Source organism: Streptomyces sp. NPDC048643 (assembly GCF_040650615.1).
Classification (GTDB): domain Bacteria; phylum Actinomycetota; class Actinomycetes; order Streptomycetales; family Streptomycetaceae; genus Streptomyces.
The window spans coordinates 230,687-285,991 of sequence record NZ_JBEZHO010000004.1 but is presented as its reverse complement, the minus strand read 5'-3'; the positions used below and the strand labels follow the sequence as shown (position 1 = coordinate 285,991).

56 protein-coding genes, 1 tRNA gene and 1 riboswitch (2 of these 58 only partly in view) are annotated in these 55,305 nt (G+C 70.2%); of the genes, 34 read left to right on the top strand and 23 right to left on the bottom strand.

The features are described from left to right. The 5 genes from AB0C62_RS06590 to AB0C62_RS06570 all read right to left on the bottom strand — a co-directional run. Nucleotides 1–720, bottom strand: partial view of a glycosyltransferase gene (locus AB0C62_RS06590; RefSeq protein ID WP_362970154.1) — the 5' portion only. 588 nt of this gene lie to the left of the window's left edge; the window shows 720 of its 1,308 coding nt (coding positions 1–720); its start codon is at nucleotides 718–720; its stop codon lies beyond the left edge, outside the window. A 49-nt stretch (nucleotides 721–769) separates the two neighbouring features. Continuing rightward, nucleotides 770–2,854 (bottom strand): ABC transporter transmembrane domain-containing protein, encoded by a 2,085-nt coding sequence (locus tag AB0C62_RS06585; RefSeq protein ID WP_362970152.1) that lies wholly within the window; start codon nucleotides 2,852–2,854, stop codon nucleotides 770–772. Nucleotides 2,855–2,926: 72 nt separating this feature from the next. Further along, nucleotides 2,927–3,295, bottom strand: a complete 369-nt coding sequence (locus AB0C62_RS06580) for a hypothetical protein (RefSeq protein WP_362970150.1) — start codon at nucleotides 3,293–3,295, stop codon at nucleotides 2,927–2,929. Between the two features lie 62 nt (nucleotides 3,296–3,357). Next, nucleotides 3,358–4,626 (bottom strand): PTS transporter subunit EIIC, encoded by a 1,269-nt coding sequence (locus AB0C62_RS06575; protein WP_081217502.1) that lies wholly within the window; start codon nucleotides 4,624–4,626, stop codon nucleotides 3,358–3,360. A 283-nt stretch (nucleotides 4,627–4,909) separates the two neighbouring features. After that, a complete protein-coding gene (locus tag AB0C62_RS06570) occupies nucleotides 4,910–6,196 on the bottom strand; it encodes a PTS transporter subunit EIIC (protein ID WP_362970148.1) in 1,287 nt (428 codons plus the stop codon). 174 nt (nucleotides 6,197–6,370) lie between these two features. Here AB0C62_RS06570 and AB0C62_RS06565 point away from each other — a divergent pair, with 174 nt between their 5' ends. From AB0C62_RS06565 to rdgB, 4 genes are all read left to right on the top strand, one after another. Further along, nucleotides 6,371–6,604, top strand: a complete 234-nt coding sequence (locus tag AB0C62_RS06565; RefSeq protein ID WP_069920430.1) for a PTS glucose/sucrose transporter subunit IIB — start codon at nucleotides 6,371–6,373, stop codon at nucleotides 6,602–6,604. Between the two features lie 134 nt (nucleotides 6,605–6,738). After that, nucleotides 6,739–7,485, top strand: coding sequence for a ribonuclease PH (gene rph / locus AB0C62_RS06560; protein WP_362970146.1), 747 nt, complete (start codon nucleotides 6,739–6,741; stop codon nucleotides 7,483–7,485). Between the two features lie 144 nt (nucleotides 7,486–7,629). Then, nucleotides 7,630–8,028: a hypothetical protein gene (locus AB0C62_RS06555; protein WP_362970144.1), complete on the top strand. Its 399-nt coding sequence runs from the start codon at nucleotides 7,630–7,632 to the stop codon at nucleotides 8,026–8,028. 251 nt (nucleotides 8,029–8,279) lie between these two features. Beyond that, nucleotides 8,280–8,882 (top strand): RdgB/HAM1 family non-canonical purine NTP pyrophosphatase, encoded by a 603-nt coding sequence (gene rdgB, locus AB0C62_RS06550; protein ID WP_362970142.1) that lies wholly within the window; start codon nucleotides 8,280–8,282, stop codon nucleotides 8,880–8,882. Between the two features lie 64 nt (nucleotides 8,883–8,946). On the opposite strand, the gene AB0C62_RS06545 is transcribed toward rdgB, so the two are convergent. The 6 genes from AB0C62_RS06545 to AB0C62_RS06520 all read right to left on the bottom strand — a co-directional run bounded on the left by AB0C62_RS06545 (nucleotide 8,947) and on the right by AB0C62_RS06520 (nucleotide 11,842). Next, nucleotides 8,947–9,021, bottom strand: a tRNA-Leu gene (locus AB0C62_RS06545). A 12-nt stretch (nucleotides 9,022–9,033) separates the two neighbouring features. Beyond that, nucleotides 9,034–9,900, bottom strand: a complete 867-nt coding sequence (locus AB0C62_RS06540; protein ID WP_362970140.1) for an HNH endonuclease signature motif containing protein — start codon at nucleotides 9,898–9,900, stop codon at nucleotides 9,034–9,036. Then, nucleotides 9,897–10,520 carry an HNH endonuclease gene (locus tag AB0C62_RS06535; RefSeq protein WP_362970138.1) on the bottom strand — a complete coding sequence of 208 codons (624 nt, stop codon included), beginning with the start codon at nucleotides 10,518–10,520 and terminating at the stop codon, nucleotides 9,897–9,899. Before AB0C62_RS06535 ends, AB0C62_RS06540 begins: the two co-directional genes overlap by 4 nt. 105 nt (nucleotides 10,521–10,625) lie before the next feature. Then, complete coding sequence (sugE, locus tag AB0C62_RS06530) at nucleotides 10,626–10,946, bottom strand: quaternary ammonium compound efflux SMR transporter SugE (protein ID WP_362970136.1); 321 nt, start codon at nucleotides 10,944–10,946, stop codon at nucleotides 10,626–10,628. Between the two features lie 37 nt (nucleotides 10,947–10,983). Next, nucleotides 10,984–11,049: riboswitch (guanidine-III (ykkC-III) riboswitch) on the bottom strand. 54 nt (nucleotides 11,050–11,103) lie between these two features. Beyond that, nucleotides 11,104–11,460, bottom strand: a complete 357-nt coding sequence (locus AB0C62_RS06525; protein WP_358814998.1) for a co-chaperone GroES — start codon at nucleotides 11,458–11,460, stop codon at nucleotides 11,104–11,106. A gap of 43 nt (nucleotides 11,461–11,503) precedes the next feature. Continuing rightward, nucleotides 11,504–11,842: a DUF3618 domain-containing protein gene (locus AB0C62_RS06520; RefSeq protein WP_266614071.1), complete on the bottom strand. Its 339-nt coding sequence runs from the start codon at nucleotides 11,840–11,842 to the stop codon at nucleotides 11,504–11,506. A gap of 134 nt (nucleotides 11,843–11,976) precedes the next feature. On the opposite strand from AB0C62_RS06520, the gene bcp reads away from it, so the two are divergent. Continuing rightward, the gene (bcp, locus tag AB0C62_RS06515; RefSeq protein WP_355862919.1) at nucleotides 11,977–12,444 is read left to right on the top strand and encodes a thioredoxin-dependent thiol peroxidase; all 468 of its coding nucleotides are present in this window, start codon (nucleotides 11,977–11,979) and stop codon (nucleotides 12,442–12,444) included. A gap of 79 nt (nucleotides 12,445–12,523) precedes the next feature. Here the strand turns inward: bcp and AB0C62_RS06510 are convergent, their stop codons facing one another. After that, nucleotides 12,524–14,965 (bottom strand): transglycosylase domain-containing protein, encoded by a 2,442-nt coding sequence (locus AB0C62_RS06510; RefSeq protein WP_362970134.1) that lies wholly within the window; start codon nucleotides 14,963–14,965, stop codon nucleotides 12,524–12,526. Nucleotides 14,966–15,183: 218 nt separating this feature from the next. Between AB0C62_RS06510 and AB0C62_RS06505 the strand changes: the two genes are divergently transcribed. The 4 genes from AB0C62_RS06505 to AB0C62_RS06490 all read left to right on the top strand — a co-directional run bounded on the left by AB0C62_RS06505 (nucleotide 15,184) and on the right by AB0C62_RS06490 (nucleotide 18,918). Next, complete coding sequence (locus tag AB0C62_RS06505; RefSeq protein ID WP_362970132.1) at nucleotides 15,184–15,984, top strand: ABC-2 family transporter protein; 801 nt, start codon at nucleotides 15,184–15,186, stop codon at nucleotides 15,982–15,984. A 37-nt stretch (nucleotides 15,985–16,021) separates the two neighbouring features. Beyond that, a complete protein-coding gene (locus AB0C62_RS06500; RefSeq protein ID WP_362970204.1) occupies nucleotides 16,022–16,897 on the top strand; it encodes an ABC transporter permease in 876 nt (291 codons plus the stop codon). A gap of 100 nt (nucleotides 16,898–16,997) precedes the next feature. After that, nucleotides 16,998–17,948, top strand: coding sequence for an ABC transporter ATP-binding protein (locus AB0C62_RS06495; RefSeq protein WP_081221590.1), 951 nt, complete (start codon nucleotides 16,998–17,000; stop codon nucleotides 17,946–17,948). Nucleotides 17,949–18,033: 85 nt separating this feature from the next. Beyond that, nucleotides 18,034–18,918, top strand: coding sequence for a DUF1707 domain-containing protein (locus AB0C62_RS06490; protein WP_362970130.1), 885 nt, complete (start codon nucleotides 18,034–18,036; stop codon nucleotides 18,916–18,918). 118 nt (nucleotides 18,919–19,036) lie between these two features. Here the strand turns inward: AB0C62_RS06490 and AB0C62_RS06485 are convergent, their stop codons facing one another. Then, on the bottom strand, nucleotides 19,037–20,368 hold the full coding sequence (locus tag AB0C62_RS06485) for an SGNH/GDSL hydrolase family protein (RefSeq protein WP_362970128.1): 1,332 nt from the start codon (nucleotides 20,366–20,368) through the stop codon (nucleotides 19,037–19,039). Between the two features lie 264 nt (nucleotides 20,369–20,632). On the opposite strand from AB0C62_RS06485, the gene AB0C62_RS06480 reads away from it, so the two are divergent. From AB0C62_RS06480 to AB0C62_RS06465, 4 genes are all read left to right on the top strand, one after another. After that, the gene (locus AB0C62_RS06480; protein WP_362970202.1) at nucleotides 20,633–21,961 is read left to right on the top strand and encodes a DUF445 domain-containing protein; all 1,329 of its coding nucleotides are present in this window, start codon (nucleotides 20,633–20,635) and stop codon (nucleotides 21,959–21,961) included. 78 nt (nucleotides 21,962–22,039) lie between these two features. Next, nucleotides 22,040–23,554 carry an MFS transporter gene (locus tag AB0C62_RS06475; RefSeq protein ID WP_362970126.1) on the top strand — a complete coding sequence of 505 codons (1,515 nt, stop codon included), beginning with the start codon at nucleotides 22,040–22,042 and terminating at the stop codon, nucleotides 23,552–23,554. 84 nt (nucleotides 23,555–23,638) lie between these two features. Next, nucleotides 23,639–24,124: a hypothetical protein gene (locus AB0C62_RS06470; RefSeq protein WP_362970124.1), complete on the top strand. Its 486-nt coding sequence runs from the start codon at nucleotides 23,639–23,641 to the stop codon at nucleotides 24,122–24,124. A 128-nt stretch (nucleotides 24,125–24,252) separates the two neighbouring features. Beyond that, nucleotides 24,253–24,612: a VOC family protein gene (locus tag AB0C62_RS06465; RefSeq protein WP_362970122.1), complete on the top strand. Its 360-nt coding sequence runs from the start codon at nucleotides 24,253–24,255 to the stop codon at nucleotides 24,610–24,612. 89 nt (nucleotides 24,613–24,701) lie between these two features. Here the strand turns inward: AB0C62_RS06465 and AB0C62_RS06460 are convergent, their stop codons facing one another. After that, the gene (locus AB0C62_RS06460) at nucleotides 24,702–25,214 is read right to left on the bottom strand and encodes a levansucrase (protein ID WP_362970120.1); all 513 of its coding nucleotides are present in this window, start codon (nucleotides 25,212–25,214) and stop codon (nucleotides 24,702–24,704) included. A 34-nt stretch (nucleotides 25,215–25,248) separates the two neighbouring features. Next, nucleotides 25,249–25,749 (bottom strand): DUF2269 family protein, encoded by a 501-nt coding sequence (locus AB0C62_RS06455; RefSeq protein WP_362970118.1) that lies wholly within the window; start codon nucleotides 25,747–25,749, stop codon nucleotides 25,249–25,251. 262 nt (nucleotides 25,750–26,011) lie between these two features. On the opposite strand from AB0C62_RS06455, the gene AB0C62_RS06450 reads away from it, so the two are divergent. Next, a complete protein-coding gene (locus AB0C62_RS06450) occupies nucleotides 26,012–26,971 on the top strand; it encodes a helix-turn-helix domain-containing protein (RefSeq protein ID WP_362970116.1) in 960 nt (319 codons plus the stop codon). A gap of 88 nt (nucleotides 26,972–27,059) precedes the next feature. On the opposite strand, the gene AB0C62_RS06445 is transcribed toward AB0C62_RS06450, so the two are convergent. Next, nucleotides 27,060–27,362, bottom strand: a complete 303-nt coding sequence (locus AB0C62_RS06445; protein ID WP_362970114.1) for a hypothetical protein — start codon at nucleotides 27,360–27,362, stop codon at nucleotides 27,060–27,062. A 142-nt stretch (nucleotides 27,363–27,504) separates the two neighbouring features. Here AB0C62_RS06445 and AB0C62_RS06440 point away from each other — a divergent pair, with 142 nt between their 5' ends. Continuing rightward, complete coding sequence (locus AB0C62_RS06440; protein ID WP_362970112.1) at nucleotides 27,505–28,179, top strand: hypothetical protein; 675 nt, start codon at nucleotides 27,505–27,507, stop codon at nucleotides 28,177–28,179. 5 nt (nucleotides 28,180–28,184) lie between these two features. On the opposite strand, the gene AB0C62_RS06435 is transcribed toward AB0C62_RS06440, so the two are convergent. Then, nucleotides 28,185–28,412, bottom strand: a complete 228-nt coding sequence (locus AB0C62_RS06435; protein ID WP_362970110.1) for a DUF397 domain-containing protein — start codon at nucleotides 28,410–28,412, stop codon at nucleotides 28,185–28,187. Further along, nucleotides 28,412–29,257: a helix-turn-helix transcriptional regulator gene (locus AB0C62_RS06430; RefSeq protein ID WP_362970200.1), complete on the bottom strand. Its 846-nt coding sequence runs from the start codon at nucleotides 29,255–29,257 to the stop codon at nucleotides 28,412–28,414. The genes AB0C62_RS06435 and AB0C62_RS06430 overlap by 1 nt, the downstream gene beginning before the upstream one ends. Nucleotides 29,258–29,470: 213 nt before the next feature. Between AB0C62_RS06430 and AB0C62_RS06425 the strand changes: the two genes are divergently transcribed. Beyond that, the gene (locus AB0C62_RS06425; protein ID WP_362970198.1) at nucleotides 29,471–30,127 is read left to right on the top strand and encodes an ATP-binding protein; all 657 of its coding nucleotides are present in this window, start codon (nucleotides 29,471–29,473) and stop codon (nucleotides 30,125–30,127) included. A gap of 193 nt (nucleotides 30,128–30,320) precedes the next feature. Here the strand turns inward: AB0C62_RS06425 and AB0C62_RS06420 are convergent, their stop codons facing one another. Together AB0C62_RS06420 and AB0C62_RS06415 are read right to left on the bottom strand one after the other, a co-directional pair. Next, nucleotides 30,321–32,006: a DUF262 domain-containing protein gene (locus AB0C62_RS06420; protein WP_362970108.1), complete on the bottom strand. Its 1,686-nt coding sequence runs from the start codon at nucleotides 32,004–32,006 to the stop codon at nucleotides 30,321–30,323. A gap of 447 nt (nucleotides 32,007–32,453) precedes the next feature. Beyond that, nucleotides 32,454–33,470 carry an SEC-C domain-containing protein gene (locus AB0C62_RS06415; RefSeq protein ID WP_362970106.1) on the bottom strand — a complete coding sequence of 339 codons (1,017 nt, stop codon included), beginning with the start codon at nucleotides 33,468–33,470 and terminating at the stop codon, nucleotides 32,454–32,456. 251 nt (nucleotides 33,471–33,721) lie between these two features. Between AB0C62_RS06415 and AB0C62_RS06410 the strand changes: the two genes are divergently transcribed. The 4 genes from AB0C62_RS06410 (at nucleotide 33,722) to AB0C62_RS06395 (ending at nucleotide 37,003) form a co-directional block, all read left to right on the top strand. Then, nucleotides 33,722–34,561, top strand: a complete 840-nt coding sequence (locus tag AB0C62_RS06410) for a class E sortase (protein ID WP_362970104.1) — start codon at nucleotides 33,722–33,724, stop codon at nucleotides 34,559–34,561. A gap of 271 nt (nucleotides 34,562–34,832) precedes the next feature. Next, nucleotides 34,833–35,141: a DUF6412 domain-containing protein gene (locus AB0C62_RS06405; protein WP_358814974.1), complete on the top strand. Its 309-nt coding sequence runs from the start codon at nucleotides 34,833–34,835 to the stop codon at nucleotides 35,139–35,141. A gap of 99 nt (nucleotides 35,142–35,240) precedes the next feature. Further along, nucleotides 35,241–36,008, top strand: coding sequence for a YidC/Oxa1 family membrane protein insertase (locus AB0C62_RS06400; RefSeq protein WP_362970102.1), 768 nt, complete (start codon nucleotides 35,241–35,243; stop codon nucleotides 36,006–36,008). A gap of 137 nt (nucleotides 36,009–36,145) precedes the next feature. Continuing rightward, entirely contained in the window at nucleotides 36,146–37,003 is an 858-nt protein-coding gene (locus AB0C62_RS06395) for a fumarylacetoacetate hydrolase family protein (protein WP_362970100.1), read from the top strand. Nucleotides 37,004–37,258: 255 nt separating this feature from the next. On the opposite strand, the gene AB0C62_RS06390 is transcribed toward AB0C62_RS06395, so the two are convergent. After that, complete coding sequence (locus AB0C62_RS06390) at nucleotides 37,259–37,732, bottom strand: heme-degrading domain-containing protein (protein ID WP_362970098.1); 474 nt, start codon at nucleotides 37,730–37,732, stop codon at nucleotides 37,259–37,261. Further along, a complete protein-coding gene (locus tag AB0C62_RS06385) occupies nucleotides 37,729–38,814 on the bottom strand; it encodes a Gfo/Idh/MocA family oxidoreductase (protein ID WP_362970096.1) in 1,086 nt (361 codons plus the stop codon). Before AB0C62_RS06385 ends, AB0C62_RS06390 begins: the two co-directional genes overlap by 4 nt. A gap of 146 nt (nucleotides 38,815–38,960) precedes the next feature. On the opposite strand from AB0C62_RS06385, the gene AB0C62_RS06380 reads away from it, so the two are divergent. From AB0C62_RS06380 to AB0C62_RS06315, 14 genes are all read left to right on the top strand, one after another. Then, nucleotides 38,961–40,094 carry an ROK family transcriptional regulator gene (locus AB0C62_RS06380; protein WP_362970094.1) on the top strand — a complete coding sequence of 378 codons (1,134 nt, stop codon included), beginning with the start codon at nucleotides 38,961–38,963 and terminating at the stop codon, nucleotides 40,092–40,094. 404 nt (nucleotides 40,095–40,498) lie between these two features. Beyond that, entirely contained in the window at nucleotides 40,499–41,401 is a 903-nt protein-coding gene (locus AB0C62_RS06375; protein WP_362970092.1) for a hypothetical protein, read from the top strand. A gap of 45 nt (nucleotides 41,402–41,446) precedes the next feature. Then, the gene (locus AB0C62_RS06370; RefSeq protein WP_362970090.1) at nucleotides 41,447–42,205 is read left to right on the top strand and encodes a GntR family transcriptional regulator; all 759 of its coding nucleotides are present in this window, start codon (nucleotides 41,447–41,449) and stop codon (nucleotides 42,203–42,205) included. Nucleotides 42,206–42,348: 143 nt separating this feature from the next. After that, a complete protein-coding gene (locus tag AB0C62_RS06365) occupies nucleotides 42,349–43,473 on the top strand; it encodes a TIGR03364 family FAD-dependent oxidoreductase (protein ID WP_362970088.1) in 1,125 nt (374 codons plus the stop codon). Nucleotides 43,474–43,478: 5 nt separating this feature from the next. After that, nucleotides 43,479–44,213 (top strand): HAD family hydrolase, encoded by a 735-nt coding sequence (locus AB0C62_RS06360; protein ID WP_362970086.1) that lies wholly within the window; start codon nucleotides 43,479–43,481, stop codon nucleotides 44,211–44,213. After that, a complete protein-coding gene (locus AB0C62_RS06355; protein ID WP_362970084.1) occupies nucleotides 44,210–45,301 on the top strand; it encodes an ABC transporter ATP-binding protein in 1,092 nt (363 codons plus the stop codon). Before AB0C62_RS06360 ends, AB0C62_RS06355 begins: the two co-directional genes overlap by 4 nt. Then, nucleotides 45,294–46,166, top strand: a complete 873-nt coding sequence (locus tag AB0C62_RS06350; protein ID WP_362970083.1) for a 2-aminoethylphosphonate ABC transporter permease subunit — start codon at nucleotides 45,294–45,296, stop codon at nucleotides 46,164–46,166. Before AB0C62_RS06355 ends, AB0C62_RS06350 begins: the two co-directional genes overlap by 8 nt. Beyond that, entirely contained in the window at nucleotides 46,153–46,950 is a 798-nt protein-coding gene (locus tag AB0C62_RS06345; protein ID WP_362970081.1) for an ABC transporter permease subunit, read from the top strand. Before AB0C62_RS06350 ends, AB0C62_RS06345 begins: the two co-directional genes overlap by 14 nt. A 67-nt stretch (nucleotides 46,951–47,017) precedes the next feature. Further along, a complete protein-coding gene (locus tag AB0C62_RS06340) occupies nucleotides 47,018–48,109 on the top strand; it encodes a 2-aminoethylphosphonate ABC transporter substrate-binding protein (protein ID WP_362970079.1) in 1,092 nt (363 codons plus the stop codon). Between the two features lie 204 nt (nucleotides 48,110–48,313). After that, nucleotides 48,314–49,795, top strand: coding sequence for an alkaline phosphatase family protein (locus AB0C62_RS06335; RefSeq protein ID WP_362970196.1), 1,482 nt, complete (start codon nucleotides 48,314–48,316; stop codon nucleotides 49,793–49,795). A gap of 132 nt (nucleotides 49,796–49,927) precedes the next feature. Then, the gene (locus tag AB0C62_RS06330) at nucleotides 49,928–50,707 is read left to right on the top strand and encodes an HAD-IIA family hydrolase (protein ID WP_362970077.1); all 780 of its coding nucleotides are present in this window, start codon (nucleotides 49,928–49,930) and stop codon (nucleotides 50,705–50,707) included. Between the two features lie 130 nt (nucleotides 50,708–50,837). Continuing rightward, complete coding sequence (locus AB0C62_RS06325; protein WP_362970075.1) at nucleotides 50,838–51,389, top strand: hypothetical protein; 552 nt, start codon at nucleotides 50,838–50,840, stop codon at nucleotides 51,387–51,389. Between the two features lies 1 nt (nucleotide 51,390). Continuing rightward, nucleotides 51,391–52,056, top strand: a complete 666-nt coding sequence (locus tag AB0C62_RS06320) for a class F sortase (RefSeq protein ID WP_362970073.1) — start codon at nucleotides 51,391–51,393, stop codon at nucleotides 52,054–52,056. Between the two features lie 445 nt (nucleotides 52,057–52,501). Next, a complete protein-coding gene (locus tag AB0C62_RS06315; RefSeq protein WP_362970071.1) occupies nucleotides 52,502–53,518 on the top strand; it encodes a glycoside hydrolase family 6 protein in 1,017 nt (338 codons plus the stop codon). A gap of 74 nt (nucleotides 53,519–53,592) precedes the next feature. Here AB0C62_RS06315 and AB0C62_RS06310 read toward each other — a convergent pair whose 3' ends face one another. After that, nucleotides 53,593–55,305, bottom strand: the 3' portion of a protein-coding gene (locus tag AB0C62_RS06310; protein WP_362970069.1) for a kelch motif-containing protein. It continues 225 nt past the right edge of the window; the window shows 1,713 of its 1,938 coding nt (coding positions 226–1,938); its start codon lies off the right edge, out of view; the stop codon is at nucleotides 53,593–53,595.

The following is a 55,305-nucleotide window of genomic DNA, read 5'->3' as shown; positions in this document are numbered from 1 at the left end:
GTCGCGCTTCCCGCGGGCCTCGACCACCTCCGGCAGGTAGCCCGAGTGGTCGAGCCGCGCGTCGACGCCGATGCGCGCCGGGCTGTTCCCGGAGGCGTCGTAGGGGTGCTCGTGGACGCGGCCGCGGAAGCGGAGGGTGCTGCCGGAGCGCAGAGCGCGCTGCGTGTTGGTGTAGGTCGGGCCGTCGATGTCGGCGATGGACGGCGAGACGACGAAGTCCGTCTCGGGCAGCAGGTGGTCCAGGACACCGAGCGCCCGCCGGATGCGGCCCGCGTGTTCGGCGGCGAGGACCTCGTCCGCGTCGACGTGCAGGATCCAGCCCTCGGTGACGTGGCCGAAGGCGAGGTTGCGGTGGTGCGCGAAGTCGTCGGCCCAGGTCGTGCTCAGCACGCGTACGTCGGGCCGGGCCTCGCGGGCGCGCTCCAGCGTCGCGTCGGTGGATCCGGAGTCGATGAGCAGGCAGTGGTCGGTGTCGTGGGCGAGGGCGCCGAGCGTGCCCGCGATGCGGTCCTCCTCGTCACGGCTGAGGACGACGACGGTGACGGCAGCAGGCCGGGTCCCTTCGTACGAAGCCGCCAGCAGCGCGGGATCCGACGAGGCCAGCTGGGTCTCCGCGAGGTCCAGGGACACCGTGGTGATCAGGGCCAGGTCGTCGGCGAGCCGGGACGCGGGGAGTCCGCCGTCCGTGCGGACGAGATCGAGCAGCTGCGCGAACTTCATCGGAGGGTGATGCCTTTCCCGTGGGTGGGGGTGAGCCGAGGATGTGGGGTCAGCCGAGGGTGTGGCTGAGGTCGAACGCGGTGTCCTGGACGTGCCCGTGCGAGACCAGGACCTTCGTCCCCTTCACTGAGCCCAGATGACCCCAGACGCGGGAGAAGGTCTCGCGGTCGACGCCGCTGAACGTCTCGTCGAACAGGTAGACGTCAGGGGCGTGGAGGACGGCACGTGCTATCGACAGCCGTTGGATCTGTCCGCGGGACAGTCCGGCTCCGCTTTCCCTGAGAGGTGCGTCCAGCCCTCCCGCGAGGGTGTCGAGCACTTCGAGGAAGCAGGCCACACGGCAGGCTTCGATGATGTCGGCCGTCGCGTGGGGGACGCCGAGCGTGAGGTTCTCGCGCAGCGAGGCGGTGAGCAGGACGGGGTTCTCGGGAACGTAGAGGACGCGCCGGCACAGCTCGGCCTCCCGGATCCGGGCGACCTCGGCACCGCCGAGGGTGACGCTGCCGCGGTATCCGGTGTGCGTACCCGCCAGCAGGGCGAGGAAGGTGCTCTTTCCCGAGCCGTTCGCGCCGCGCAGCAGCACGCTGGTGCCGTGGGGGATGTCCAGGGTGATTCCGGAGAGCGTCGCGCGGCCCGAGCCCTCGTGGGTGAAGCCCAGGTCCCTGACGCGCAGGTCGGCCGGCTCCAGCGGTGTCTGTGCCTCCTCGTCCGTCAGGCTCTGACGGGCGTCGTCCCGCTGGAGGATGACGTCGCGGTACCGGCCGAGAGCGGCCGACGTGCGCTGGGCGGTGACCTGGAGCGAGGCGACCGAGTCCATGGCGCCGAGGAAGTAGCCGGACATGGTGAGGAACCCGAAGACCTGGCCGACCGTGAGGGAACCGGAGAGCATGTGGCTGAGGCCGGCCCAGGCGATCACCACGGTGAACACGGTCTGGGTGGCCGTCTTGCTCACCGCGTTGATGTTCTCGAGGCGCCCCAGCCTGGTCTCCGACGTGATTCTGCGGTCCAGTGCCCGTGCCATCCGGCCGAAGGCGAATTCCCGCCGACCGTAGCCGATGAACTCCGTGTGTCCCCGCAGCACGTTGAGCGTCTCGGACTTCAGGGTCGCATCGCGCTGGAGGGCTTCCTCCGCGGCGCTCTTGATGTACGGAAAGAGGAGAAAGGAGCTGAACAGATTGACCGTGGCGGGCGGGATCAGGAAAAGGAAAAGAGTGGGGCTCGACACCAGTAGATAAGTGCCGACGGAGAGCACGACGCAGAGATCGACAGCGGCTCGTACGGCGGCGGCGGTGATCAGTCCCTGGATCTCCTGGACGTCGTCGATACGGCTGACCAGATCGCCCGGCCTGCGACTCTTGAAATAGTGGGCGGGAAGACGCAGGAGCTTGCGGAGATATCGCTCGGAGAGCTGCCGCTGCAGGGACTGGCTCAGGGCGACGATGACCCGGCCGCGCAGGAACTGGACGCCGGCCGCCGCCACCGCGATGCCGATGAACTCGGCCGACAGGACGGCGAGTCGTCCACGGGATCCGTCCCCCATGACCCGGTCCACCGCCAACTGCACGAACAGGCTGTTCAGCAGTGCGACGAGGGAGACGACCACGGTGGTGATCAGGACGACCGAGAGCTGTCCGCGATGCTCCCGGACCGCCTGACGCAGCAGGCCGGACGCTCCGGGCCACCGAAGTCGCGCCGCCCAGGTCGGCCGTGTGGCCGGACGGTCCGTGATCAGGGCCTCGCCGTGGAACAGCTCGGCCAGCGTCTCGGGCGGCAGCCGCATCGGCCGGGACATCAGAGGGTCGCCGACGATGAAGTCCCCCTGAGCGGTGACCTCGTGCACGACGACGAAGTGCCGGTATCCCTCGTCGTCCATCAGGATGACCGCGGGTCCCGCCAGCCGCACGGCCTGTGCCAGCTCGTCGATGTCCAGTCGCAGCAGCTCGCTGTCGACGCCGTATCCCGCGAGGGCGTCACGGAGCCGGAGGAGGCTCGAACCCTGCTCGCCGAGGCCGATCGCTTCGCGCAGGATCGCGGTGTCGATCACGACGCCGTGCCGCAACAGCACCGTGCGGACGCACGCCGGGCCGCAGTCCGTTTCCCCGGACTGACGGGTGTGGTAGCTCTGCCACTTCAAGCTTGGATCTCCTGGGCCTGCCGGCGGGAAAAGGAGATGCCCGCCCCGAGCAGGGGCGGGCACCGGTCGTCCTTAAAGCTTGTCGCAGCCCAGCGACTTCCAGAGCTTGTAGTAATCCCCGTAGCTGCACGACATCGGGTTCCCGATCTGCGCGAAGATCCATTCGCACCGGGCCCGGCTCGGCTTGCCCTCACCGGAGGCAACGGCGGCCTCCTCGTCGGTGAGCGCGGTGAACTGCATCTCGCGAAGAGTTTGAAGACTCATCGATTTCCCCACTTGTTCTGGTCTCGGCCGGCCTTCTTGGTCGTTTTCGTGGCCGGTCCGATGTCGACCGTAGACGTAGAACAAGCAAATGATCAAGGTCGAACGATCAGTGACAGCGGTCACTTTGTCGTTGTTCGGGGTGTCGTGGAGTTTTGGTGGAATCACCTTTTCGGGCATGCCGAATTCCCCGGACCGTCCGACGGTCCGGGGAATTCTGCCGTGCTGGAGGAGGCTCGGTGTTACTTGGCCTCGGCCTTCAGGAGTTCCGCGAGCTCCTCGTCGGACTCGCGGCCCGGCGTCGGGAGGTTCCACTTGGTGATCGCGAAGCGGAAGACCACGTAGTAGACGGCGGCGAAGCACAGGCCGACCAGGACCAGGCCCCACGGGTTGGACGCGATGCCGATGTTCAGGCCGAAGTCGACGACGCCGGCCGAGAAGCCGAAGCCGTCCTTCATGCCGAGCGCCCAGGTCAGTGCCATGGAGACACCGGTGAGGACCGCGTGGATCGCGTACAGCGCCGGCGCGATGAACATGAACGTGAACTCGATGGGCTCGGTGACACCCGTGACGAAGGAGGTCAGGGCGAGCGAGAACATCATGCCGCCGACGACCTTGCGGCGCTCGGGGCGGGCGCAGTGCACGATCGCGAGGCAGGCCGCGGGGAGGGCGAACATCATGATCGGGAAGAAGCCGGTCATGAACTGTCCTGCGGACGGGTCGCCCGCGAGGAAGCGGGAGATGTCGCCGCTCTTGCCGTGGTAGTCGCCCGCCTGGAACCAGGGGTAGGAGTTGAGCAGGTGGTGCATGCCGATCGGGATCAGCGCACGGTTGGCGACACCGAAGATGCCCGCGCCGACGGCGCCCGAACCGACGAGCCACTCACCGAAGTTGTGCAGACCCGTACCGAGGACCGGCCAGATGTAGCCGAAGACGACGCCGAGGATCAGACCCGCGAAGGCGGACAGGATCGGGACGAGACGGCGGCCGCCGAAGAAGCCGGCCCAGTCGGGCAGCTTGGTCCGGTAGAAGCGCTGGTATATCAGCGCCACCACGATGCCCATGACGACACCGCCGAGCACCTTGGCGTCCACCGGGGCGTCGACCATGACCACCTTGCCGTCGACGGCCGTGGCCACCTTCGGCAGGTTCTTGTCCGTGAACGTGGCGAGCACGTTCTTGAAGACCAGGTAGCCGACCACGCCGGCGAGAGCGGTCGAGCCGTCCGACTTCTTGGCGAAGCCGATCGCGATGCCCACCGCGAACAGCAGGGCCATGTTGTCGAGGATCGCGTTGCCGCCGGCCGCCATGAAGCCGGCGATCTTGGTGAGGAACGTCGGGAACGACGGGCGACCCAGCATGTCGGGGTTGCCGAGGCGCACCAGCAGTGCGGCGGCGGGCAGCACGGCGACCGGCAGCATCAGGCTCCGGCCGATGCGCTGCAGGACCGCCATCACGCCGGCGCCCCTGCCCTTCTTCTCCGCGGCGGGTGCCGCGCTGGCCGTGGTCATCAACTTCCTCCAGTAGGCAAGGCGCCGCCCAGGGGACAGTGATGAGGACGGCGGCGTCTTTGGGGGTACGCGGCGACTCGTCGGCCTCGCGTGGTCTACACCACTCAGTGGTGTAGACCTGTTGTAGCACGGTGAAGGCTGGATAAGGAACCCACTGATTTTGTGGTCTCGGCCATAACGGGAAGAACTGGTTCCGGTCATGCCGAAGGGCCCCCGGACCAGGTGGTCCGGGGGCCCTTGGGGGAGAGCGGTGCTGGTGGGCGGCTTCCGCGTCGGGAGAGGGCTACGCCTTGGTCGTGTCCTCCACGTCCTCCTCCGGCTCCCGACCCGGCGTCTTCAGATCGAACTTCGTGATCGCGAACCGGAAGATCGTGTAGTACACGGCCGCGAAGCACAGCCCGATCGGCACGATCGCCCACGGCTTCGTCGCCAGGTTCCAGTTGATGACGTAGTCGATCAGACCGGCGGAGAAACTGAAGCCGTCGTGCACGCCCAGTCCCCACGTCACTGCCATCGAGACGCCGGTGAGGATCGCGTGCACCACGAACAGCAGCGGCGCGATGAAGAGGAACGAGTACTCCAGCGGCTCCGTGATGCCGGTGACGAACGACGTCAGCGCCACCGACAGCATCAGACCGCCCACCTCCTTGCGGCGATGCGGCTTCGCGCAGTGCGTGATCGCCAGCGCCGCCGCCGGCAGCGCGAACATCATGATCGGGAAGAAGCCCGAGGTGAACTGCCCCGCGTTCGGGTCGCCCGCCAGGAACATGTTGATGTCACCGTGCACGACCTCCCCGTCCGGCTTGGTGAAGCTGCCGAACTGGAACCAGATGGGCACGTTCAGGAACTGGTGCAGGCCGATCACCAGCAGCGCACGGTTGGCCAGGCCGAACACACCCGCACCCCACGCGCCCAGCCCGACCAGCCAGTCGCTGAAGTTCTCCAGCGCGTCACCGATCGGCGGCCACACCCACACGCACAACGAGGCGAACAGGATCGCCACGAACGCCATGATGATCGGCACCAGTCGGCGCCCGTTGAAGAAGCCGAGCCAGTCCACCAGCTTCGTACGGTGGAACCGCTGCCAGAAGTACGCCGACAGCAGCCCGATCACGATGCCGCCGAACACCCCGGGATTCTGGTAGGTGAACTCGACGACCGAGTTGTCCTCCAGCCGACAGCCCAGCTTGATCGCCGTGCTGCCTCCCGGGCAGTCCTCCGGGAAGGCGCGCAGCACGCTGTAGTAGACGAGGAACCCCACCACCGCCGCGAGCGCCGTCGACCCGTCCGACTTCTTCGCCATGCCGATGGCCACGCCCACACAGAACAGCATCGGCAGACCGAGCTGACCGTCCAGCAGCGCGCCGCCCGCCGCCCCCATCACCCTCGAGACGTTGTCCCAGCCGAGCCCCTCCGCACCGAACACGTCCGGCTGGCCCAGCCGGTTGAGGATGCCGGCGGCCGGCAGCACGGCGATCGGCAGCTGAAGACTCCGGCCCATCTTCTGCAGACCCTGGAAGGCCTTGTTCCAGCGGTTGCGCGCAGGTGAGACGGCACTCACGGAACTCATGGGCGTCCTCCGGGCCGGGCCGGTTTGGCGACTGCCCGTCAACTGGTGTAGACCAGTTGACGACGCGTCGCTCTGTCGTGATCGCCATCATTCGGCACCCACGACACGACCGCTCGCGAAGATGGGCCAACTGTGGGTTACTGCGACAAAGCGGTTCTGATCAGGGAGTACGACATGGCCACGAAGGCTGAGAAGATCGTCGCCGGGCTCGGCGGCATCGACAACATCGAAGAAGTCGAGGGCTGCATCACCCGCCTGCGCACCGAGGTCCACGACGCCTCGCTGGTCGACGAAGCCGCCCTCAAGGCCGCCGGCGCCCACGGCGTCGTCAAGATGGGCACGGCCATCCAGGTCGTCATCGGCACCGACGCGGACCCCATCGCGGGCGAGATCGAAGACATGATGTGAGAACCGGGACCCGCTGAGGCACCCGCCGCTCCCCGCGAGCGGCACCCCGCCTCCACCGACCCGGCTCACCCCTGAGGGGCTGCTTCCGTCACCGGCGGACAGCCCCTCACCCGTGTGCCGATAGGCTCAGCGGCATGTCTCGCATCGACGGCCGCACCCCCGAACAGCTGCGCCCCATCACCATCCAGCGTGGCTGGAGCAAGCACGCCGAGGGCTCCGTCCTCGTCTCCTTCGGCGACACCAAGGTCTTCTGCACGGCCTCCGTCACCGAAGGCGTCCCCCGCTGGCGCAAGGGCAGCGGCGAGGGCTGGGTCACCGCGGAGTACTCCATGCTGCCCCGCGCCACCAACACCCGCGGCGACCGCGAGTCCGTCCGCGGCAAGATCGGCGGCCGCACCCACGAGATCAGCCGCCTCATCGGCCGCTCCCTGCGCGCCGTCATCGACTACAAGGCGCTCGGCGAGAACACCATCGTCCTCGACTGCGACGTCCTCCAGGCCGACGGCGGCACCCGCACCGCGGCCATCACCGGGGCGTACGTCGCCCTCGCCGACGCCGTCGCCTGGGCCCAGGGCAAGAAGCTCATCAAGGCCGGCCGCAAGCCGCTCATCGGCACCGTCTCCGCCGTCTCCGTCGGCATCGTCGGCGGCGTCCCCCTCCTCGACCTCTGCTACGAGGAGGACGTGAAGGCCGACACCGACATGAACGTCGTGTGCACCGGCGACGGCCGCTTCGTCGAGGTCCAGGGCACCGCCGAGGCCGAGCCCTTCGACCGCAAGGAACTCAACGCACTCCTCGACCTCGCCGTCGCCGGCTGCGACGAACTCGCCGCCGTCCAGCGCGCGGTACTCGAATCGACCGGTGAGGCAACCGCGGGCTAGTTCCACGCGTTCTAAGGGGTACGGGCGCACGGTTCAGCCGTGCGCCCGCCGGCCACGTCGGGCGGATCGGGACGACCCCACCGCGGGACGCACCGGCCGCCGACGCGGCCGTACGCCATCTTGCCCACGGGGAGGGACCGTTCCATGGCCGCGCGCCACCACCGTCGACGCCGTACCGCCGCACTCGCCGTCACCGCCGCACTCGTCGTCCTGCCGGCGGCCGTCGGCTGCGACGCCGTGAACAAGGCGCTCGACTGCGTGCAGACCGCCGACTCGATAGCCGACAGCGTCACCGACCTCCAGCAGGCGGTCGAGAACGCGGCCAACGATCCGTCGCAGACCGACGCCTCCCTCAACTCGATCGAGAACAACCTCGACAACATCGGCGACAAGACCGACAACGCCGACGTCAACAAGGCGGTCGACAACCTGAACAAGGCCGTCGCCAACGTCCGCACCGCCGTCAGGAACGGCGACGACACCCCCGACATCAGCCCCGTCACGGACGCGGCGGGCGAGCTGACCAAGGTGTGCACGCCGTAGGCGTGGCGTGGCCCCCGTGGTCACAGGGGCCGAGGATCTTGCGGGCGGCAGGGGGCATGCGGCCGGCGGCCTGCGGCAGGACACGGCACCGACCGCCCCTCCGACGACAGGACTACGGACCGGACCCCGGCCCACACCGGGGATACGCGGGCTACGGACCCGGACGGGCCTCGGGTGTCGGGGCGCCGGGCGGGGCGCCGGACCGGGACGCCCGTCCCGCGGCGGAGGCGCCCTCGGAGATACTGGCCCCCATGACCCGCCTGATCCTCGCCACCCGCAACGCCGGAAAGCTCACCGAACTGAAGGCGATCCTCGCCGACGCAGGCATCACGCACGACCTCGTCGGCGCGGACGCCTACCCCGACATCCCCGACGTCAAGGAAACCGGCGTCACCTTCGCCGAGAACGCCCTGCTGAAGGCCCACGCCCTCGCCCAGGCGACCGGGCTGCCCGCCGTCGCCGACGACTCGGGCCTGTGCGTCGACGTCCTGAACGGCGCCCCCGGGATCTTCTCCGCGCGCTGGGCCGGCCGCCACGGCGACGACCAGGCCAACCTGGACCTGCTCCTCGCCCAGCTCTCCGACATCGACGCCCCGCACCGCGGCGCCCACTTCGCCTGCGCGGCGGCTCTCGCCCTGCCCGACGGCACGGAACGCGTCGTCGAGGGCCAGCTCCTCGGCACCCTCCGCCACACCCCGGCCGGCACCCACGGCTTCGGCTACGACCCGATCCTCCAGCCCGACGGCGACACCCGCACCTGCGCGGAACTCACTGCCGCCGAAAAGAACGCGATCAGCCACCGAGGCAAGGCGTTCCGCGCGCTGGTACCGGTGGTCCGCGAACTGCTGGGCTGACCGACAGGACAAGCAGTACGCAGAGGGGCGCGCCGTCACGAAGACGGCGCGCCCCTGTCCGCGGTGGGCCCGGTGGGATTCGAACCCACGACACACCGGACCTAAACCGGCGCCCTCTAGCCAGCTGGGGTACGGGCCCAACGCCGTCACTTTACTGGTCCGCGCGGTCCGCCCGTCCGCCGACTCCGAGAGACGGGCCTCGTCGGGAGTGGGTCCCCGTCTGACTGTGGCAGGACGGGCAGAGGTAGCGCAGGTTCTCCGGTCGGTTGTCGAACCGCTCGCCGTTGACGTGGTCGATCTCCAGCACCAGACGCTTGCCGCGCCAGATGTCGCCGATGCCGCATTCCGCGCAGGTGTGAGGCACCTCGAGGTCGTCGAGAGCTCGCCGTAGGAGCGTGGTCCTGGTCCGCGGGGACCCAGGCGCTCCACGGTGCAGAACCTGCTCGGCGGACTTCCGACGTGGTGACGGGACACCGCGTCGGTGCCCCTGTCCGGTGAAGTGATCGAACGCGATGCCGTGTGTCTCCGCACTGCGCCTCAACCGTGCGCGGTTGGTGGTGTTGTCGGCCATGCCCAGTGTCTTCAGCAGCACGGCGAGGCTGCTGGACCGGGCGGCCGCGGGCGCGAGCGTCTCCGGCGGGATCAGACTCGGGCCGTACCCACGGCCTCGGGTGAAGTGCGAGGTGTCGATCCCGAACTGGTCGAGCTTCTTCCGCACATGGCCGTACGGGCTGGTGTCGGGTGGGTGTCCCAGATACTCGAACAACTCCCGCACGCTGTACGAGTGGGCCGCCGCCTCGGTGAGCAACTCCCGTGTGTAGGAGCGCCTCTCGCGGACGGGAAGGGGCTCGTCGACGAAGTGTGAGGTGTCGATCCCGTAGTGGTCGAGCCTGCGTCGCACGTAGCGCAGGCTCGGAGGTCCCAGGGGAGCGCCCAGGCGGCGTAGCAGGTCCACCAGGCTGGTCGAGAGGTCCGCCGTCCTGGCCAGCGTGTCCCGTGGATACTTCGCCCCGGTCACGCCGACCTCCGCTTGCGCCCGCGGTAAGTGTCCGTCGTCGCGTGGCAGTTGGGGCAGAGGAGCCGCAGGTTCCCCGGTCGGTTGTCCCACCAGTCGCCGTTCACGTGGTCGACCTCGAGAGTGAGTGGCCTGCCGTTCCACCCGGGGCCGGTGCCGCAGTCGGCACAGCGCTCGGCCACCCCCGCGCGCAGCAGCTCACGGCGGAGCCGTGCTCCCGGCACCCTGCCCTTCTCCGGTGGCCGCAGGGTGAGGAGTCCGCCGGACGAGCCCTTCGCGGCCCTGCGACGGGACTGCGCGAAGTGGGACGAGTCGATCCCGAGCGCCGCGATCCTGCGGGCCACGTGCGCCTGGTTGCCGCCGACCTGGCTGATCCCCAGGTGGCGTACGACGTCCTTGACGCTGGTCGACGCGCTCACGGCGGCGAGCAGAAGCTCCTTTGTGTGCCGCACCTGGTTCGTCATGAGGTGGGCGATGTCGATGCCGGCCTCGCCCATCTTCTGCCGCAGATAGCGGCGACTGCCCGGTGTCGGGTTCCCGCCGCACCAGCGGACCGCGTCATCGATGTGCCGCGTCTCGCGAGCCGCTTCCTCCAGCAGCTCACGGGTGTACCTGACGCTCATTTTCCCCCACCGTCGGTTGCGTGTTCGCACCTCGAACGGGTCAACGAGCAGGCCATCGGATGGTCACGCCCCCCACGGGGCTCAGCGTCCGCCCGATGTGGGGCCTCAGTGTCCCGACGTCACCTTCAGCCCGACCACCGCCACCAGCAGCAGGCCGATGAAGAAGATGCGGGCCGCGTTGGCCGGTTCGCCGAGGAGGAGCATGCCGAGGACGGCGGCGCCCGCCGCGCCGATGCCGACCCAGACGCCGTAGGCCGTGCCGATGGGGAGGGTCTTCGCGGCGTACGAGAGGAGGACCATGCTGGCGACGATTCCCGCGCCGGTGAGCACGCTCGGGACCGGCCGGGTGAAACCGTCGGTGTACTTCATTCCGATCGACCAGCCGACTTCGAGCAGACCGGCGACGAGCAGCAGAACCCAGGCCATGGGGCACCTCCGAGAGACAGGACGACGGCTGGACCGAAGTGCGTCGTCTTTGCAGGGCCCGGTACGGCGCGTCTCGTCGGGGTGCTTTCCACCGTAGCAAAGGAATGCGAAAGGGGCTGGTGACCATGGTCACCAGCCCCTCGCGGCGATGTTCGCCCTACAAATACAGGCCCGTCGAGTCCTCGGACCCCTCGAACCGGTCCGCGGCCACGGCGTGCAGGTCCCGCTCGCGCATCAGCACATAGGCGGTCCCGCGCACCTCGACCTCGGCGCGGTCCTCGGGGTCGTACAGGACCCGGTCGCCCGGCTCGACCGTGCGGACGTTCTGGCCCACCGCGACGACGTCGGCCCAGGCGAGGCGGCGTCCGACGGCCGCCGTCGCGGGGATCAGGATGCCGCCGCCCGAACGCCGCTCGCCCTCGGCGGCGTCCTGCCGCACGAGCACACGGTCGTGCAGCATCCGGATGGGCAATTTGTCGTCGTGGGTGTTGTGCTGTTCCCGATTGGCGCTCACGCCCAGAACCTACCTGTCCCCGAGCCTTCCGTAGCCGGGCGGGTCAGCCCTTGCGCCGCCGTGTGCCGAGTACGAGCAGCCCGACGACACCCACCGCCAGCAGGGCCGCCGGCACGATGCGCTCCAGCCGGGGCGCACCCTCCTCGGTGACGAACTGCCCCTTCACATCGCCGACGACGCGGTTCACGCCGACGTAGGCGCGCCCCAGCGTGTGGTCGATGTTGGAGGCGACCTTGGCCTTGGCGTCTCCGACGATCGTCTTGGGGTGGACCCGCACGCCGATCTCGTCGAGCGTGTCGGCGAGCGTTGCGCGGCGGTTCTTGATGTCCGCCTCGATCTGCGCCGGAGTCCTGGTATCCGACGTGTCCGACGTATCCGACACCGCGCTGCCTCCGTGGTCGTGTAGTGACTGTCTGGTTCGGACAGTCTGTCAGCTCCTGCTGCGCCGCACCCCTCGGCACCCCCCATTACGCTCGTTCCGTATCCATTCCATCCCCTTGGCCACGTGAGGTTCCGATGAGCGAGCGACTGCAGCCCGGCGACACCGCCCCCGCCTTCACCCTGCCCGACGCCGACGGCAACGAGGTCTCCCTGGCGGACCACAAGGGCCGCAAGGTCATCGTCTACTTCTACCCGGCCGCCCTCACCCCGGGCTGCACGAAGCAGGCCTGCGACTTCACGGACAACCTCGACGTGCTGGCGAGCGCGGGTTACGACGTCATCGGTGTCTCCCCGGACAAGCCGGAGAAGCTCGCGAAGTTCCGTGAGAAGGAGTCCCTGAAGGTCACGCTGGTCGGGGACACCGACAAGTCGGTCCTGGAGGCGTACGGCGCCTTCGGTGAGAAGAAGCTGTACGGCAAGACGGTCGTCGGGGTCATCCGCTCCACCGTGGTGGTGGACGAGGAGGGCAAGGTCGAGCGGGCCTTCTACAACGTGAAGGCGACCGGGCACGTGGCGAAGATCATCAAGGACCTGGGGATCTGACCCGCTCGTTGCGGTTCAGTCCCGTTCGGCACGCTGGGGTCCTCCTTCCGGGGAGGGCCCCAGCGTGCCGCCCGGCCCGTCAGGGCTTTCTGGTGCTGAGCGGGTTCAGCGGGCCCTGGCCGGCGATGGTGCCCGTTCCGCCGTCCGTGGCTCCGCCGTCGGTGCCGGTGCCGCCGTCCGTGGTGGATCCGGTGGTGCCGCCGTCGGTGGTGCCCCCGCCGTCGCCGCTCGTGGTGCCGCCTCCGGTGTCGGCGCCGCCGTCGGTCTGGCCCTGGTTCTGACCCGCGGTCTGCCCCTGGGTCTGGCCGTTGGTCCGTCCCGGGGACTGGCTGGCGCCCTGCGTCTGCCCCTGGTCCTGGCCCGGGGTCTCCTGCCCGCCGTCGGTGGTGCCGCCGTCGTCCTCGTCGGTGGTGTCCGGCTCGCTGGGTTCGAAGGAGGGGACGTCCTCCTGTTCCTCGGCACCCGGCTGGAGCTGGAGGTCGAAGTCGGACGCGTCGGTGCCGTCGAGGGCGTCCTTGGTGAACTGGGCCCAGATCTGGGCGGGGTAGCCGCCGCCGTTGATGCGGGCCTGGCCGAGCGCGCCGTACAGGGACTTGTGGGCGCCGGTCTCGGGGTCCTGGCCCATCACGGAGACGACGGTGGCGAGGTCGGGGGTGTAGCCCGCGAACCAGGCGGCCGTGTCCTCCTCGGCGGTGCCGGTCTTGCCCGCGGCGGGCCGGTCGGCGGCCTGCGCGGCCTGTCCGGTGCCGCCGTCGACGACGCTCTGGAGCATGGACGTGGTCGTGTCGGCGGCCTCACGGCTCACCGCCTGGGTGGTCCGCTGCTCGGGCAGCTCCACGTCGTCCTCACCGTCCTTGGTGATCTTCTCGACGAGGGAGTACGTGCCGTGCCTGCCGTGGTTGGCGAGCGTGGCGTACGCCTCCGTCATGTCGAGGACGCTGGCGGTGGCCGGGCCGAGGGCGATGGAGGGGGAGGCCGTCAGGTCGGGGGTGTTCGCGGGCAGGCCGAGCGCGACGGCGGTCTTCTCCACCTTGGCGGGGCCGACGTCGACGGCCATCTGCGCGTACACCGAGTTGACCGACTTGTCGGTGGCCGTGCGGACGGTGATGTCGCCGTACGAGACGCCGTCCTCGTTCTCCGGGGCGTAGGTGCCGCCGCTCCAGCCCTGCACCGGGCGCTTGTCGGTGCCGTCGTAGACGGTGTTCGGGGTGATCATGCGGCCGTCCTGGGTCGTGGAGAAGTTCTGCACGGCCGAGGTGAAGACGAACGGCTTGAAGGTGGAGCCGACCTGGTAGTCGCGGCGGGTCGCGTTGTTCACGTACTGCTTGGTGTAGTCGATGCCGCCGTACATCGCGCGGACCTTGCCGCTGGACGGGTCGATGGCGACGCCGCCGGCCCGGACGTACGAGTCGACCTTGCGGTTCTTCTTGTCGAGCCGGTCCGTCACCTGGTCGTTGACGGCCTTCACGAAGGCGTCCTGCTTGGGCTTCTGCAGGGTGGTCGTGATGCGGTAGCCGCCGGTGGTGAGGGTGTCCTCGTCGATGATCTTGTTCGAGGTCAGGTAGTCGTTGACGGCCTGCACGAGATAGCCGCGCTGGCCGGACATGCCCGACGGGCCCTTGGCCTGCTTGGGCGGCTCGAAGGTGACGCGGGCGCGCGCCGGCTGGGTCAGCCACTTCTTCTTGACCATGCCGTCGAGGACGTAGTTCCAGCGGGCGAGCGCCGCCGCCTTGTTCTCGGGGTGCGCGATCACGTCGAACTCGCTGGGCGCGTTGAGCAGCGCGGCGAGGTAGGCGCCCTGGGCGACGGTGAGGTTCCGGGCGTCGACGCCGTAGTAGGCCTGGGCGGCGGCCTGGATGCCGTAGGCGTTGCGGCCGTAGTAGCTGGTGTTGAGGTAGCCCTCCAGGATGTCGTCCTTGCTCTTCTCCCGATCGAGCTTGATCGAGATGAAGAACTCCTTGATCTTTCGGGTGACGGTCTGTTCCTGGCCCAGGTAGTAGTTCTTCACGTACTGCTGGGTGATCGTCGAACCCGACTGTCTGCCCTTGCCGGTGGCCGTGTTCCAGCCCGCGCGGATCATCGCCTTGGGGTCGATGGCGGACTCGGTGTAGAAGTCGCGGTCCTCGGCGGCGAGGGTGGCGTGCTGGGCGTCCTTGGAGATCTGCGCGAGGGAGACGTTCTCGCGGTTGACGTCGCCGTCGCGGGCGAGCTGGCTGCCGTCGGCGTACAGATAGACGTTGCTCTGCTTGGTCGCGGCGGCGTTGGCCGGCGGGATCTTGACGAGGTAGTAGCCGAGCGCGAAGAGGCCGACCAGGACGAGGATCAGGCACACGAGGGTGCCGAGCAGCATCCGCCAGGTCGGGACGAGCCGGCGCCAGCCGGTCCGCTTCCGCTTCTCCTTCCGCTTCTTGTCGGGCTCGCCCGGTCCCGCCGCGGGGTCGCCGGCCGGGCGGGGGCCCGGTTCCGGTTCCCTGGGTGCCCAGCCCTGGTCGTTCCGCTGCGGCTGCGGCTCGTCACTCATCTGTTCGCCGGACTCCTGTTTCACGTCGTACGTCGCCGTACGACCTCTTACGCCTCATACGCCTGGTGCGCCCCTCTTGAAGACTGTCGCACCCCGCGTTTCGTTCCCTGATCCCGGCACGCGTCGCGCCGGAAAATGCCTGGCGGCACGCGCGGGGCCGGGGCTAGGCTCCTGCGTTTTGGCTCAACTTGGCTCAACGCTCAGGAGGGGGACGGGTTGTGGGCACGACGCGGTTGTACGCGTCCGTCGCGGCGGGCGGTTTCCGGCGGTACGCCACCTATCGGGTCGCCACGGCCGCGGGCGTCTTCACGAACACCGTCTTCGGGCTGATCCTGGCCTACATCTTCATCGCGCTGTGGGACAGCAGGCCGCACCTCGGGGGCTACGACCAGGCCCAGGCGCTGAGCTACGTGTGGCTCAGCCAGGCGCTGCTGATGGTGGTCGCGGTGATGGGCGGCGGCTTCGAGGACGAGCTGATCGAGCGCATCCGTACGGGTGACATCGCGATCGACCTGTACCGGCCCGCGGATCTGCAGCTGTGGTGGCTCGCGCAGGACGTGGGACGGGCGCTGTTCCACCTGCTGGGCCGAGGGGTGGTCCCGCTCGCCTTCGGGGCGCTCCTCTTCGACCTGGCGCTGCCCGCCGATCCGCTGACCTGGCTCGCCTTCCTGGTCGCGGTCACGCTCGGCGTGGTCGTCGGGTTCTCGATCCGCTTCCTGGTGGCGCTGTCGGCGTTCTGGCTGCTCGACGGGGCGGGCGTCTCGCAACTCACCATGATCGCCGGGGTGTTCTGCTCGGGGATGCTCCTCCCGCTGAACGTGTTCCCGGGCACCCTCGGCGAGGTCGTACGGGCCCTGCCGTGGTCGTCGCTGATCCAGGCGCCCGTGGACGTCCTGCTCGGCACGGCGGACCCGCTCGGCACGTACGCGTTCCAGGCCGCCTGGGCGCTCGTCCTGCTCACGGCGGGGCGGCTGCTCCAGTCGGCGGCGACCCGGAGGGTGGTGGTGCAGGGTGGCTGACCCTGTGGAGGAGGCCGTGCTGGAGCGGGCGCCCGGCGTGACCGGGACGCCGGGGGAGCGGCCGGAGTGGGCGGCGGATCCCTTCGCGCGGCGGGGGGCGTACGAGCGGCTGTGCGACGGGCTGCGCGCCTACCGGCTGATCACGGCGATGTGGATGCGCTCGACGATGGCCTACCGGGCGTCGTTCGTGATGACCGCGCTCGGGAACTTCGCCGCGACCGCCTTGGACTTCGTGGCGATCCTGCTGATGTTCTCGCAGGTCGACCGGATCGGCGGGTACGGACTGCCCGAGGTGGCCTTCCTCTACGGGGTGGCCGGCACCGCCTTCGGGCTCGCCGACCTCGCGCTCGGCTCGATGGACCGGCTCGGTCGGCGGGTCCGCGACGGCACGCTCGACACCCTGCTGGTGCGGCCCGCGCCCGTCCTCGCGCAGGTCGCCGCCGACCGGTTCGCGCTGCGCCGCCTCGGCCGCATCGTCCAGGGCCTGCTCGTCCTCGGCTACGCCCTGGCCGTCCTCGACATCCAGTGGACGCCGCTCAAGGTGCTGCTCGTCCCGCTGATGCTGCTCAGCGGCGGCGTGATCTTCTCGGCGGTGTTCGTGGCGGGCGCGGCCTTCCAGTTCGTCGCGCAGGACGCCTCCGAGGTGCAGAACTCCTTCACCTACGGCGGCAGCACGCTCCTGCAGTACCCGCCGACCGTCTTCGCCAAGGACATGGTGCGCGGGGTGACCTTCGTGCTCCCGCTCGCCTTCGTCAACTGGCTGCCCGCGCTGTACGTGCTGGGGCGGCCCTATCCGCTCGACCTGCCGACGTGGGTCGCCTTCACACCACCACTCGTGGCGGCGCTCTGCTGCGCGCTCGCCGGGATCGCCTGGCGCGCGGGGCTGCGCGCCTACCGCAGTACGGGAAGTTAGGGGAACGGGCGTGGCCATCACCGAGGACGGCGGACCCACGGGTCCGGACAGCGCACCGGCGGGCCGGGCCGGCGGACCCACCGGTCCGGACGCCGGATTCATCGAACTGGACGGCGTCGAGAAGGTCTTCGACGTGCGCAAGCGGACGGGGTTCCTGCGCAGCGAGCGGCGGCAGGTGCGGGCGGTCGACTCGATCTCGTTCAGCGTGCCGCGCGGCGAGATGGTCGGCTACATCGGTCCGAACGGTGCCGGGAAGTCGACGACCATCAAGATGCTCACCGGCATCCTCACCCCGAGCGGCGGCCGGCTGCGGGTCGCGGGCCTCGACCCGTCCCGGGAACGGACCCGGCTGGCCCGCCGGATCGGGGTGGTGTTCGGGCAGCGGACGACCCTGTGGTGGGATCTCCCGCTGATCGACTCCTACCGGCTGATGCACCGCATGTACCGCATCCCCGACGCGCGGTACCGGGAGAACCTGGACCGCTGTGTCGAACTCCTCGAACTCGGAGCCCTGTTGGACGTGCCCGTGCGGCAGCTGTCGCTGGGGCAGCGGATGCGCGGCGACATCGCGGCGGCGCTGCTGCACGATCCCGAGGTGCTCTACCTGGACGAGCCGACCATCGGGCTCGACGTGATCAGCAAGGCGCGGGTCCGTGAGTTCCTGCGCGACCTGAACGCCGACCGCGGCACGACCGTGCTGCTCACCACGCACGACCTGACCGACATCGAGCAGCTGTGCCGGCGGGTGATGGTCATCGACCACGGGCGGCTGATGTACGACGGTCCGCTGGCCGGGCTGCACGAGGTGGGGGAGAGCGAGCGGACCCTGGTCGTCGATCTGGAGCGGGAACTCCCGCCGATCGAGGTGGAGTCGGCGCGGGTCGTGAAGGTGGAGGGACCGCGCCAGTGGCTGGCGTTCCCGGCGGCTCTCTCGGCGGCTCCGCTGGTGGCGCGGATCGCCGCGGAGTACCCGCTCGTGGACCTCTCGGTGCGCGAGCCGGACATCGAGGCCGTGATCAGCCGCATGTACGCGGAGAAAGCGGTCTCATGACGCGTCTCGTGAACCGACCCCCAAGGCTTGTCCAAGGCGGCGAGCGGCATGGCGAGCGGGCGGGGGAACTCGTAGGCTGCTGTCCATGACGGACGACGAACTCCCGGAGCTGCGCGCCTCAGACGCCGATCGTGAACGGGTCGCCGAACAGCTGAGGGACGCCGTCGCCGAAGGCCGCCTCGACATGGAGGAGTTCGAGGAGCGGCTGGAGGCGACGTACAAGGCCCGTACCTACGGGGAGTTGACGCCGATCACCCGCGATCTGCCCGGCGCGGCGGCCGCGGCCCCGATCTCCATGGTCAAGCAGCCCGTGGACGACGGAAGTTGGGCTTCGCGGATCGTGGGCGGCGAGGGGTCCTCGTCGTGGGGCGTGGCCGTGCTGTCCGGCTTCGAGCGCAAGGGCCGCTGGACGGTGCCGCGCCGCTTCAACTCCTTCGCCTTCATGGGCGGCGGTGAGATCGACCTGCGCGAGGCGAACTTCGCGGACCGCGAGGTCGTCGTCAACTGCGTCGCGGTCATGGGCGGGATGAACGTCATCGTGCCGCCCGGCGTCGAGGTCGTCGTCCGTGGCATCGGCATCATGGGCGGCTTCGACCAGCGCGAGGAGGGCCGGCCGGGCGATCCCGGGGCACCCCGGGTGATCATCACGGGCTTCGCCTTCTGGGGCGGCGTCGGGGTGGAGCGCAAGCTCACCCGCGCCGAGCGCCAGCGCCAGCGGGAGGAGCGCCGCCAGGAGAAGCTGGAGCGACGTGCGGCCCGCAAGGAGCTGCAGGGGTCGCAGGGCGGCCGCCTCGGTGACGTGTTCGACGTCCTCGACGACGCGCGGGACCTGATCCGCGACCGGCACGAAGACCATCACGAGTACCGCGACGAGCGGGAGCAGGAGCGCCGCGAACGCCACGAGGAGCGCCGGGAGCGTCACCGGGAGCGCCGCGAGGACCGCCACCGCCGTCACTTCGGCGACCACTGAACTCCCGCGGCCCCTCGGGTCGTTGGCGGGCGCGGTGACCGACGTGACCACGGTGCCCCCGGGAAAGGCCGCGGCGCGCCCGCGATCGCGAGCGCGCCGGTGGGCGTGAGGGGTCGGATCACAGCTCCGCCGGAGCCGAGCCCTTCAGCTGTTGGAGGTCGAACACCTCGGCCATCCGCCGGAAGCCCCGGTCGCTCGGGTGGAGATGGTCACCCGAGTCGTAGTCGGTGCGCAGGCGGCGCGGGTTGTACGGGTCGCGCAGGGCCGCGTCGAAGTCGACGACGGCGTCGTACACCTTCCCGGCGCGGATCTGCGCGTTCACGGCCTCCCGGACGGCCTCCCGCTGCGGGGTGTAGCCCCGGTGGCCCTCGAAGGGCATCAGGGTGGCGCCGACCACCCGCAGGCCGCGGGAGTGCGCCTGCCGGACCAGGGTCCGCAGGCCCGCCGTGATGGTGCGCGGGTCGACCTGGTTCGGGTTGCGCAGGATGTCGTTGACGCCGAGGTCGATGACGACGGCCTTGACGTTCGTACGGTCGAGGACGTCCCGCCCGAAGCGGCTCAGTCCGCTGGGGTTGTCGGCGGGACGGCCGAGGCCCGCGGCGAGGATCTGGTTGCCGCTGATGCCCTGGTTCACGACGCTGTAGCGGGGCGTCTCACCGGTCCCGGCCGAGGCACGCAGCCGCTCCGCGAGGACGTCCGGCCAGCGGCGGTTGGCCCCGACGGTGGAGGTGACGCCGTCGGTGAGCGAGTCGCCGAGCACGACGACCGTGCCCGTCGCCTCGTCGCTCAGCACGTCGACCGCCGTCAGGTAACGCCAGTACGGCGTCTGCTCGGTGTACGAGGTGCCGCTCACGTCCTCCGTACGGTCGCCCTGCGCGACGTACGAGAGCTGGCGGGCCATCGGGTGGTAGGTGACCGGTCCGGACGGCGTCGGCGAGTACGTCGTCACGAGAACGTCCGCGCCGTGCGGGATGCGCACCCGGACGGCGTCGCTCATCACCTGTCCGCCTGCCGGGATCACGACGGCCGTGGCGCCGCCGAACGTGAGGCGGCGCATGGTGTCGGCCGCGGCGGCGGCGTTCTCGGCGGTCGCGGCGACCGCGATCGTGGCGTGCGCGAGGGCCAGCGGGCGCTGTCCGTAGAGATTGGACAGCGTGATGCGGGCACCCGTGCCCCCGACGGCCGCGTGCACGACGTTGCGCACGGAGCGGCCGGCCATGCCGTCGGTCTCCGTGCCGGGCTCCGCTCCGGCCGGGGACGCCGACCAGGCGCCGACCCAGGTGCCGGTGGAGGCGGGCGCGGCGGAGTTGTGCGACGTACGCCCACTGGCGACGTCGGTCCGGGTGCCGCTGCCGTCGTCGGCGGCGACACCGATGTAGATGGCCCCCGAAAGGACCACGACCACGGCGAGAACCGCGGCGAGCAGGGCATAACCGTGACGCTTGGTCATGCGGTGCGTCTCTCCTCGAAACGATGGGAGCGAAATGCTCCGATGTGATCACCCCATGATGCGGCATGGGCCGGGAGGAGCACCGACGCACCCCCCTTTGGGTCCCACCGGTCGAATCCCCAACCGAACAGACGCCGGGAACTCGTGTGCCGTTCCAGTAGTCGGTCAAGAAGAGAGGGGAAAGAGACAATATTTACGGGGTGGGTCGGGTTCTGCGGACAGGTGGAGTGAATGGAACGCACGAAATCGGGTGAACCGGACGGCATGGAGCATGCCCGCCCCGGGGGGACCGCGAACGCCACGGCATCCGCCGCACCGCCGGGCCGCGCGATGAACACCTTCAGCGCCTCCGACATCGAGAAGCGGCGCGGGGTGCGCCGGATGAAGGCGACCGCCACCGGCCTGCTGCTCCTCGTCGCCCTGGTGTACGTGCTGGCGAAGTGGGCCTCGCACGAGGGCGCGGGCGCCTGGGCCGACTATGTCGCGGCGGCCGCGGAGGCGGGCATGGTCGGCGCGATGGCCGACTGGTTCGCCGTCACCGCCCTCTTCCGGCACCCGCTCGGCCTGCCCATCCCGCACACCGCGATCATCCCCACCAAGAAGGACCAGCTCGGCGTCTCGCTCGGCGAGTTCGTCGGCGAGAACTTCCTCTCCGAGGAGGTCGTGCGGCAGCGCCTGCGGGCCGTGGGCATCGGCAGCAGGCTGGGCACCTGGCTCGCTGACCCCGAGCACGCGGACCGGGTGACCGCCGAACTGGCCGCCGCCCTGCGGGGCGCGCTGACCGTACTGCGGGACTCGGACGTCCAGGCCGTGGTCGGCGAGGCCATCACCCGGCGCGCCGACGCCCAGGAGATCGGGCCCGGCATCGGCAAGATGCTGGAGCGGGTCGTCGCCGACGGCGGGCACCGGCGGGTCGTCGACCTGGTGGTCAGCCGCGCCCACGACTGGCTGGTCTTCCACGACGAGCAGGTCATGGACGCCGTGCAGGGCGGCGCACCCGGCTGGACGCCCCGCTTCGTCGACAAGAAGGTCGGCGAGCGCGTCTACCGGGAGCTGCTCCGCTTCGTCACCGAGATGCGCGACTCCCCGGCCCACCCGGCCCGCGGCGCCCTCGACCGGTTCCTCACCGACTTCGCCTCCGACCTGCAGTCCGACACCGAGACCCGGGCCCGCGTGGAGCGCCTCAAGGGGGAGGTGCTCGGCCGCGGCGAGGTCCAGGACCTGATCGCGTCCGCCTGGACGGCCGTACGGTCGATGATCGTCTCCGCGGCGGAGGACGAGCGCAGCGAACTGCGGCTGCGGGTGCGGGCCTCCCTGCTGTCCCTCGGCGCCCGCATGGCCACCGAGCCCAAGCTCCAGGCCAAGGTCGACGGCTGGGTCGAGGGCGCCGCGGTGTACGTGGTGACGACGTACCGCACGGAGATCACCTCGCTCATCACCGACACGGTCGCCGGCTGGGACGCCGAGCACACGACGAAGAAGATCGAGGCGAACATCGGCCGTGACCTGCAGTTCATCCGGATCAACGGCACGGTGGTCGGCTCGCTCGTCGGCCTGCTGATCTACACCGTGTCGCAGGCGCTGGGGGCGTAAGGGGGCACGGACGGCGGGGGCGTAGGCGGGCGGAGATCGGGGAACACGTGCGGCGTTCACTCGAAGGAGAGGGACCCCATGACCGCACCCGCCTCGCCGGCCCCCACGCCCGGGTCCACCGGCACCATCACGACCAGCGTGCCCGCCCGGCTGGACCGGCTGCCGTGGTCCCGCTGGCACTGGATGATCGTGATCGGCCTCGGCACCGTCTGGATCCTGGACGGCCTCGAGGTCACCACCGTCGGCAACATCGCGGGCCGCCTCTCCGAGGAGGGCAGCGGGCTCTCCATCACCTCGGCGCAGGTCACCGGTGTCGCGGCGGCGCTCTACGTGGCGGGTGCCTGCGCGGGCGCCCTGTTCTTCGGCTGGCTGACCGACCGCTACGGCCGCAAGAAACTGTTCATGGTCACCCTGGTGGTCTATCTCGCCTCGACCGCCCTGACCGCCCTGTCCTTCGACGCCTGGTGGTTCTTCACCTTCCGCTTCCTCACCGGGTTCGGCATCGGAGGCGAGTACGCGGCCATCAACTCGGCGATCGACGAACTGATCCCCGCCAAGTACCGCGGCCGGGTCGACCTGATCATCAACGGCAGTTACTGGCTCGGCGCGATCGGCGGCGCGCTGCTGTCCATCGTCATGCTGAACACGGACATCTTCCCGAAGGACCTCGGCTGGCGGCTCACCTTCGCCCTCGGCGTCGTCCTCGGTCTGGTGATCCTCCTGGTCAGGCGGCACGTGCCCGAGAGCCCGCGGTGGCAGTTCATCCACGGCCAGGGGGAGGAGGCCGACGAACTCGTCGACTCCGTCGAACAGGAAGTCGAGAAGGAGACCGGCAAACCGCTGCCACCGCCCGCGGGTGAGATCACCGTCGAGCAGCGCAAGAGCATCGGCTTCGGGATCATCGCCAGGACCGTCTTCGGCCGCTACCCCAAACGCGCCGTGCTCGGCCTCGCCCTCTTCATCGGCCAGGCCTTCCTCTACAACGCCATCACCTTCGGTTTCGGCGCCATCCTCACCACGTTCTTCGACGTCCCCACGGGCGGCACCGGCTACTACTTCGCGGTCATCGCGGCCGGCAACTTCATGGGCCCGCTGCTCCTCGGCAAGCTCTTCGACACCGTCGGCCGCCGGGTGATGATCTCCTCGACGTACCTGCTCTCCGGCGTGCTCCTGTTCGGCACCGCGTGGCTCTTCGACCAGGGCTCGCTGAACGCCGTGACGATGACCGCCTGCTGGTGCGTGGTCCTGTTCTTCGCCTCCGCCGGCGCCTCCAGCGCCTACCTGACCGTCTCCGAGATCTTCCCCATGGAGACCCGGGCCATGGCCATCGCCTTCTTCTACGCCATCGGCACCGCAGCCGGCGGCATCAGCGGCCCGCTCGTCTTCGCCGACCTCACCAAGTCCGGTGTCGTGGGCGACACGGTGCTCGCCTTCCAGATCGGCGCCGGCCTGATGTGCGCGGCCGGCCTGGTCGCCGTGTTCCTCGCGGTCAACGCCGAACGCCGCTCGCTGGAGGACATCGCCGCCCCACTGTCGACGGCGCCCTCCCCCACCGGCACGTCGTCCTCGACACCGTCGACGCCGTCCAACTGAGCGCCGGCGCGGGCCCTTCCGAGTGTCCCCTTCTGAGTACGCGTACTCTGTCGGGCCCCCGCCGGACACGTCACCCTCGTACGCATGACCGAGAAGCTGCTCCGCCCCCTGCGAACGCGCCCCTGGCCGGAACGCTGGCTGACCCGCGTGCTCGGCGCCGCCCTCTCCGGCGCGGCGTACCTCCTGTGCCTCCCGTGGGACCTGCGCAACCGACCCGCGGCACCGGGTTCCACGCTGGAGACCACCCCGGTGACCGGCACGGGCATCCTCGTCCTCGCCGTCTGCCTGCTGCTCCTGGCCGCCTACGTCGGCCACCGCGACGCACTCGCCTGGCCCCTGCTGCTCGTCGCGGCCCCTCCGGCGGCCCTGCTGTACGTGTCCCTGAGCACGCATCCCGGACCGCCCGACGGCTTCGTCGACGCCTGGCCACTCACCTGGGCGTTCTACACGCTGCTCGGCGCGGCGGGTGTGCTGGTCGTGGCCGCGGTGGCCCGCCGGTTCAGGACAGACTGGACGGAGTCGAACGAGGTCGACGAGGGGTTCGTGCTCGCTCGCCGTCCCTGCACGTGAGGAGCCGCGGTCTGTGAGGGGCCGCGGCCCGGGTCGAACCGCGGCCTGGGTCGAGCCGCGAGTCGGGTCGAACTCCGCCCCGCCGTCCCCGCCGTCCGCCACCCGTGAGCCACCAGGAGGCACCGCCCATGACCGTCCGCAGGATCGTCCCCGACATCCAGGTCGGCTCCGAGCAGGACATGTCGGCGAACCGTGAGTTCTACGGCGTGCTCGGGTTCGAGGAGGTCATGAACCAGGGCTGGGTCATGACCCTCGCCTCCCCGGCCAACCCCACCGCCCAGATCAGCTTCCTCACCGAGGAACGCACCGCGCCCGTCGTCCCCGACCTGAGTGTGGAGGTCGAGGACGTCGACGCCGTGTACGCGCAGGTGCTCGCGTCGGGCGCGGAGATCGTGCGGGACCTGCGGGACGAGGAGTGGGGCGTACGACGGTTCTTCGTCCTCGATCCGAACGGACGGGTGGTGAACGTGCTGGGCCACCGGGACTGACCGGGTTCACCAGGTCTCACGGCGCCCCACCAGGTCCTCCCACGGAGCCCCACCAGGTCCCAGGGAGCCTCACCAGGTCTCGCCGGGCGTCATGGGGCGTAGAAGTACCGCGTCCCCTTCTCGATGAAGTACGAGGCGTAGACGCGGCCGAGGGCCGGCTTGCCGCGGTACATCCCCACGTACTGACGTGAACTGTCGACCACGACGGGCCGCGTCATGCAGGCGAACTTGACCCGCTGCTGCGCCTCCGCCCACTGCACGGCCGCCGGGTCGACGCGGTCGCTGACCAGCAGCGGGAAGGCGCCGACGCCGTTCTGCAGGCCGACGGGCAGACCGCCCTCGGTGTCCTTGGCGTACTTCATCACCTGGTCGGTGAAGGCGGACACGACGGGCACGGTTATCTCCGGGACCGCCGCGGCCACCGTGAACAGATGCAGTTTCGTCGCCATCCAGCTCATCCGGAACTCGGCCCGCCGTCCGACGAGCACGGGCACCCCGGCCCAGTCCTCCCAGCGGGTGGTGCATCCGTCCTCGGTCAACCGGCCCTGTACGAAGGCCAGGTAGGCGCCGGGCGCCGACTGCTGTTGCTGCTGTGCGTCCATGCGCGGATCCTAGGCCGCTGCCCGGCGCGGCCCCTCAGGCCCCAGTCGTGGACCCGGGCCGGATGATCATCAGGACCGTGACGGTGGCCCACAGCAGGTTGAAGATCCCGGTGACCATGGCGAGCCGAACGGTGGCCGCGCGGACGGCCGTTGCCCCGTCTCCGTCTCCCCGCGTCCCTTCCACCGCTCCGACTCCCTCGGCCGTTTCCAGGACGGCGCTCTGGCGGGGCAGTACGAGCAGGGCGAGCACGCCGGCCGCGAGCGCGGTCAGCACGATGGAGACGATCAGCCAGGTGTCGCCGAGCACGCCCATGTTGCTCGCCGTGGCGAACCCGAACACGGGGACGGCGACGCCGACGACGGCGTACACCCGGCAGATGCGGTGCAGCAGCCGCGTGGTGGCGAGGGCGTCGGCATCGTCCGGCGCACCGAGGGCCCGGCGCGCGGCCGGCGGGAACATGCTCGCGGCGACCGTCACGGGCCCGACGGCGACGATCGCGGCGATGACGTGGACGGCGAGGAGGAACTTGGTCACGGGGCGACGGTAGGGCCGGGAGGGATCTTGTAGAAGTGGCGCTTTTGCCAGAGGGCAACGAATTCTGGCCAGCACTCCTATCAGGTAGGAGAGAAGGGCGTCTGAGCAGGCGGATTGGCTTCCTGCCCTGGGCGAGGGCACGGCTCGCGAGGCCGCGGGACCCGGCGGAAGGACTGCGCCGGAAGAAGTCGACCTCAGGAAATCGGCCGGGGTGATGGATGACAGGGGTGACGGGAACTCGTCGTATGTCTACGCTCCAGCCATGCACACCGTGGCCGTTCTGGCGCTCGACCAGGTCATCCCGTTCGACCTCTCCGCCCCGATCGACACCTTCGGCTGGGCCAGACTGCCGGACGGCCGGCCCGCGTACCGGACCCGTGTCTGCTCGGTCACGCCGGACGCGGAGGTGAGCGCGGGAGCCTTCACGCTGCGCGCGCCGCACGGCCTGGAGGCGCTGGCGGAGGCCGACACGATCGTCCTGCCGGGGCGGTCCGACCTGTCTCTGCCCCTCCCGCCGGGCGTCGCGGACGCGCTGCGCGCGGCGGCCGCGAACGGCACGCGGATCGCGTCGGTCTGCGTCGGGGCGTTCGTCTTCGCGGCCACGGGCCTGCTGGACGGCCTGCGCGCGACGACGCACTGGCGGGCGGCGGCGGAACTGGCGGCCCGCCACCCGGCGGTGACCGTCGACCCGAACGTCCTCTACGTCGACAACGGCCAGTTCCTCACGTCGGCGGGCGCGGCGGCGGCCCTGGACATGTGCCTGCACATGATCCGCGGGGACCACGGCTCGGCGGTCGCCGCGGACGCGGCCCGGCTGTCGGTGATGCCCCTCGAACGGGAGGGCGGGCAGGCCCAGTTCATCGTCCACGCGCAGCCACCGGCACCGGCGGGCACGACGATGGAGCCGCTCCTCGCCTGGCTGGAGGAGAACGCGGAGCGCGAACTGACCCTGGAGGACATCGCCGTCGAGGCCGGCATGAGCACCCGTACCCTCAACCGCCGCTTCCGCGAACAGACCGGCACGACGCCCTCGCAGTGGCTGCACCTGGCCCGGGTCCGCCGCGCCCAGTACCTCCTGGAGACGACCACCCACCCGGTCGAACGCATCGCCGCCCAGGCGGGGTTCGGCTCACCGACGGCGTTCCGGGAACGCTTCAAGAGGGTGGTGGGGACGAGCCCCCTGGCGTACCGACGGGCGTTTCGCGGCGCGGGGGCGGCGTGAGGGGCGAGCCGGTCCGGGGCTCGCTCGGCCTCTGTCCGGCAGCCCGCCGGTCGCCGTCGGCCCCGGCGGCCAGGCCGCGGATCAGCAGTCAGCCCCGGCGGTCGGCGACGGCCCAGGAGGCGAGGGCCACGGCTCCGGCGACACCGAAGACGGCGGGCCAGGCGCCCACCTTCTTGGCCAGCGGATGCGACCCGGCGAAGGCGGCGACGTACGTGGCGGTCAGCACCCCGGCGGCCTTCCCGCCGGCCTGCTGCTTCCACTGCTGAGCGGCAACGGCCCCGGCGGCAGCCAGCACAACCCCACCGAGTTGCCGCTTCCTGGTCCACCGGGCAACCCCGTACCCCCCGACAAGCCCCCCAGCGGCCACCACCGCGGCCGGTACCTTCGCCATTGCTGCCTCCTGCTGCTGCCTGGGCCGCCGCTGCGCCGAACGCCGCGCCTGCCGAACGAACCGAGGCTAACGCGGGCACAAGACTGGACCGACGGGGGCCAACCTTTTCGACTTGTCAGTGGCATCCGTTTGGATGTGCGGCATGACCGTTCACGACGTAGCCCGGGCGTTGCCTGACATCGCGACCTTGAGAAACCTCTGCCGCTCGATAGCCATGGCGGAGGCCGTTCTGAACCCAGACGGGGCACGGGAGTACTGCTTCTTGCCGTCCTGGTCGGAAACCGAGGAGCTCGCCTCGCTGCGCAACGGTTCGGGTGACGAACTCGACATCGTCTTCGCTCCCACCGGCGCGTACATCCGTGGCTTCGACCACGAGTCCCCCCTGAGCCCGTACGGCCACGGGGACGTGCCTGCGCCGTGGCCGGGAGTGCTGGACTCGATCCCTGAGGTCTTCCGGCGCTACGTCGACGAGCCTGCCTTCACGGACGAGGACGGATGCCCCGTGGTGACCGTGTGCCTGTGGCGCACCACGGACGCCACGTCCTGGGAGGCGGGTTCCATCACCTTCCCCGCCGGACACCCTGACCCGGACGGCTCGGTCTGGCTCTTCGAGCTGCTCATGGACCCGACACCCGAGGCGTTCCAGAGGTTCGCCGAGGATTACTACGAGACGTCGGTAGACATCGGGCCAGTCCGCCACATCTACGCCCTGCGCCCGCTCGGCCGGTCACACATCACGGCCCTCAATCCGTCGGCACCTGTGGAGACGGTCCTGGCGGAGGCCAAGGCGATGGGGTATCCGCTCGCGGCCCAGTAGCCGCGTCAGAGTGAGGCGTTCGGCCCCCGGCCTCCGCCGCCGGTGCGCGGCTCGGGGAGGCTGCGTATGAAGGCCTGCCAAGCGGGAGGGCGGACGGAGATGAGCGGGCTTGCAGATGTCTTTGAGTCGCGGATCAGCGTGCCCTCGTTCGTGTGGGCGCACTCAACGCACTCGGTGCCGCTGCCGCCGCTGTAGGAGGACTTGAACCAGACGGGCGTCAGCGGTTCGGGCATTACGGCTCCTTGCTTATGCGGCGGATCAGCGTTGCCGAGGACTCCAGGTCGAGTGCCTGTGCGCTGAGGTACTGGAACGCCAACCTATAGCGCTCCAGTTCCTGCTGCTTCTCCATGAACAGGCCACCGCTCAGAACGTCTACGTACACCACGTCCAGGTCCGGAGCGGGGCCCCGCAGGAGCGCGAAACTGCCAACAGCTGCTGCATGCGCTCCTGTTGAGAACGTCAGGACTTGGACGGTGATGTGAGGCAGCTCCGCCACCGTCAGGAGGTGCTGGAGCTGCTCCCGCATGACGTCGCGCCCGCCAACGCTGCGTCGGATCGCGGCTTCGTCGATCACGCACCAGATGTGCGGTGGCTCATCGCGGTGGAGGAGTTCCTGTCGCTTCATGCGGATGTCGACCATGTGCTGCACCTCCCGCTCCGGGCACTGCATCTCCGAGGCGCGGTGGACCGCCTCGGCGTAGGCGCGTGTCTGGAGGAGTCCAGGGATGTACATGCAGGCGTAGTGGTCCTCGCGGACGACCTCGTCCTCAAGGGTGAGCATCAGGTTCATGGAGTCGGGGATCGGGTCGGCGAGCGATCGCCACCAGCCCTGAATCTTCGCCCCCTTGGCGAGTTCGACCAGGGCGAGCCGCTCCACGTCGGTGACGTCGTACTCACGGCACAGGGCATCGACGGTCGGCCATTTGACCGACCCCTCCTTGGTCTCGTACCGGCTGAGTGTGGCTTTGGAGATCCCGACACGTGCACCCGCCTCCTCTAGCGTCAGCCCTTTCCGTTCCCGCAGGCGACGTAAGTCGGCTCCGAGTTGGCGTCTGCGCGTTGTAGGTCCAACTGCCATGTGCACGGCCCTTCCGTCTGGATCTCTCAGATCGTGGTGGCTGCCGGACCGCGACGGCAAGGTCGCGTGCGCCGGGGGCGTGCGAACCTCACCACGCTCCTGATCGCCGTTCATTTCACAATGTGAGAGTTCCATTTTGAGAGTTCCACTGCAACGCTCTGTGATGAGGTGATCGCGAAAAGCGAAGCTGCCCGTGAGGAAGGGGACTTGTGGATGGACTGCGCGAGCTGTGTGTCGAGGAAGCCGTGGGATCTGCCCTTCGTGGCTGAGCCCAAGGAGGTACCGGCCCTTCGCCGCATCATGCGACGTCAGCTGGGGCTTTGGGGCCTGACCGAGGTCAGCGAGGCGGCCCAGCTCTGTGTGACCGAGCTGGTCTCCAACGTCATCGCCCACGTGGGATGGGGAACACCAGCCACTCTCGCCGTCTCGATGAGCGGCACGTATCTGCGCATCGAGGTTCACGATCCAGACGCTCGCGCGTTACCGACCCTCGTGCAGGCGGAAGCCGATGCCGAGAGAGGGCGGGGCATGGCGCTTGTCGATGCCATCGCGTATCGCTGGGGTGTGCTGCTCCATCCGGACCGCAAGGTCACCTGGTGCGAGCTGGCCACCCACCTGATCTCGCCCGACGGCCACAGCGGAGGCGCGCCCGTGGCAAGGGCGGCCGCCATGCTCGATGTGTACCGTGCTCCGCGGCCACCCCAGGTGATGGCCCCTACGGTGCTGAGCGTTGCCATGAGGGAAGAGGCGGCCATCGATGTGATCGCCGACCTCCTCCACTGGCTCCAAGCCCATGGCCGTGATGTGGATGAGGTGTTGGATCGAGCCCACAGGCAGTTTGACGCTGGGATGGGCGGGTGTTGTGGTTGAAGCGCACCCGAAAATGTGGACCAAGGGGCTGATTTCGGGGTTCACGCGCGCCGACAACCTGTCGTTGTCGCGTGCCATGGGCTGTCGGCACGAGTGGTGACACCCTGGGGCGCACGACCGACTGGCCGTGCGCCCCACGAATGAGGTACTAGATGAGGTTGGTCACGCTGTGCGACTCAACGCTCGACGTTGATCATGTTGCTGATTCACCTGTGACGGACTCAATAGCCCTGACCACGAGATCCTTGCGGGAAAGCAGGAAGGCGCCGTAGTTATCGTTTCTCAGCTGTGAATGTTGGTCACCGGGCAACAAGTGCGACTGCAGAATTCCAGAAACTTCATCTTCGCCCAGCGCCTCCTCCATAGTGGAAAGATACTCCGAAGGGGCACGCTTCCCGATGCTCTGGTTGGTTCTTTTGTCGATCAGCGCGCGATTCAGGATAAGTTCCGGATTTCCCGGATCGCCAATATCCTCGAGATATTTCTTTGGGAAGACGTGGTGGGCGTCGATGCTCTCCTCGAGAATTTTCTCTGGCGTCAGGGTTGATCCCGAGTGAAAATCCCGGGCTCCGCTACTCAACGTCAACGCCATGACGCCCTTGTATAGGGCTTGTAGATTAGTTCTGGCCGAATCCAGGACCTCGCCGGTGAATGTAAAGCCCTCCACCGCCTCAGGAATTCTTTCTCCGCCGTTAAGCCATGAGGTGAGGTCCATGAAGTCCTTACCTGCTTGACTGTTGCCGCCTTGGTCGTAATTTCTGGAAAAAACGGAGCACCAGAAGAAGCGGCGAATCTTTTGGAGAGCTGCCCCGCTCTCCACAGACCGCTTGGTTTCGACCTCGTGCCACACTGCTGACAGAGGAACGAGCATCATGGAATACGGAAGCCACTTAGGTGCAAGCACACCACACTCATCGCGAAGGAAGGTTAGGGCTCGCGCAGCCCCCAGGGCGACTTGGTCCCAGTGCTTCTCGAATTCCTTGGGCGTTAGTTCCAACACATCGCTACGTTGAGCTGAGGCAGACTTGGTGCCACGTGTTCCCTTGAACTTCTCAACCGTTGCGCGGAGTGAAACGGCCTGGAGTAGGTAGTAAGCGTCTACTTCGAATGTAGCCAAGATTGGGTGCTTGTGCTGCACCCTTTCCCAATCCCTTCGAAGATCCACTCCTGCGGGCCAAAAGCGAGCAGCCAGCAGCTCAAAAACGCTGAGCTTCACACCCGTTCTGTTGAGGGTCTCAAAGATTCGACATACTGCGTCAAGGGGTGTCGCCTCAGGGAGCTCAACGACCGGGAATCGATAGTTTCCAATCGGGCGCAAGTACTTTCGAACAAGTTCCCTAACTCCATTGCGGATTACTTTCCAGTTCTCATTCTCAATAGCCTCCTCCATCACGTCGAGCCACTCCTCGATGCGGTCGGAGGCGATTAGCGACAACGGGAAAAGTGACTGCCGGATCTCTTCGACAGCGTCGGCTGGAGGGCGCCGGCGCAGCGATCTTGCGTTTATCTCTCGATAAACGATGACGTCATCCAGGCGGCTTGCGTCAAGCAGGCCTGGAGAGTCGGAGTCGAGCGATCCCAGAAGTTTGAGATCGACGAAGAATCTTTGTGGCCCCGTGCCGGTGAGGGCCTGAAATATTGAAGTGAGTCTTTGCTGCCCGTCTAGGACCAGGGTGGCAGACTCTTTAAGCTGGATTCTGTCGAACCCTTCGAAGGACCGCCGTCTGATCTGTGGTGTTTTCTGCTCCCAGAAAAGAAGAGTTCCGGCTGGGTAGCGGGCAACGATTGAGACGAGCAGTTTTTGTGTATCGGCAGGATCCCAAACGAAACTTCGCTGGAAATCTGGTATAGCCAGCCGACCTCGCTTCATGTCGTCCATCAATTCTTTGATTGATGGCGTATCCGGAGTCGACATTTGTTTCGAAGAGTGCTGCTCCTGCCAGACCATGGAATCCCCCCTGGGCGGGTAGCTAGGTGCTTCGGGTCATCATACTGACAGACCGTCAATCGACTCTGACGGTCGACTTGATGCTGAAGGTGTTGCTTTGTGGGTCGTGTGGCAGTTGATCAAAGGAACCGAACGCCAAGAGCCGCAGGATCGTTCGAGGCGGCGAGTGCGTACCGAATCCTGGGAGAGTGCCCTATGCCTGGGATCGCTAGTGGTTCCGGGCTGATGGGGCTGTCGATGTCGTGACAGGTAGGGAAGGGTGACCTTCGAACGTTCAACGGCCGGCGGGCAGGTTCGCCGCACCCTTGGCCACTGGCCGCCTGAAGAACGGTCAGAGGTCTCACCCGGAACAGGGGAAGGGGGCAGGGGAACTTCAGTTCACCGGGTGCTCCCGTGGCACTCCCCGTATACCTGCCCCGACCCGCACCAGCACTCCGCCCCCCGCGACGGCGGCCAAGCCACTGCCAGGCCTCGCGCCGCCAGCGTCGTCGCGTACTGGGGGAGCAGGGTCGTGTCCGAGGGGGACGAGGCCTCGGAGGCGGCGAAGGCTTCGTAGGAGGGGACCGTGGCGGTGACGATGCCCAGGTTCGGGGTGCCCGACGAGGCCAGTTCGCGCAGGGAGGCCTCTATCGTCGCGAGGTGCTCCTCGTGGGAGGGGTACTCCTCGGCGAGGTCCGGGTACGCGGCGACCAGTTCGGCCAGTTCGGGGGCCGACCAGTGCAGCACCGCCACCGGGAACGGGCGGGAGAGGGCCTCGCGGTAGGCGCCCAGTTCCGCCTGGAGGCGGCTGATCTCGGCCTGGAGCTCCGCCGGGTTGTCCGAGCCGAGCGACCAGATCCGCTTCGGGTCGTGGAGTTCGTCCAGAGAGATCGCGGACGAGTGCTGGGTGTCCGCCAGCGCGTCCCACTCGTCGTGCGCCGCGCCCAGCATCCGGCGCACCCGGTGCCGGCCGAAGAGCAGCGAGCGCGTGGCGTAGGGCGGCTCCGCCACGTCCGTCAGCAGCAGGGTCGCGCCCTCGGTGAACGTGTCCTGTGCCGCTTCCAGCTCGTCGTGGGACTCCAGGGCCTCGGCCACGATGACCCAGGGTGCCGGGTCCCGGGGTGCCGCCGCTCGGACGCCGTCGATGATCGCGCGGGCCTCCGCCTCGTGGCCGTACTCCCAGAGGTTCGACGCCTTCAGGGCGCGCACCAGGTGGGGGTCCTCCAGCGGGTCCGTCGAGGACAGCAGGCGGTCGTAGAGCGTGGTCGCGGCTGGGCGGTCTCCGGCCAGTTCGAGGTGGGCCGCCGCCTGCACGAGCAGGTGTTCGGCGTCCTCGGGGTAGAGGCCGGCGGTCCGCTCCAGGCGTGCCGCTTCGGCGGTGTGGTCGACGTTCTCGGCAGGCGTGTCGGGGCGCATGGGTGACACCGTACTGCCGTTGGCCGACAAAGAAGAGAGAGGTGCTGGCCACAGCGGCGGGAGTCACCAAGGGCATATGCGGGAGGGGCGGGAGGGGTGTCTGCCCCCGCACGACCGGTGAGGGCGGGGGCCCGGTGCACCGGCCGTGGCGGCCGGAGTTCCCCCGTGAGCGCGCCGCGGAGCTTGCTCCGTCGCTCTGGTGACTTCGCGAGGTGCCGCCTATCGTGCGGGCCGGCGAAGGGGGCGGTCCGATGGGGGCTCCGGGGGTCGTGCACCACGGGACGCGGCGACGGCGGGCGGCGTATCGACGGGCGGTCTGGAGCGGTGCCGAGGCGCTCGTCACCGTCGGGGTGGTGCTCCTCCTCCTCGTCGCGCACCAGCTGTGGTGGACCAACCGGCAGGCGCGACAGGACGCGGAGCACAAGGTGCAGGCGCTGGAACGGGAGTGGGGGAGCGCGGGGACTCCCGGGGCGGCGGGGACAACTCCGGGAGGCGATGACTCCGGTTCCGCTTCCGCCTCCGGTTCCGGGTCGGGAACGGGAGACGGCGGGCAGGGCGGGAAGACCGGCGGCGAGGCTTCCGTGGGGGCGGCGTCCTCGGGCGGGACCGCCGCCGACAGCGCCCGGACGACGCCCCGTTGGTCCCAGGCGTACGCCGTCCTCGGCATTCCCCGGCTCTCGCTCCGGGTCCCCGTCGCGGAGGGCGTCAGCAAGGCGGACGTCCTCAACAAGGGGTACGTCGGTCACTACACGGGCACCCAGCAGCCCGGCCAGGCGGGGAACTTCGCGCTCGCCGGGCACCGGAACACGCACGGGGAGCCGTTCCGGTACCTGCCGAGGCTCAGACGAGGCGACACGATCACCGTCGAGACGAAGAGCGCCGTCTACACGTACGTCGTCGACCGGACCCTGCCGCAGACCTCACCGAGCGACGGCGGGGTCATCCGGCCGGTGCCCCGCAGCACCGTGCGCCCGTCGTACGGGTACAGCGAGCCCGGGTACTACATCACGCTCACCACGTGCACCCCCGACTACACCTCCCGGTACCGGATGGCGGTGTGGGGGAAGCTCACGGCGATGCGCCCCCGCTGAGGCGAAGCCCGATGGGGCCCCTCTGGGGCGCAGGGACGTCCTCCCGTCGAGCCGGCCGCCACGCGTCCCGCTGATCCGACCGTTACGCGTCCCACCGAGCCGACCGTTACGCGTCCCACCGAGCCGGCCGCCACGCGTCCCGTCGAGCCGGCCGCGAAGCGCCCCGCCGGGCCGACGCGGCGACCCGCTTCCGGGCGGGCCGGAGAGAAGCATCCTGTATAACGAACGGAAGGACCGACGCCCGCACGACGTACGAGAGGAGGGGCAGCCGATGATCCGCACCTGGGCCAACGCCCGTCCCGCCGCCGTACTGGTGCTGCTGCTCCTCCAGGTCGCCCTGTTCGACACGGGCAGTCTCTCCGCCACCGTCGCGCTCGCCGCGACGGCCGCCGCCGGGTCCGCCTTCGCGGCCTGTTCGCTCATCGTGTCGCGCTGCGCGCCCGCCGTGCCCCGCACCCGGGTCCGTACGGCCATCCGCGACCGCGCCCGCCGTACGGCCTTCCTCGCGCAACGCGACCCGGACGCCAAGGGGCGCCCGCGGCCCAGGGCGCCCGGACACGCCCTCCCGACGGCCGCGTAGGGCACCCCGCTCCACCTTCCCCACTCCTGGTGACCCCGCGTGGTCCGTCATGCCGCATTCCGTATCCCCGGCACGACGAGACCCCCGGAGGGCTCACCCATGTCCACGTTCCTGTCCGCTTTCGCGCATCTGGTCGAGAACTTCGCCGACCTGCTCCAGCCTCTGTTCCACGCCTCGGCGGCGGCCGTCGCGATCGTCCTGTTCACCGCGCTCGTACGACTCCTCGTGCACCCCCTCTCACGCGCCTCGGCGCGTGGACAGCGGGCGCGCGCCGCGCTCCAGCCGCAGATCACGGCGCTGCGGAAGAAGCACGGCAAGGACCGCGAGAAGTTCCAGAAGGCCCTGATGGAGCTGCACGCCGAGGAGAAGGTGTCGCCGCTCTCCGGCTGCCTGCCCAGCCTGTTCCAGATGCCGGCGTTCTTCCTGCTGTACCACCTGTTCTCCAGCTCGACGATCGGCGGCGACGCGAACTCCCTGCTCGGGCACACCCTCTTCGACGCGCCGCTCGGCGGACGCTGGGCGGGCGCCCTCGGAGACGGCGGCCTCTTCGGGGCGGCCGGACTCGTCTACCTGGCCCTGTTCGCCGTCGTCGCGGCCGTGGCCACCTTCAACTTCCGGCGGACCAAGCGGATGACGGCCGCGGCGGCTCCGGCCGCCGTGGGCACCGACGGCGAACCCGTGCCCGGCCTCGCCTCGATCAACAAGCTCATGCCGTTCATGTCCTTCTTCACGCTCTTCACCGTGGCCGTGGTGCCGCTGGCCGCCGCGCTGTACGTCGTCACCAGTACGACGTGGAGCGCGGTGGAGCGGGCGGTGCTCTACCGGGACATGCCGGGAGCGGCACCCGTCGCGGCCGCGCTCGTCTGACACCGGGTAAGCGGCCATCCCGGCGGTCCAGTCCGTGAACGGGGTCTTGCGGACTGGACCGCGAGCTTGGAGGATCGACCAGTCATCCGATGGCTGCACCCGTCGGTCGACGCCCGCGATCGAGGGAGATGGTGATCATGAAGCTGCTGCGAGTCGGTACGGCGGGGTCGGAGCGACCCGCGCTGCTCGACGCCCAGGGGACTCTGCGGGATCTGTCGGGTCTCGTTCCCGACATCGACGGGGGACTGCTCGCCGACGAGGCCGCGCTCGGACGGATCCGTTCCGCCGCCGAGTCCGGTGAGCTGCCCGTACTGGACGCGACCGGGCTGCGCGTCGGGCCGCCGCTGGCCCGGATCGGCAAGGTCGTCTGCATCGGGCTGAACTACCACGACCACGCCCGCGAGACCGGTGCCGAGGCGCCCGGCGAGCCGGTGATCTTCTTCAAGGCCGCGGACACCGTGGTCGGCCCGGACGACACGGTGCTCGTGCCGCGCGGGTCGGTGAAGACCGACTGGGAGGTCGAGCTGGCGGTCGTCATCGGCCGTACCGCCCGTTACCTGGAGTCCCACGAGGAGGCGCTCGCCCATGTCGCCGGGTACGCGGTGGCGCACGACGTCTCCGAGCGCGAGTTCCAGATCGAGCGCGGCGGCACCTGGGACAAGGGCAAGAACTGCGAGACGTTCAACCCGCTGGGGCCGTGGCTGGTGACCGCGGACGAGGTGGCGGACCCGCAGGCGCTGTCGCTGAAGCTGTGGGTGAACGGCGAGCTGAAGCAGGACGGTACGACCGCCGAGCAGATCTTTCCCGTCGCCGAGGTCGTCCGGTACGTCAGCCACTTCATGACGCTGTACCCGGGCGACGTCATCAACACCGGTACGCCGGCGGGGGTCGCCATGGGACAGCCCGAGCCGAAGCCGTATCTGCGGGCCGGGGATGTCGTGGAGCTGGAGATCGCGGGGCTGGGGCGGCAGCGGCAGGAACTCAAGGGGGCGTGAGCGCTCCGCTTGGGTTGCCGTGTGGATCCGCTGGGGCCGGGGTGCCTTCTTGGCTGCGGGTGCGCTGTGGCCGTTCGCGCAGTTCCCCGTGCCCCTGGACGGGGCAGCCCATGACCTTCGTCTGCGGGTGCGCCGTGGCGTGTCGCGCCGTTCCCCGCGCCCCTGGCGGGGTCGTTCGCGCCCCTCGTCTGCGGGTGCGCCGTGGTTGTTCGTGCCGTTCCCCGCGCCTCTTTCGGGGCGCGGGGACACGGGTCGTTACGCCTTGAGGAACTTGTCCAGGGCCTCGACCACCATGCGGTGGTCCTCGATCTGGGGGAGGCCGGAGACCACCACGGTGCCGATGACTCCCGTGTCCTTCACGGTGAGCGGGAACGCCCCGCCGTGGGCCGCGTACGTGTCGAGGTCCAGGCGGGAGGAGTCCTCGAACGTCGTGCCCTTCGCGCGAAAGCGGGAGCCGACCAGGAGCGAGGAGCAGCCGTAGCGCTCGACCACGCGGCGCTTGCGGTCGATCCAGGCGTCGTTGTCCGGCGTCGAGCCGGGCAGCGCCGCGTGGAACAGCTGCTGACCCCCGCGCCGGATGTCGACGGCGACGGGAGCGTTGCGTTCACGGGCCAGCTCGACGAGGAGCGTGCCGAGAGTCCAGGCGTCGTCGTGGGTGAAACGGGGGAGCGTCAGCCGGCGCTCCTGCTCCTCCAGCTCGGCGATCTCGGGTGCGACGGGCGCGTTCACAGGGACACCACCACTCCCTCGTGCGCGGAGCGGCGGGCCGCCTCCAGGACGTCGAGGGCGGCGGCCGCCTCGTGCGCGGTCACCGGGTTCGGCGCGCCGTCGCGCAGGGCGGCGGCGACGGCCGCGTAGTACGCGGGATACGCGCCCGGGACGGTGGGCTGCGGTCGGCCGCCGCCGGTCAGCGGGGACTCGCCGGAGCCGACGTGGCCCCACAGCGACTGCGGCTCCACACCCCACTCGGACGTGCCGCCGGGACGCTTGCCCTCGCGCAGGTCGGCCTCCTGCGGGTCGAGCCCGTACTTGACGTAGCCCGCCTGCGAACCGAGGACGCGGAAGCGCGGGCCGAGCTGCGCGGTCGTCGCGGAGACGTAGAGGTGGGAGCGGACCCCGCTCGTGTGCGTGATCGCGATGAACGTGTCGTCGTCGGTCGCCGCACCCGGCCGGCGGATGTCCGACTCGGCGTACACCGAGGCGGCGGGGCCGAAGAGGACGAGCGCCTGGTCGACGACGTGGCTGCCGAGGTCGTAGAGGAGACCTCCGATCTCTGCCGGGTCGCCGGACTCGCGCCAGCCGCCCTTGGGCTGCGGACGCCAGCGCTCGAAACGGGACTCGAAGCGCCAGACGTCACCCAGTTCGCCGTCGGCGATGAGCCCGCGCAGGGTCAGGAAGTCGTTGTCCCAGCGGCGGTTCTGGAAGACGGAGAGCAGCAGACCGCGCTCGTCGGCCAGGGCGGCCAGCTCACGGGCCTCGGCCGCCGTACCGGCGATGGGCTTGTCCACGACGACGGGCAGGCCCGCCTTGAGCGCGGCGGTCGCGATCGGGACGTGCGTCTTGTTGGGGGACGCGATGACGATCAGGTCGAGTTCGTCGGCGCGGGCCCACAGGTCGTCGGGCGTGGCGGCGAAGCGGAGTCCGTCGCCGAACTCGGCGCGGGCCTGTTCCTGCCGCTCCGGGTTGGAGGTGACGACCGTGTCGAGGGTCAGGCCCTCGGTCGAGGCGATCAGCGGGGCGTGGAAGACGGAGCCCGCGAGGCCGTAGCCGACGAGACCCACACGGAGGGGCGTACCAGTCATGCCTGTCATGGCTCCCACTTTCGCAACGCTGTTGCCAAAGTGCAAGCGCGGGGGACAATGGGTCGCGTGAACAGGACCGATGCAGGACCGACGTGGGTGGGAGCGGCGTGACCGGGGTGCCTGGGAGTCCCGGACCTCTGGCGGCTTCCGGAACCGTGACGGGTGCGCGGTCGGCCGGAAGCGCCGGGCAGGCAGGGGCGTCAGGCGTGAACCTGCCGGCCCTGCGCAGCCACAACGCCGCGCTGGTGCTCGACCTGCTGCGCACGGCCGGGGCCGCCGGGATCAGCCGGCTCGAACTCGCCGAGCGCACGGGACTGACCCCGCAGGCCGTCAGCAAGATCACCGCGCGGCTGCGCGCCGACGGTCTCGCCGCGGAGGCGGGGCGCCGCGCGTCCACCGGCGGCAAGCCCCGTACGGTGCTGCGACTCGTGCCCGAGGCCGGTCACGCCGTCGGTCTGCACCTCGACCGGGACGAACTGACCGCGGTGCTCTGCGATCTCACCGGTGCCGTGGTGGCCGAGCGGCGCGCCCCGCTGGATCTCGGCGCCGGGGCGGACGCGGTGGTCGAGGGCGCCGCCGGTGAGGTGGAGGCCCTGCTCGGCGGGGTGTCCCCGCTGGGCGTGGGGGTCGCGCTGCCCGGCCCGCTCGACCACACCCTCGGCGTCCTGCACCGGGTCACGGGCTTCCCCGAGTGGGACGGATTCGCGCTGCGCGACGCGCTGGCCGGGCGGCTGGGGCTCCCGGTGGTCGTCGACAAGGACACCAACGCGGCGGCCCTCGGGGTGGCGGTGGGGGCCGGCTCCGGTTCCGGCCCGGTGGGCGGCGGGTCCTTCGCCTACCTGCATCTCGGTACGGGGCTGGGCGCCGGCCTCGTGATCGGCGGGACCGTGCACCGCGGGGCCCGCACCGGGGCCGGGGAGTTCGGACACCAGGTCATCCAGCTGGACGGGCCGCTGTGCGAGTGCGGGAACCGGGGCTGCATCGAGGTGCTCTGTCTGGACGCGGTCGGACGCGGCACCCTCGACGAGGCGGCCCGGGTGCTCGGCGCCGGGGCCGCGAACCTGGTGGGTCTGCTCGACATCGACCTCGTGCTGCTCGGCGGCCGCACGGTCGCCGCCCACGAGGAGGTCTTCGTACGGGGAGTCGGCGCCGTCCTCGGGGAACGGGCCCGGCGCGAAGGCGGCGGCACGGCGATTCCGGTCGGCGTCGCTCCCGGCGGTGCGCGCGGTGTGGCCGAGGGCGCGGCCCAACTCCTGCTGGCCCCGCTGTTCGGACGGGGGGACGGCTGAGCGGGTAGGTGGTCTCGTCGCGCAGGAGGCGGGTTTCCGTGGCCCGGAATCGGCAGCCCGGAATCGGCCGCTTCCGGCTTGTGCCGCCTCGGCGCCCCTCTGGCGCCCACTCGGCGTCCGGGGCTGCCTTCCTCGGGGGCTGTGCCTGCCCCGGGGTCCGGTTCCGATCCCCGGGTGCGCCGGAGCCGCGTGCGACGGGTGCGCGGGAGCCGCGTACGGGGCCCGTTCGGGCGGGTGGCCCGGGCCGGGCGGGGGATTTCTGCCGCCGGACGGGGGGTCGGTGTGCGTGGCGCGCCGGGGACCTGCGAGGAGACGTGTCAAGGTCACGGCGCCATTGCCCCGTACCGCCTGACGCTTTCGAAGCTCCCGATCCCCGTCCCCCACCGATCGGCCAGAGGCTCCCCATGCGACTGCGTACGTCCCACCCGCTCGTCCCGGCCGCCCTCGCCCTGTGCGCGGCGCTCGCACCGGTGCCCGCCCACGCACTCGAACCGCGTCCCGCGTGTGTGGCGTCCGACACCCATGACTTCCCCGTCACGAGCAGGATCCACGGCGGTCCGGACGACTACCGGCCGGGCGGCGACTCCGGGACCTGGTACCTGGACCTCACCAACACCACGTCGCACACCTGCGGCGCGATCCACCCGGTGGTCGTCCTCGTGGACACCGGCCGGACGCTGCGGCCCGAGCAGCTGCGGATGGAGTTCTACGAGGGCGAGCGGGCGCACCCGGTGACGTTCGAGCGGAGCGACGAGGCCGAGAACGTGGCGCCGTTCGACGACGGATTCCCCGGGTTCACCGTGGCGCCCGGCCGCACCCTGACCGTGAAGGTGCGGCTCTCCTTCACCTCCGCCGCGACCGCCCCGAACGACGTCGTCGCGAGCGCGTCGGTCGTGCAGCGGCACGGCGGCGACGGTGACTGGGTGGGGGAGTCCAACGACTACCGGTTCCACGTCGGCGACGACGCCGGGGACACCGGCCGGGAACAGGACACGGACGAGGGCGGCACGACGGACCCCGGCACCGCCACGGCCGGCACGGGCACCGGCAGCCCGAGCCCCGGCACGGGGACCGCGACCGGGGACACCCGGAGCCCTGGAACCGGCACCGCGAGCCCGGGTGCGAGCGCCGGCCCGTCCGCCTCCGCCGGTACGGGCCTGGCGGCGCCGGACCTGGACGAGCTGGCCAGGACCGGACCCGGCGGCGCCCCGAACCGTCCGGTACTGGCCGCGCTCGCGGTCGCCCTGACGGCTCTCGGAGCCGGACTGCTCCTCGTGGCACGGCGGTTGCGCACCCGCCGCCGCTGAGACCTGACAGCCGCGCGGCCCGCGCCGTCTGCGACGATCGTGTCCGTGGACTACCCGAACGACCAGGCTCCCGGCGCCCCCGTCCGCTCCGGCATCCCGGAGCACGGCCGCATTCCCAAGTACTACGCGGTGAAGGCGCACATCGCCCGGCTCGTCGACGAGTTGGGCGAAGGGGGGCTGTTGCCCACCGAGCGGGACCTCGCGGAGAAGTACGAGGTGGCGCGGGAGACGGTGCGGCAGGCGTTGCGCGAGCTGCTGCTCGAAGGGAAGCTGCGGCGGCAGGGACGCGGCACGGTCGTCGCCGGTCCCAAACTGGAGCAGCCGCTGTCGCTGGCGAGCTACACCGAGGGCGTCCGCAGACAGGGGCGCGTCCCCGGCCGTTCGCTGATCTCCCTCGACCGGTTCCCGTGTCCGGAAACACTCGCCGCCGAGGCGGGTCTGGAGCGCGGTGAACCGGTGTGGCACATGGAGCGGGTGCTGCTCGCGGACGACGAGCGGGTCGGCCTGGAGAGCACGTACGTGGCGGTCGGCCGGGTCCCCGGACTCGACAGCGACTTCGATCCCGACTCCTCCTTCTACGCCTACCTCCACGACCGGCTGGGCATCGTGTTCGGCGCCGCCGACGAGCGGATCGAGACGGTGCTGGCCACCCCGCGCGAGGCGCTGCTGATCGGCACGCCGCCCGCCCTGCCGATGCTGCTGATCCACCGGATCTCCCGGGACACCGACGGGCGGCCGCTGGAGCGGGTGCGGACGCTGTACCGGGGTGACCGGTTCTCGTTCACCGCGCACCTGGGAGACTGATTCCGGCCGGACCGAGGCGAGCTGACGCTCGCCTCTTTTTATAACGACAAGATAACGGGTCTAGCCCAAACGTGATGGGCAGTTCACCATCTGGTTGCTGTCCGGACCCTTCCGATTCCCCCGTACCGAGGAGCGTGGCCGTTGTGAGAGTGATAGTCGTCGGAGCCGGCGTGGTGGGCACCCTGCACGCCTGGCATGCACTGGAGCGCGGCCACCAGGTCGTACAGATCGAGCGTGAGGCGGAGGCCCGCGGGGCCTCGCTGCGCAACTTCGGCCAGATATGGGTCAGTGGCCGAGCCGGAGGAGAGGAGCTCGACACCGCCCTGCGGGCGCGGGAGCTGTGGGAGGAGATCGGCGCCCGGGTCCCGGGTCTCGGTTTCCGGGGCTGCGGATCGCTGACCCCGCTGCGCAACCCGCGCGAGATCGCCGTCGCCGAGGCCGCCCTGGCCCGCGACGACGCGGCGGCCCGCGGCTACAAGCTGCTCACGGCCGGTGAGGCGCGCGCCGTGAACCCCGCCCTGCGCGGGACCTTCGAGGCCGCCCTGTTCTGCGAGCGCGACGCGGCCGTCGAGCCGCGTACCGCCCAGGTCGCCCTGCGCGCCGAGCTGCTGAAGTCACCGGACTACACGTTCCTGCCGGGCCGCGAGGTCCGCGAGGTGATCGGCGAGAACGCCGTCCGCGACGACCACGGCGACGTCCACACCGGTGACGTCGTGGTGCTGTGCACCGGCGCCTGGCTCGGCGGCCTCGTCCGCGAACTGGCCGGCCCCGAGCTGCCCGTACGGCGCGTGCGCCTCCAGATGATGCAGACCGACCCGCTGGGCGAGCCGCTCACCACCTCCGTCGCCGACGCGGACAGCTTCCGCTACTACCCGGCCTACGGCAGTGAGGCGCTCGACGCCCTCAACGCCGGGCAGCCGCAGACGCCGACCGCGGCCGAGCACCGGATGCAACTGCTCATGGTGCAGCGCGCGGACGGCGGGCTGACCATCGGCGACACCCACGAGTACGAGCACCCCTTCGCCTTCGACACCCTCGAAGACCCCTACGACCACCTCACCGAGGTCGTCGAGTCCTTCCTCGGCCGCCCGCTGCCGAAGATCCGGCGCCGCTGGGCCGGGGTGTACGCGCAGTGCACCGACACCAGCCAGGTCGTGCACCGCCAGCGCGTCCGGGACGGGGTGTGGCTGGTCACCGGGCCCGGCGGGCGCGGCATGACCTGCTCACCCGCGATCGCAGAGACCACCGCCGACGAGCTGGGATGGTGAACGAGATGACCGAGCCGAACGAGCCGAACGAACTGAACGACATACGCCTTGTGGTGCTCGACATGGCCGGGACCACCGTGGCCGACGGCGGCCTCGTGGAACAGGCCTTCGCCGCGGCCGCCGGTGAACTGGGCGTGGAGCCAGGTTCCGCGGACCACACGGAGAAGCTCGACTACGTCCGCGCCACGATGGGCGAGTCCAAGATCTCCGTCTTCCGGCACCTGTTCGGCGAGGAGTCCCTCGCCCAGCGCGCCAACGCCGCCTTCGAGAAGGCGTACGGGGAACGCGTCGACGGCGGCGCCATCGCGCCGATCGCCGGGGCCCGCGAGACGATCGAGGAACTCCAGGCCGGCGGCCGGACCGTCGTCCTGAGCACCGGGTTCGCCCGCGTCACCCAGGACGCCATCCTCGCCGCCCTCGGCTGGCAGGACCTGGTGCCGCTCACGCTGTGCCCGGCGGACGCCGGCGGCCGCGGCCGCCCCTACCCCGACATGGTCCTGGAGGCGTTCCTGCGCACCAAGGCCGCCGACGGGGTCCAGCAGACCGCCGTCCTGGGCGACACCTCGTACGACATGCTCAGCGGCGTACGCGCCGGTGCCGGACTCGTCGCCGGCGTCCTCACCGGCGCCCACGACGAGGACGCGCTGCGCGCCGCCGGGGCCGGTCACGTCCTCGCCTCGGTGGCCGAACTGCCCTCCCTGTTGGGCGAGTTCACCGGCGCAGGTGGAGCCGGGCGATGAGCAGCGGGATCCGCTTCGACCGGGTGTCCGTCGCCTACGGCGGCACCACGGTCCTCGACTCCCTCGACCTGACCGTCGAGCCCGGCGAGGTGATGGCCCTGCTCGGGCCGTCCGGCTCGGGCAAGACCACCGCGCTGCGGGCCGTCGCCGGATTCGTCCGGCCGGCCGCCGGGCGGGTGTTCATCGGCGACCGCGACGTCACCGACCTGCCGCCGCACCGGCGCGGGATCGGCATGGTCGTCCAGCAGTACGCCCTCTTCCCGCACATGCGGGTCGAGGACAACGTCGCGTTCGGGCTCAAGGCGCAGAAAGCCCCCAAGGGCGAGATCCGCGGGCGGGTGGCCGAGGCGCTGGAGATGACCGGGATGGCGGCGTACGCACGACGTCACCCGCGCGAACTCTCCGGCGGACAGCAGCAGCGCGTCGCCATCGCGCGGGCCCTCGCCATCCGGCCCGGCGTCCTCCTGCTCGACGAGCCGCTGTCCGCCCTCGACGCACAGCTGCGCTCCGGGATGCTCACCGAACTCGCCCGGCTGCACCGCGAGTTGCCGGACGTGTCGATCCTCTACGTCACCCACGACCAGGTCGAGGCACTGACCCTGGCCGACCGGATCGCCGTCATGGACAAGGCCCGGCTGCGGGACGTCGGGACACCCCAGGAGCTGTACCGGGCACCGCGCACCGAGTTCACCGCGTCGTTCGTCGGCAACGCGAATCTGCTGCCGGTGACGGTGGGTTCCGGCACGGTGTCCCTCGCCGGGGCCGAGCTCAAGGTTCCGACGGGGGACGTCGCTCCCGGTGCCTCGGCCACGCTGTGCGTGCGGCCCCACCTCGTCGGCCTCGGCTCCGGGCCCAACCAGGTCAGCGGGACCGTCGCCGAGGTGCAGTGGCGGGGGTCCACCCACCGGCTGTACGTCGACGTGGCGGGCCACCGGATGATGGCCGACCTTCGCGAGCTGCGGAACCCGCCTGCTCCGGGGGAATCGGTGGACCTGCACTTCGCATCGGAGGACGCCGTACTGCTCTCCGCGGCCGTCTCCGGCGAGGAGGCCGTGGGAGCGGTGGGAGGGGTGAGCCGGGATGGCTAGCGCAACGGTCGCCGCCCCGGCGAAGGCCGTGCCCCGGACCAGGAAGGCGATCCCCTCCTGGGTCTGGGCCCTGCCCCCCGTGGCCGTGCTCGGGCTGGTGTTTCTCTACCCGCTCGGGCTGGTCGTCCAGCAGTCGTTCCGGCCCGACACCGGAGGGACCTCGGCGCGGGCCTACGGGGACGTGTTCGCCTCGACCGCGTTCCGGGAGGCGCTCGGCACCACGGTGTGGCTGGCGCTCGGATCCACGGTCGGCTGCCTGGTCCTCGGGTTCGTCCTCGCCCTGGTCATCGCCTTCGTGCCGTTCCCCGGCGGCAAGGCGGTCGCCAGGTTCATCGACGTCTTCCTGTCCTTCCCGTCCTTCCTGATCACGCTCGCGCTGCTGTTCGTCTACGGCACGGTCGGCATGGCCAACGGGCTCTGGACGGGCGCCACCGGCGCGGCCGAGGGGCCCTTCCAGTTCCTCACCACGCCCTGGGGAGTGCTCCTCGCGGAGGTCACGTACTTCACCCCGTTCGTGATGCGGCCGCTGCTCGCCGCCTTCTCCGGCATCGACACCGGGCAGCTGGAGGTGGCGTCCTCGCTCGGCGCGCGGCCCGCGCGGATCGTGCGGCAGGTCATCCTCCCCGAGGCACTGCCCGCGCTCGCCGCCGGCGGCAGCCTGGTCCTGGTCCTGTGCCTGAACGAGTTCGGCATCGTCCTGTTCACCGGGGCCAAGGGGGTCACCACCCTGCCGATGCTCGTCTACAGCAAGGCGATCCTGGAGTCCGACTATCCGGGAGCGTGCGTCGTCGCCGTCGTCAACGTCGCGATCTCCGTGGGTCTCTACGGCCTCTACCGGGTGGTGAGCCGCCGTGTTGGTGCATAGCCGCACGGGGAAGTGGGCCACCTGGACCGTCTTCTTCGTCCTCTTCCTGCCCCTGTTCGCCCTGCCCCTGCTCGTCGTCCTCGCCGCGTCGTTCGCCACGAACTGGTCGAGCGCGCTCCCGTCCGGATTCACCACCGGGCACTACACCGCCGCCACCCGCGGCGCATCCCTCCAGGCCCTCACCACCAGCCTGGTCACCGCCCTCACGGCGAGCGTGCTCGCGCTCGTCGTGGGCACCTGGGCGGCGCTCGCCGGGCACGCCCTGAAGAGGCGCGGCAAGCGGCTGCTGGACACGCTGTTCATGCTGCCGGTCGCGGTGCCCTCCGTCGTCGTCGGGCTCGCGGTCCTGGTCGCCTTCTCCAAGCCGCCGGTGCTGCTCAACGGCACCCGGTGGATCGTCATCCTCGCGCACGCCGTCCTTGTCACGGCGTTCGCCCACCAGTCGGTGTCGGCCGCCATCGTGCGTCTCGACCCGGCGTACGAACAGGCCGCCGCCTCCCTCGGCGCCCGGCCCTCCTACGTCCTGTGGCGGGTGCGGCTGCCGCTGCTGCTGCCCTCGCTCACCGCCGCCGCCGGCCTCTGCTTCGCCCTGTCCATGGGCGAGTTGAGCGCCACGATGATGCTCTACCCGCCGGACTGGACCCCGCTTCCCGTCCAGATCTACGCGGCCACCGACCGCGGCGCCCTGTTCACCGGTTCCGCACTCGCCGTGGTCCTCATGACGGCGACCGTGCTCGTGCTGTTCGCCGTCTCCCGGATCCGCACCAAGGCCTCCTACCGCTGACGCGCTGATCCAGCTCCACCGTCGGACACCCTCAAAAGCCCCATCCACGCAAGGAGTTCATCTCGCCATGCCCAGAAACGCCCGCTCGCTCCGCCTCGCCCCGATCGCCGCCGTGACCGGCAGCCTCGTCCTCGCCTGCTCCCTCACCGCGTGCGGCGGCGACTCGGCCGCCGCCGACGCCAAGGTCGTCACCGTGTACAGCGCGGACGGCCTCAAGGGCGAGAACGGCGACGGCTGGTACGACCAGGTCTTCAAGGACTTCGAGAAGCAGACCGGCATCAAGGTCAAGTACGTCGAGGGGGGTTCGGGCGAGATGGTCCAGCGGGCCGTCCGCGAGAAGACCAACCCGCAGGCCGACGTCCTCGTCACCCTCCCGCCGTTCATCCAGCAGGCCGACGGCAAGGGCCTGCTCCAGAAGTACGCGCCGAAGGGCTCCGACCAGGTCGACGGCGCCGACAAGGCCGCCGACGCCACCTGGACCTCCGTCGTCAACAACTACTTCGGCTTCGTCTACAACAAGAAGGAGCTGAAGCAGGCGCCCACCACGTGGGACGAACTGCTCGGCGGCACCTACAAGAACAAGCTCCAGTACTCCACCCCCGGTGTCGCCGGCGACGGAACCGCCGTGCTGATCAAGGCGATCCACGACTTCGGCGGGAAGGACGCGGCGCTCGCCTACCTGAAGAAGCTCCAGTCCAACAACGTCGGCCCGTCCGCCTCCACCGGCAAGCTCGCCCCCAAGGTCGACAAGGGCGAACTGCTGGCCGCCAACGGCGACGTCCAGATGAACTACGCGCAGTCCAAGAACATGCCGAACCTCGGGATCTGGTTCCCGCAGGCCACCGACAAGGCCACCGACGCCGTCGGCAAGCCCACCACCTTCGCGCTCCCGTACGCCGCCGGGCTCGTCACCAAGGCCCCGCACTCCGCGAACGGCAGGAAGCTCCTCGACTTCATGCTGTCCGCCAAGGCCCAGCAGCAGGTCAGTGAGATCGGCGGCGGCTTCTCCGCGCGCTCCGACGTCAAGGCCACCGACGCCAACGCCATCGCGCTGACCAAGCTCATGGACGGCGTCGAGGTCTTCGAGCCCGACTGGGCGGACATCGACAAGAACCTCACCGCGTACGTCGAGGACTGGAAGTCCGCCACCGGCAGCTGAACCACCGGCAGCTGAAACAGCCGTACCTGAACCAGCGGTACCTGAACCGGCCTCTGCCGAGCAGCCGTTGGTCGCCCCTCCCGCCCGACATGCGACGCCCCTGGACCGCCGGGGCGTCGCCGTGCCCGGCACGCACCACCCCTCGCCGCTCCATCCGTGCTCCACACCCTCGTCCCCCTCCCGGAGGATCACGTGTCGTCACGCATGTCCCGTCGCTCCCTGCTCGCCTCCGCGGCCGGTCTCGCCCTCGCCGCCGGCCCGCTCGCATCCGTCGCCCGCGCCGCCGCCAAGACCCCCAAGGTCCTCGTCGTCGGTCTCGACGGCACTCTCCTGAACCGGATCAAGGACGCCGACGCCCCGAACCTCGACGCCCTGATGGCCGCGGGCCTCACCGCGCCCAGCAGCATCTACGCCAACCCGTTCGCGCCGACCCTCTCCGGCCCCGGCTGGTCCACCCTCATCACCGGCGTCTGGCCCGACAAGCACAACGTCAAGGACAACAACTTCACCGGCCAGAAGTTCGCCCAGTACCCGGACTTCCTCACTCGCATCGAGACCGCCAAGCCGTCCCTGTCCACGTACGCCGTCTCCTCCTGGGCGCCGCTGACGGACACCGTCTTCTCCTCCAAGGTGGACACCCGGGTCTCCACCCCGAGCGCCGAGTACGACACCGGCACCACCTCGCGCGCCGTCGCCCAACTGCGTGACGCCAACCCCGACGCGGTGTTCGTCCAGCTCGACAACGTCGACCACGCGGGCCACAGCTACGGCGCCGCGAGCCAGCAGTACCTGGACGCCATCCACGGCGTCGACACCCAGCTCGGGCAACTGGTCGCCGCGGTCAGGGCCCGGACCACGTACGCCTCCGAGGACTGGCTGATCATGGTCACCGCCGACCACGGGCACACCGACGCGGGCGGCCACGGCGGATCCAGCGGGCCCGAGCGGCAGACCTTCATGATCGCGACCGGCCCGACCCTGGCCGCCGGTTCGGTGCGCCACGACGTCAAGATGCCGGACATCGCCGCCTCCGCGCTCGCCCACCTCGGCGTCGCCATCGACCCCGCCTGGGGCCTCGACGGACGGCCCGTGCAGCAGCCCGCCCCGGACGACTTCGACGCGCTGCGCCCGCAGCTCGCCACCCGCGTCGACGAGACCGGCATCGGCGCGACGGTGATCGGCTTCACCCACACCCCGCCGAGCGGCTGGTCCGTCGACAACTCCGCGATGGGCACCGGCGGTGTCACCGAGTGGCGCGGCTGGTCCTTCACCACGGACGAGTTCTGGACCAAGGCGCAGGCCGACCAGAACCGCGAGAGCAACGTCCGCGCCCGCGACGTGTTCGCGGTCGCCGACGGCGACGAGTGGCAGGACAGGACCTTCTCGGGCACCTTCGACTCCACCCTCGTCAGCCCGGCGTACCCGGTCACCGGAGGCGCGGCCGCCACCCTCACGTACACCACCTACTACCGGCACGAGTCCCCGCAGAAGGGCGAGGTCCTCGTCTCCTACGACGGTGCCGCGCCGGTCAGCGTGAAGACGTACACCGCCGACACGTCCTCCCGCGTGGAGAAGCTGACCCTCCAGGTCCCGGCCGGAGCGAGGACCGCCCGGGTCCGGTTCCGCTACACCGGCGGGAACAACTGGTACTGGGTGATCGACGGCGTCTCGCTCAGGACCGCCTGATCAGCCCGGCGTGATCCCGGCCGGGCCGGGATCACGCCGTCCTGACTACTCTGGGGGCGTCGGCACAGCGTCGTTCCGGCGCCCCCGGATCGAGTGCGTACGTACGCCACAGGACGGCAGGAGACCCAGCACATGTCAGAGCGCAAGCCCATCGAGTCGTGGCTCACCGACATGGACGGTGTCCTCATCCACGAGGGCGTGCCGATCCCCGGCGCCGACTCCTTCGTCAAGAAGCTGCGGGAGTCCGGCAAGCCCTTCCTGGTCCTGACGAACAACTCCATCTACACCGCCCGTGACCTGCACGCGAGGCTGCGGCGCATGGGCCTGGACGTGCCGGTCGAGAACATCTGGACCTCCGCCCTCGCCACCGCCAAGTTCCTCGACGACCAGCGGCCCGGCGGCACCGCCTACGTCATCGGCGAGGCCGGCCTGACCACCGCGCTGCACGACATCGGGTACGTCCTCACCGACCACGAGCCGGACTACGTCGTCCTCGGCGAGACGCGCACCTACTCCTTCGAGGCCATGACCAAGGCGGTCCGGCTGATCAAGGGCGGCGCCCGGTTCATCGCCACCAACCCGGACGAGACCGGCCCCTCCACCGAGGGTCCGCTGCCCGCCACCGGCGCCGTCGCCGCCCTCATCACCAAGGCCACCGGCAAGCAGCCCTACTTCGCCGGCAAGCCGAACCCGCTGATGATGCGGACCGGCCTGAACGCCATCGGTGCCCACTCCGAGACCAGCGCGATGATCGGCGACCGCATGGACACCGACGTGCTGGCCGGGCTGGAGGCGGGGATGCAGACCTTCCTCGTGCTGACCGGGCTGACCACGCCCGAGGAGATCGAGCAGTACCCGTACCGTCCGTCGATGGTCGTCGACTCGATCGCCGACCTCGTCGAGCGCGTCTGACCGGCCCGGCGTCAGCGGCGGACCCGAAACCCGAAACGCGCCGGACCGACCCGTTCGGAGCAACGGTGGCCCGCTGAAGATGCGGGCCACCGCCGCGCGGGGGACTCTCCAGATGTCTGGAGGTTTCACGATGCGCTCAGTGCGACTCACTCTCTGTGCCGGTGCGGTGGTCGCGGCCGCGTTCACCCCCGTCGCCCACGCGGCCGACGCGGGACCGGCCGGTGTCTCCGTGACGCCCGCGGGCCCCGCCTTCGGCAGCGACGTCCGGCTGCGGGCGATGGGCTGCGCCGGCCGGACCGGCACCGCGGTGTCGGACGCGTTCGTCTCGGACGCGCGGCTGACCGGGCCCGGCGGCGGCGGGCTGGTCGGCGAGACCCGCGTCCGCACCTCCCTGCACCCCGGCAGCTACCCCGTCGAGATCGACTGCGACGGACACACCGACCGGGTCAGAGGCACGGTCACCGTCGCCGACCCGGCCGCCTCGCCCGCCGTGACCGCGCCCGCCTCGCCCGTCGCACCCGTGCACGCGGGCGGCGGCGCCACCGCCCACTTCGGCTCGGTGGACGCCCGGGAGGCCGGCCCCGGAACCAAGCAGGCCGTGACCGGCCTGGTCCTCGCGGGCGTCGCCGCGGTCGCCGTCGCGATCCGCAGCGCACGCCGGGGCCAGGACGGCCGCGACTGACATGGCCGAACGTGACCGCTCCTCCGGCGCCGGCCGGCTGCTCACCGGGATCGCCTGGCTGGTGCTGCTGCTCGGCCTGTGGCTGTGGGGGAGCAGAGTGACGGACATCCGGCTGGGGACATCGGCGCCGACGACCGGGGACGTCGCCGCCGTCGGACGGCCGCCCGAGGTCCGGCTGCCGCACGCGCTCAAGCCCCTCGGCAACGCCCGCCCGCAGCGCGTCGACATCCCCGCGATGGGCGTGCAGGCCCCTGTCGTGGCCCGCGGACTCGACCGCGCGGGCGCCATCGACCCGCCCCCGTACGACCAGCCCGGCGTCGTCGCCTGGTACGCGGCCGGCGTGGAGCCGGGCGCCGTCGGCACCGCGCTGATGGTCGGGCACGTCGACACCGACACCCGGCCCGCGGTCTTCTACAGACTCAGCTCCGTGAAGCCCGGCGACACCGTCCGGGTGGTCCGCGACGACGGGACGGTCGCCGAGTTCACCGTGGACGACGTCCAGGTGCTCCCGCGCGACCACTTCGACGCCCGGCAGGCCTACGGGGCACGGCGGTCGGGGCGTGCCGAGCTGCGGCTGGTCACCTGCGGCGGGACCTTCGACAGGACGACCGGGAACTACACGGCGAACGTGGTCGTCTCGGCGTACCTCACCGGGCGCGGTGTGTGAACCGGACGCCGGGACCGCCTGCGCGACGGTCGGCATCCACCGGCCGGTGACCGGGACCGTCGCCGCAGCCCGGTCGACGACCTGCTCCCCCCGAGAAGCCGCCGACCGGGCTGGTCCTCGACCGCGCGCGCACGGATTGCGGGAGTAACCCGGCGCCGACGCGGGAGGTCTGGGTCCCCGTCCGCCGGACACGGCGGAGGGGCGGGACAACCGGCCGGGGGCTGGGGCCGTTTGGGGCCACCTTAGAGGGAACGGGCGACACGGCCTAGAGGGTGTCGGCGCCAACTCGGCCTGACCTGCGGCTCGGTGACGCCCCGAGGCCCGCGGCCGTCCCTCGTCGTGTCGGGGCTGTAACAGCTCCCGGACAAGGACCGGAGACCCCGCGGGGCCGACGGTGGGTATGTCACGATTGACCCTTAGGACGGTGCACCCAAGGGGGAGTCGGATGTACGGCAAAACGGGTGCCGGGGCACGGGCGTCCATGGCGGTGCTGGGGGCGGCACTGCTGCTCGCGGGGTGCTCCTCCGGGGGCGGCGGCGGGAAGGGCGAGCAATCCGGGGCGCCGGTCACACAACAGCCGAAGAACGCGGACCCGTTCTGGGTGAACCCGGACGGGAACGCGGCCGAACAGGTCGCCGCCTACGACAAGGCGGGCCGCGACGACGACGCCGAGCAGATCCGCAAGATAGCGGGACAGCCGACCGGCGAATGGATCGGACCGGAGAACCCGGAGCAGGAGGCCCGCGGTTTCACCGAGGCCGCGGAGAAGGCCGACCGGGCCGCGATCCTCGTCCTCTACAACATCCCGCACCGCGACTGCGGCCAGTTCTCGCAGGGAGGCGCCGCCGACGGCAACGCCTACCGGACCTGGATCGACGGCGTGGCCCGGGGCATCGGGGACCGCCCCGCCACGGTGATCCTGGAGCCGGACGCCATCCTGCACCTCGTCAACCAGTGCACCCCCGAGGAGTTCCGGGAGGAGCGCTACGACCTGCTCAAGGGCGCCGTCACGCAGCTCGCGTCCCTGAAGAACACCAAGGTGTACCTCGACGCGGGCAACGCCGGCTGGGGCCACCCCGACCAGATCTTCGAGCCGCTGCGCGCCGCCGGAGTCGACCGCGCCGACGGCTTCTCGGTCAACGTCTCCAACTTCTACTCGACCGACGACTCGGTCGCCTACGGCAAGCGGCTCGCGGCGAAGGTGGGGAACAAGCACTTCGTCATCGACACCAGCCGCAACGGCAACGGCCCCTACACGCGCGGCAAGCCCGACGAGAACTGGTGCAACCCGCCGGGCCGCGCGCTCGGCGAGAACCCGACGACGAAGACCGCGGACCCGCTCGTCGACGCCTACCTGTGGATCAAGCGTCCCGGTGAGTCGGACGGCACCTGCAAGGGCGGTCCCAAGGCCGGCGAGTGGTGGGCCGACTACGCCCTCAAGCTCGCGAAGGCGTCCGAGTAGCCGCACCGGCCCGCACACGAGAGGGCGCCCTCCGCCGCGAGCGGAGGGCGCCCTCTCGTGCAACCGCCGCGTGGTCAGGGCACCTTGACCCACTGGGCCTTGCTGGGGGTGCCCTGGTCGTCCGTCACGAACAGCATGTACCAGCCGGCCTCCACGAGGTTCCGGCTCTTCGGCACGGTCACCGAGATCCCCGTCCCCGTCCTCGTGAAGTCCAGCGCGATGGACCGCTGGTCGACGTCGGTGACATGGGTGGACGCGCTCGGCCGGATCAGCCGTGCCGTCCTGATGGAGGAGGCGTGCGCCGAGGTGAACGTCGCCGACGCGCCCCGGGCGATCGTCCTCGGCCCCCCGGACAGCGAGGGGCGCGAGTCCCGGTACAGGTACGGCGGCGTGTAGATCTCGATGCGCTGCTCGAACGTGGCCGGCTTGGTGTTGGCCTTGTCCGCGTAGAGCGAGTTGGAACCGAAGAACATCACGCGGCCGTCGGGCAGCAGGATCGAGCCCGAGTGGTAGTTCCGGCCCACCAGCGGATCGGCGACCCGGTCGAAGCTGTCGGCCTTCGGGTCGTAGATCCGCGCCTGCAGGATGTCGGAGTCGCCGCGCCCCCGGTAGTCCTCGGAGCCGCCGGACACCAGGACGGTGTCGTCGGGCAGGATCGAGGACTGCGGATAGCGGGTGCCCTTCTCCAGCTCGGGCCCGTCCACGAAGGCCGGGTGCGGGTCCTTGAGGTCGATCAGTCGGGTCTTCCTGCTGGAGAGCTTGGACTCGCCGACCCCGCCGCCCCCGATCACCAGGTACTTCTCGTCCTGCGCGGGCGGCAGCAGCACGGTGCCGGACGTCTCCATCATGTTCGGGTCGCTCAGGCCCCCGAGCTTGGTGAACGTGTTGCTCGCCAGGTCCCACACACCGGGGTCGCGGCCCACGTCGTCGGGGCCGTAGCCGGCGTTCGAGCCCGAGTAGAAGAGCTTGCCGTTCTGCATCAGGGAGATCGCCGGATAGGTCGGGAACTGCCGGATGCCCTTGGTGTAGGTCCACTTCCTGGTCTTCGGGTCGAAGACCTCGTTCTTGCCGGGGACGAGCTGCCCGATCTCGTCCAGGCCGGACAGGCTGAGGACCTTGCCGTCGCCGAGGGTGGTCAGCGTCGGGTACCAGCGTGCCTCGTTCATCGGGTCGACCTTGATGTACCGCTCGGCGACCGGATCGAACTCGTAGGCGTCCCGGATGCCCTGGAAGTCCTTCTTGTCCAGGGCGAGTTTCTGGGCGATCCCGTACGTGTTGCGGGCGTCGGAACCGCTCAGTCCCCGGATCCGGTAGTTGTCCTGGGTGCCGGTCTCGTACTTCCGGCCGCTTCTTTGCGCCTCGACGTAGATGCGGCCGAGCCCCGGGTCGTTGCGCAGGAACGCGCCGGTCTTCCTGTCGAAGACCTTCTTGGCGCGGGGGACGAGCACCGGGTCCTTGGAGACGAACGTCCTGCCGTTCTCCTTGCCCGTGAAGGCGCTGCCCGCCGGCAGCGTGATCGGCCTGTCCGGGTTCTCGTTGTGGACGACCATCAGACCGCCCGCCTTGGTGACGTCGCCCTTCAGCGTCTCGTAGCGCTTGGTGCCGCCCGCGATCAGCAGATTGCCGTTGGCGAGCTGGGTGTGCCCCGTGCAGAAGAGGTCGGCGGGGGTCGGGATCTTCTTGATCGTGCCCTTGACCGGGTCCCAGATCCGCGTGTCGAACTTCTTCGCGTCGAAGTTCTGCTGGTTGTTCCCGGAGCCGGCGATCAGCAGGATCTTGCCCGTGTG

Coding starts and splice junctions, on each gene's coding strand:
- bcp (WP_355862919.1), top strand. CDS start 11,977: ATGAGCGAGCGACTGCAGCCCGGCGACACCGCCCCCGCCTTCACCCTG.
- AB0C62_RS06445 (WP_362970114.1), bottom strand. CDS start 27,362: ATGGCGAAGGTACCGGCCGCGGTGGTGGCCGCTGGGGGGCTTGTCGGG.
- AB0C62_RS06535 (WP_362970138.1), bottom strand. CDS start 10,520: ATGAGCGTCAGGTACACCCGTGAGCTGCTGGAGGAAGCGGCTCGCGAG.
- AB0C62_RS06355 (WP_362970084.1), top strand. CDS start 44,210: ATGAGCAGCGGGATCCGCTTCGACCGGGTGTCCGTCGCCTACGGCGGC.
- AB0C62_RS06360 (WP_362970086.1), top strand. CDS start 43,479: ATGACCGAGCCGAACGAGCCGAACGAACTGAACGACATACGCCTTGTG.
- AB0C62_RS06480 (WP_362970202.1), top strand. CDS start 20,633: ATGGAGCATGCCCGCCCCGGGGGGACCGCGAACGCCACGGCATCCGCC.
- AB0C62_RS06485 (WP_362970128.1), bottom strand. CDS start 20,368: ATGACCAAGCGTCACGGTTATGCCCTGCTCGCCGCGGTTCTCGCCGTG.
- AB0C62_RS06375 (WP_362970092.1), top strand. CDS start 40,499: ATGCGACTGCGTACGTCCCACCCGCTCGTCCCGGCCGCCCTCGCCCTG.
- AB0C62_RS06325 (WP_362970075.1), top strand. CDS start 50,838: ATGCGCTCAGTGCGACTCACTCTCTGTGCCGGTGCGGTGGTCGCGGCC.
- AB0C62_RS06420 (WP_362970108.1), bottom strand. CDS start 32,006: ATGGACGACATGAAGCGAGGTCGGCTGGCTATACCAGATTTCCAGCGA.
- AB0C62_RS06565 (WP_069920430.1), top strand. CDS start 6,371: ATGGCCACGAAGGCTGAGAAGATCGTCGCCGGGCTCGGCGGCATCGAC.
- AB0C62_RS06580 (WP_362970150.1), bottom strand. CDS start 3,295: ATGCCCGAAAAGGTGATTCCACCAAAACTCCACGACACCCCGAACAAC.
- AB0C62_RS06490 (WP_362970130.1), top strand. CDS start 18,034: ATGACGGACGACGAACTCCCGGAGCTGCGCGCCTCAGACGCCGATCGT.
- AB0C62_RS06470 (WP_362970124.1), top strand. CDS start 23,639: ATGACCGAGAAGCTGCTCCGCCCCCTGCGAACGCGCCCCTGGCCGGAA.
- AB0C62_RS06435 (WP_362970110.1), bottom strand. CDS start 28,412: ATGCCCGAACCGCTGACGCCCGTCTGGTTCAAGTCCTCCTACAGCGGC.
- AB0C62_RS06555 (WP_362970144.1), top strand. CDS start 7,630: ATGGCCGCGCGCCACCACCGTCGACGCCGTACCGCCGCACTCGCCGTC.
- AB0C62_RS06415 (WP_362970106.1), bottom strand. CDS start 33,470: ATGCGCCCCGACACGCCTGCCGAGAACGTCGACCACACCGCCGAAGCG.
- AB0C62_RS06395 (WP_362970100.1), top strand. CDS start 36,146: ATGAAGCTGCTGCGAGTCGGTACGGCGGGGTCGGAGCGACCCGCGCTG.
- AB0C62_RS06460 (WP_362970120.1), bottom strand. CDS start 25,214: ATGGACGCACAGCAGCAACAGCAGTCGGCGCCCGGCGCCTACCTGGCC.
- AB0C62_RS06405 (WP_358814974.1), top strand. CDS start 34,833: ATGATCCGCACCTGGGCCAACGCCCGTCCCGCCGCCGTACTGGTGCTG.
- AB0C62_RS06330 (WP_362970077.1), top strand. CDS start 49,928: ATGTCAGAGCGCAAGCCCATCGAGTCGTGGCTCACCGACATGGACGGT.
- AB0C62_RS06350 (WP_362970083.1), top strand. CDS start 45,294: ATGGCTAGCGCAACGGTCGCCGCCCCGGCGAAGGCCGTGCCCCGGACC.
- AB0C62_RS06335 (WP_362970196.1), top strand. CDS start 48,314: ATGTCCCGTCGCTCCCTGCTCGCCTCCGCGGCCGGTCTCGCCCTCGCC.
- AB0C62_RS06315 (WP_362970071.1), top strand. CDS start 52,502: ATGTACGGCAAAACGGGTGCCGGGGCACGGGCGTCCATGGCGGTGCTG.
- AB0C62_RS06385 (WP_362970096.1), bottom strand. CDS start 38,814: ATGACAGGCATGACTGGTACGCCCCTCCGTGTGGGTCTCGTCGGCTAC.
- AB0C62_RS06410 (WP_362970104.1), top strand. CDS start 33,722: ATGGGGGCTCCGGGGGTCGTGCACCACGGGACGCGGCGACGGCGGGCG.
- AB0C62_RS06400 (WP_362970102.1), top strand. CDS start 35,241: ATGTCCACGTTCCTGTCCGCTTTCGCGCATCTGGTCGAGAACTTCGCC.
- AB0C62_RS06465 (WP_362970122.1), top strand. CDS start 24,253: ATGACCGTCCGCAGGATCGTCCCCGACATCCAGGTCGGCTCCGAGCAG.
- rdgB (WP_362970142.1), top strand. CDS start 8,280: ATGACCCGCCTGATCCTCGCCACCCGCAACGCCGGAAAGCTCACCGAA.
- AB0C62_RS06340 (WP_362970079.1), top strand. CDS start 47,018: ATGCCCAGAAACGCCCGCTCGCTCCGCCTCGCCCCGATCGCCGCCGTG.
- sugE (WP_362970136.1), bottom strand. CDS start 10,946: ATGGCCTGGGTTCTGCTGCTCGTCGCCGGTCTGCTCGAAGTCGGCTGG.
- AB0C62_RS06510 (WP_362970134.1), bottom strand. CDS start 14,965: ATGAGTGACGAGCCGCAGCCGCAGCGGAACGACCAGGGCTGGGCACCC.
- AB0C62_RS06570 (WP_362970148.1), bottom strand. CDS start 6,196: ATGAGTTCCGTGAGTGCCGTCTCACCTGCGCGCAACCGCTGGAACAAG.
- AB0C62_RS06450 (WP_362970116.1), top strand. CDS start 26,012: ATGCACACCGTGGCCGTTCTGGCGCTCGACCAGGTCATCCCGTTCGAC.
- AB0C62_RS06430 (WP_362970200.1), bottom strand. CDS start 29,257: ATGGCAGTTGGACCTACAACGCGCAGACGCCAACTCGGAGCCGACTTA.
- AB0C62_RS06440 (WP_362970112.1), top strand. CDS start 27,505: ATGACCGTTCACGACGTAGCCCGGGCGTTGCCTGACATCGCGACCTTG.
- AB0C62_RS06320 (WP_362970073.1), top strand. CDS start 51,391: ATGGCCGAACGTGACCGCTCCTCCGGCGCCGGCCGGCTGCTCACCGGG.
- rph (WP_362970146.1), top strand. CDS start 6,739: ATGTCTCGCATCGACGGCCGCACCCCCGAACAGCTGCGCCCCATCACC.
- AB0C62_RS06575 (WP_081217502.1), bottom strand. CDS start 4,626: ATGACCACGGCCAGCGCGGCACCCGCCGCGGAGAAGAAGGGCAGGGGC.
- AB0C62_RS06425 (WP_362970198.1), top strand. CDS start 29,471: ATGGACTGCGCGAGCTGTGTGTCGAGGAAGCCGTGGGATCTGCCCTTC.
- AB0C62_RS06475 (WP_362970126.1), top strand. CDS start 22,040: ATGACCGCACCCGCCTCGCCGGCCCCCACGCCCGGGTCCACCGGCACC.